The sequence below is a fragment of the Pseudomonas canadensis genome (assembly GCF_030980095.1).
Lineage (GTDB): Bacteria > Pseudomonadota > Gammaproteobacteria > Pseudomonadales > Pseudomonadaceae > Aquipseudomonas > Aquipseudomonas canadensis.
Map to the genome: position 1 here is coordinate 120,001 of NZ_CP133298.1, position 57,671 is coordinate 177,671.

Annotated in this window: 35 protein-coding genes, 2 tRNA genes and 4 rRNA genes (2 of these 41 only partly in view); 34 read left to right on the forward strand and 7 right to left on the reverse strand. The window is 59.7% G+C overall.

All coding sequences use genetic code 11. The features are described from left to right. The 7 genes from RB216_RS00580 to RB216_RS00610 all read left to right on the forward strand — a co-directional run. Positions 1 to 8, forward strand: a 16S ribosomal RNA gene (locus RB216_RS00580); it begins 1,529 nt to the left of the window's first position. 82 nt (positions 9 to 90) lie between these two features. After that, positions 91 to 167: transfer RNA gene (locus RB216_RS00585), tRNA-Ile, on the forward strand. Between the two features lie 30 nt (positions 168 to 197). After that, positions 198 to 273: transfer RNA gene (locus tag RB216_RS00590), tRNA-Ala, on the forward strand. Positions 274 to 520: 247 nt separating this feature from the next. Continuing rightward, a 23S ribosomal RNA gene (locus tag RB216_RS00595) occupies positions 521 to 3,412 on the forward strand. 156 nt (positions 3,413 to 3,568) lie between these two features. Next, a 5S ribosomal RNA gene (gene rrf / locus RB216_RS00600) occupies positions 3,569 to 3,684 on the forward strand. 109 nt (positions 3,685 to 3,793) lie between these two features. Next, a 5S ribosomal RNA gene (gene rrf / locus RB216_RS00605) occupies positions 3,794 to 3,909 on the forward strand. The 16S, 23S and 5S rRNA genes sit together here with 2 tRNA genes alongside, the layout of an rRNA operon. Positions 3,910 to 4,193: 284 nt before the next feature. Next, positions 4,194 to 6,074, forward strand: a complete 1,881-nt coding sequence (locus tag RB216_RS00610) for a methyl-accepting chemotaxis protein (RefSeq protein WP_028615204.1) — start codon at positions 4,194 to 4,196, stop codon at positions 6,072 to 6,074. Positions 6,075 to 6,112: 38 nt separating this feature from the next. On the opposite strand, the gene RB216_RS00615 is transcribed toward RB216_RS00610, so the two are convergent. The 5 genes from RB216_RS00615 to RB216_RS00635 all read right to left on the reverse strand — a co-directional run bounded on the left by RB216_RS00615 (position 6,113) and on the right by RB216_RS00635 (position 12,732). Further along, the gene (locus RB216_RS00615) at positions 6,113 to 6,571 is read right to left on the reverse strand and encodes an SRPBCC family protein (RefSeq protein WP_305383340.1); all 459 of its coding nucleotides are present in this window, start codon (positions 6,569 to 6,571) and stop codon (positions 6,113 to 6,115) included. Positions 6,572 to 6,590: 19 nt separating this feature from the next. Then, positions 6,591 to 9,959 carry an amino acid adenylation domain-containing protein gene (locus tag RB216_RS00620; RefSeq protein WP_308908186.1) on the reverse strand — a complete coding sequence of 1,123 codons (3,369 nt, stop codon included), beginning with the start codon at positions 9,957 to 9,959 and terminating at the stop codon, positions 6,591 to 6,593. Next, positions 9,956 to 10,903 (reverse strand): diiron oxygenase, encoded by a 948-nt coding sequence (locus RB216_RS00625; RefSeq protein ID WP_068937685.1) that lies wholly within the window; start codon positions 10,901 to 10,903, stop codon positions 9,956 to 9,958. Before RB216_RS00625 ends, RB216_RS00620 begins: the two co-directional genes overlap by 4 nt. Further along, the gene (locus RB216_RS00630) at positions 10,900 to 11,658 is read right to left on the reverse strand and encodes a DUF3050 domain-containing protein (protein ID WP_122554699.1); all 759 of its coding nucleotides are present in this window, start codon (positions 11,656 to 11,658) and stop codon (positions 10,900 to 10,902) included. The genes RB216_RS00625 and RB216_RS00630 overlap by 4 nt, the downstream gene beginning before the upstream one ends. A gap of 375 nt (positions 11,659 to 12,033) precedes the next feature. Beyond that, positions 12,034 to 12,732, reverse strand: coding sequence for a GntR family transcriptional regulator (locus RB216_RS00635; RefSeq protein WP_028615209.1), 699 nt, complete (start codon positions 12,730 to 12,732; stop codon positions 12,034 to 12,036). A 322-nt stretch (positions 12,733 to 13,054) separates the two neighbouring features. Between RB216_RS00635 and RB216_RS00640 the strand changes: the two genes are divergently transcribed. The 11 genes from RB216_RS00640 (at position 13,055) to RB216_RS00690 (ending at position 25,680) form a co-directional block, all read left to right on the forward strand. Continuing rightward, positions 13,055 to 13,948, forward strand: coding sequence for a TauD/TfdA dioxygenase family protein (locus RB216_RS00640; protein ID WP_308908187.1), 894 nt, complete (start codon positions 13,055 to 13,057; stop codon positions 13,946 to 13,948). A 40-nt stretch (positions 13,949 to 13,988) separates the two neighbouring features. Further along, positions 13,989 to 14,840, forward strand: coding sequence for an ABC transporter ATP-binding protein (locus RB216_RS00645; RefSeq protein WP_308908188.1), 852 nt, complete (start codon positions 13,989 to 13,991; stop codon positions 14,838 to 14,840). A gap of 11 nt (positions 14,841 to 14,851) precedes the next feature. Beyond that, positions 14,852 to 15,700 carry an ABC transporter permease gene (locus RB216_RS00650; protein WP_068937689.1) on the forward strand — a complete coding sequence of 283 codons (849 nt, stop codon included), beginning with the start codon at positions 14,852 to 14,854 and terminating at the stop codon, positions 15,698 to 15,700. 99 nt (positions 15,701 to 15,799) lie between these two features. Next, a complete protein-coding gene (locus tag RB216_RS00655) occupies positions 15,800 to 16,426 on the forward strand; it encodes a TonB family protein (protein ID WP_305383345.1) in 627 nt (208 codons plus the stop codon). 52 nt (positions 16,427 to 16,478) lie between these two features. After that, on the forward strand, positions 16,479 to 17,399 hold the full coding sequence (locus RB216_RS00660) for a LysR family transcriptional regulator (protein ID WP_028615213.1): 921 nt from the start codon (positions 16,479 to 16,481) through the stop codon (positions 17,397 to 17,399). Positions 17,400 to 17,551: 152 nt separating this feature from the next. After that, positions 17,552 to 19,087, forward strand: coding sequence for an MFS transporter (locus tag RB216_RS00665; protein WP_068937690.1), 1,536 nt, complete (start codon positions 17,552 to 17,554; stop codon positions 19,085 to 19,087). A 15-nt stretch (positions 19,088 to 19,102) separates the two neighbouring features. Next, entirely contained in the window at positions 19,103 to 20,161 is a 1,059-nt protein-coding gene (locus tag RB216_RS00670; protein ID WP_028615215.1) for an HlyD family secretion protein, read from the forward strand. After that, on the forward strand, positions 20,158 to 21,603 hold the full coding sequence (locus RB216_RS00675) for an efflux transporter outer membrane subunit (protein ID WP_122730192.1): 1,446 nt from the start codon (positions 20,158 to 20,160) through the stop codon (positions 21,601 to 21,603). The genes RB216_RS00670 and RB216_RS00675 overlap by 4 nt, the downstream gene beginning before the upstream one ends. A gap of 74 nt (positions 21,604 to 21,677) precedes the next feature. Further along, positions 21,678 to 22,187, forward strand: coding sequence for a sigma-70 family RNA polymerase sigma factor (locus RB216_RS00680; protein WP_068937692.1), 510 nt, complete (start codon positions 21,678 to 21,680; stop codon positions 22,185 to 22,187). After that, on the forward strand, positions 22,184 to 23,134 hold the full coding sequence (locus tag RB216_RS00685; protein ID WP_308908189.1) for a FecR domain-containing protein: 951 nt from the start codon (positions 22,184 to 22,186) through the stop codon (positions 23,132 to 23,134). The genes RB216_RS00680 and RB216_RS00685 overlap by 4 nt, the downstream gene beginning before the upstream one ends. 92 nt (positions 23,135 to 23,226) lie before the next feature. Beyond that, positions 23,227 to 25,680, forward strand: a complete 2,454-nt coding sequence (locus RB216_RS00690) for a TonB-dependent siderophore receptor (protein ID WP_305383349.1) — start codon at positions 23,227 to 23,229, stop codon at positions 25,678 to 25,680. A gap of 129 nt (positions 25,681 to 25,809) precedes the next feature. Here RB216_RS00690 and RB216_RS00695 read toward each other — a convergent pair whose 3' ends face one another. Continuing rightward, positions 25,810 to 26,514 carry a DUF3142 domain-containing protein gene (locus tag RB216_RS00695; RefSeq protein ID WP_028615220.1) on the reverse strand — a complete coding sequence of 235 codons (705 nt, stop codon included), beginning with the start codon at positions 26,512 to 26,514 and terminating at the stop codon, positions 25,810 to 25,812. Then, positions 26,511 to 28,679, reverse strand: a complete 2,169-nt coding sequence (locus RB216_RS00700; protein ID WP_236317881.1) for a PA5441 family protein — start codon at positions 28,677 to 28,679, stop codon at positions 26,511 to 26,513. Before RB216_RS00700 ends, RB216_RS00695 begins: the two co-directional genes overlap by 4 nt. 168 nt (positions 28,680 to 28,847) lie before the next feature. Here RB216_RS00700 and RB216_RS00705 point away from each other — a divergent pair, with 168 nt between their 5' ends. From RB216_RS00705 to RB216_RS00780, 16 genes are all read left to right on the forward strand, one after another. Then, positions 28,848 to 30,452, forward strand: a complete 1,605-nt coding sequence (locus RB216_RS00705; protein WP_308908190.1) for a glycosyltransferase family 39 protein — start codon at positions 28,848 to 28,850, stop codon at positions 30,450 to 30,452. Between the two features lie 35 nt (positions 30,453 to 30,487). Beyond that, positions 30,488 to 30,733: a DUF2789 domain-containing protein gene (locus tag RB216_RS00710; RefSeq protein ID WP_122685618.1), complete on the forward strand. Its 246-nt coding sequence runs from the start codon at positions 30,488 to 30,490 to the stop codon at positions 30,731 to 30,733. A gap of 347 nt (positions 30,734 to 31,080) precedes the next feature. Next, the gene (locus RB216_RS00715) at positions 31,081 to 31,491 is read left to right on the forward strand and encodes a MarR family winged helix-turn-helix transcriptional regulator (RefSeq protein WP_028615224.1); all 411 of its coding nucleotides are present in this window, start codon (positions 31,081 to 31,083) and stop codon (positions 31,489 to 31,491) included. Next, complete coding sequence (locus RB216_RS00720; protein ID WP_028615225.1) at positions 31,488 to 33,566, forward strand: FUSC family protein; 2,079 nt, start codon at positions 31,488 to 31,490, stop codon at positions 33,564 to 33,566. Before RB216_RS00715 ends, RB216_RS00720 begins: the two co-directional genes overlap by 4 nt. Further along, on the forward strand, positions 33,563 to 33,772 hold the full coding sequence (locus RB216_RS00725) for a DUF1656 domain-containing protein (RefSeq protein WP_012721577.1): 210 nt from the start codon (positions 33,563 to 33,565) through the stop codon (positions 33,770 to 33,772). The genes RB216_RS00720 and RB216_RS00725 overlap by 4 nt, the downstream gene beginning before the upstream one ends. Beyond that, positions 33,769 to 34,659, forward strand: a complete 891-nt coding sequence (locus RB216_RS00730) for an efflux RND transporter periplasmic adaptor subunit (RefSeq protein ID WP_038842430.1) — start codon at positions 33,769 to 33,771, stop codon at positions 34,657 to 34,659. Before RB216_RS00725 ends, RB216_RS00730 begins: the two co-directional genes overlap by 4 nt. Continuing rightward, entirely contained in the window at positions 34,656 to 36,098 is a 1,443-nt protein-coding gene (locus tag RB216_RS00735) for an efflux transporter outer membrane subunit (RefSeq protein WP_236317877.1), read from the forward strand. Before RB216_RS00730 ends, RB216_RS00735 begins: the two co-directional genes overlap by 4 nt. Before the next feature lie 81 nt (positions 36,099 to 36,179). Next, entirely contained in the window at positions 36,180 to 36,812 is a 633-nt protein-coding gene (locus RB216_RS00740) for a hypothetical protein (protein WP_028615228.1), read from the forward strand. A 146-nt stretch (positions 36,813 to 36,958) separates the two neighbouring features. Beyond that, positions 36,959 to 38,455, forward strand: coding sequence for a YdgA family protein (locus RB216_RS00745; protein WP_308908191.1), 1,497 nt, complete (start codon positions 36,959 to 36,961; stop codon positions 38,453 to 38,455). A 300-nt stretch (positions 38,456 to 38,755) separates the two neighbouring features. Beyond that, entirely contained in the window at positions 38,756 to 41,236 is a 2,481-nt protein-coding gene (gene pgaA / locus RB216_RS00750) for a poly-beta-1,6 N-acetyl-D-glucosamine export porin PgaA (protein WP_068937699.1), read from the forward strand. 12 nt (positions 41,237 to 41,248) lie between these two features. Beyond that, positions 41,249 to 43,246: a poly-beta-1,6-N-acetyl-D-glucosamine N-deacetylase PgaB gene (gene pgaB, locus RB216_RS00755; RefSeq protein ID WP_028615231.1), complete on the forward strand. Its 1,998-nt coding sequence runs from the start codon at positions 41,249 to 41,251 to the stop codon at positions 43,244 to 43,246. Between the two features lie 2 nt (positions 43,247 to 43,248). Beyond that, positions 43,249 to 44,589 carry a poly-beta-1,6-N-acetyl-D-glucosamine synthase gene (pgaC, locus tag RB216_RS00760; protein ID WP_308908192.1) on the forward strand — a complete coding sequence of 447 codons (1,341 nt, stop codon included), beginning with the start codon at positions 43,249 to 43,251 and terminating at the stop codon, positions 44,587 to 44,589. A 2-nt stretch (positions 44,590 to 44,591) separates the two neighbouring features. Next, positions 44,592 to 45,074, forward strand: coding sequence for a poly-beta-1,6-N-acetyl-D-glucosamine biosynthesis protein PgaD (gene pgaD / locus RB216_RS00765; protein ID WP_068937701.1), 483 nt, complete (start codon positions 44,592 to 44,594; stop codon positions 45,072 to 45,074). Between the two features lie 366 nt (positions 45,075 to 45,440). Continuing rightward, complete coding sequence (locus tag RB216_RS00770) at positions 45,441 to 47,162, forward strand: ShlB/FhaC/HecB family hemolysin secretion/activation protein (protein ID WP_305383355.1); 1,722 nt, start codon at positions 45,441 to 45,443, stop codon at positions 47,160 to 47,162. A gap of 31 nt (positions 47,163 to 47,193) precedes the next feature. Beyond that, on the forward strand, positions 47,194 to 54,462 hold the full coding sequence (locus tag RB216_RS00775; RefSeq protein WP_308908193.1) for a two-partner secretion domain-containing protein: 7,269 nt from the start codon (positions 47,194 to 47,196) through the stop codon (positions 54,460 to 54,462). A 1,286-nt stretch (positions 54,463 to 55,748) separates the two neighbouring features. Beyond that, positions 55,749 to 57,671, forward strand: the 5' portion of a protein-coding gene (locus RB216_RS00780; RefSeq protein ID WP_308908194.1) for an autotransporter family protein. It continues 666 nt past the right edge of the window; the window shows 1,923 of its 2,589 coding nt (coding positions 1-1,923); its start codon is at positions 55,749 to 55,751; its stop codon lies off the right edge, out of view.

Consider the following 57,671-nt stretch of genomic DNA (forward strand, 5'->3'; position numbering starts at 1 on the left):
CCTCCTTAATCGACGACATCAGCTGCTCCATAAGTTCCCACACGAATTGCTTGATTCATTGAAGAAGACGATAAGAAGCAGCCCGAAATTGGGTCTGTAGCTCAGTTGGTTAGAGCGCACCCCTGATAAGGGTGAGGTCGGCAGTTCGAATCTGCCCAGACCCACCAATTTTGTGTGGGAAACGCCTGTAGAAATATGGGGCCATAGCTCAGCTGGGAGAGCGCCTGCCTTGCACGCAGGAGGTCAACGGTTCGATCCCGTTTGGCTCCACCACTACTGCTTCTGCGTTATGAAAGCTTAGAAATGAGCATTCCACCAAGACGGTGATGAATGTTGATTTCTAGTCTTTGATTAGATCGTTCTTTAAAAATTTGGGTATGTGATAGAAAGATAGACTGAACGTTACTTTCACTGGTAACGGATCAGGCTAAGGTAAAATTTGTGAGTTCTCTTAATTGAGAAATTCGAATTTTCGGCGAATGTCGTCTTCACAGTATAACCAGATTGCTTGGGGTTATATGGTCAAGTGAAGAAGCGCATACGGTGGATGCCTTGGCAGTCAGAGGCGATGAAAGACGTGGTAGCCTGCGAAAAGCTTCGGGGAGTCGGCAAACAGACTTTGATCCGGAGATGTCTGAATGGGGGAACCCAGCCATCATAAGATGGTTATCTTGTACTGAATACATAGGTGCAAGAGGCGAACCAGGGGAACTGAAACATCTAAGTACCCTGAGGAAAAGAAATCAACCGAGATTCCCTTAGTAGTGGCGAGCGAACGGGGACTAGCCCTTAAGTGGCTTTGAGATTAGCGGAACGCTCTGGAAAGTGCGGCCATAGTGGGTGATAGCCCTGTACGCGAAAATCTCTTAATCATGAAATCGAGTAGGACGGAGCACGAGAAACTTTGTCTGAATATGGGGGGACCATCCTCCAAGGCTAAATACTACTGACTGACCGATAGTGAACTAGTACCGTGAGGGAAAGGCGAAAAGAACCCCGGAGAGGGGAGTGAAATAGATCCTGAAACCGTATGCGTACAAGCAGTGGGAGCCCACTTTGTTGGGTGACTGCGTACCTTTTGTATAATGGGTCAGCGACTTATTTTCAGTGGCGAGCTTAACCGAATAGGGGAGGCGTAGCGAAAGCGAGTCTTAATAGGGCGTCTAGTCGCTGGGAATAGACCCGAAACCGGGCGATCTATCCATGGGCAGGTTGAAGGTTGGGTAACACTAACTGGAGGACCGAACCGACTACCGTTGAAAAGTTAGCGGATGACCTGTGGATCGGAGTGAAAGGCTAATCAAGCTCGGAGATAGCTGGTTCTCCTCGAAAGCTATTTAGGTAGCGCCTCATGTATCACTGTAGGGGGTAGAGCACTGTTTCGGCTAGGGGGTCATCCCGACTTACCAAACCGATGCAAACTCCGAATACCTACAAGTGCCGAGCATGGGAGACACACGGCGGGTGCTAACGTCCGTCGTGAAAAGGGAAACAACCCAGACCGTCAGCTAAGGTCCCAAAGTTATGGTTAAGTGGGAAACGATGTGGGAAGGCTTAGACAGCTAGGAGGTTGGCTTAGAAGCAGCCACCCTTTAAAGAAAGCGTAATAGCTCACTAGTCGAGTCGGCCTGCGCGGAAGATGTAACGGGGCTCAAACCATACACCGAAGCTACGGGTATCACGTAAGTGATGCGGTAGAGGAGCGTTCTGTAAGCCTGTGAAGGTGAGTTGAGAAGCTTGCTGGAGGTATCAGAAGTGCGAATGCTGACATGAGTAACGACAATGGGTGTGAAAAACACCCACGCCGAAAGACCAAGGTTTCCTGCGCAACGTTAATCGACGCAGGGTTAGTCGGTCCCTAAGGCGAGGCTGAAAAGCGTAGTCGATGGAAAACAGGTTAATATTCCTGTACTTCTGGTTATTGCGATGGAGGGACGGAGAAGGCTAGGCCAGCTTGGCGTTGGTTGTCCAAGTTTAAGGTGGTAGGCTGAGATCTTAGGTAAATCCGGGATCTTAAGGCCGAGAGCTGATGACGAGTTAACTTTTAGTTAACGAAGTGGTTGATGCCATGCTTCCAAGAAAAGCTTCTAAGCTTCAGGTAACCAGGAACCGTACCCCAAACCGACACAGGTGGTTGGGTAGAGAATACCAAGGCGCTTGAGAGAACTCGGGTGAAGGAACTAGGCAAAATGGCACCGTAACTTCGGGAGAAGGTGCGCCGGTGAGGGTGAAGGACTTGCTCCGTAAGCTCATGCCGGTCGAAGATACCAGGCCGCTGCGACTGTTTATTAAAAACACAGCACTCTGCAAACACGAAAGTGGACGTATAGGGTGTGACGCCTGCCCGGTGCCGGAAGGTTAATTGATGGGGTTAGCTAACGCGAAGCTCTTGATCGAAGCCCCGTAAACGGCGGCCGTAACTATAACGGTCCTAAGGTAGCGAAATTCCTTGTCGGGTAAGTTCCGACCTGCACGAATGGCGTAACGATGGCGGCGCTGTCTCCACCCGAGACTCAGTGAAATTGAAATCGCTGTGAAGATGCAGTGTATCCGCGGCTAGACGGAAAGACCCCGTGAACCTTTACTATAGCTTTGCACTGGACTTTGAATTTGCTTGTGTAGGATAGGTGGGAGGCTTTGAAGCGTGGACGCCAGTCTGCGTGGAGCCAACCTTGAAATACCACCCTGGCAACTTTGAGGTTCTAACTCAGGTCCGTTATCCGGATCGAGGACAGTGTATGGTGGGTAGTTTGACTGGGGCGGTCTCCTCCTAAAGAGTAACGGAGGAGTACGAAGGTGCGCTCAGACCGGTCGGAAATCGGTCGTAGAGTATAAAGGCAAAAGCGCGCTTGACTGCGAGACAGACACGTCGAGCAGGTACGAAAGTAGGTCTTAGTGATCCGGTGGTTCTGTATGGAAGGGCCATCGCTCAACGGATAAAAGGTACTCCGGGGATAACAGGCTGATACCGCCCAAGAGTTCATATCGACGGCGGTGTTTGGCACCTCGATGTCGGCTCATCACATCCTGGGGCTGAAGCCGGTCCCAAGGGTATGGCTGTTCGCCATTTAAAGTGGTACGCGAGCTGGGGTTTAGAACGTCGTGAGACAGTTCGGTCCCTATCTGCCGTGGACGTTTGAGATTTGAGAGGGGCTGCTCCTAGTACGAGAGGACCGGAGTGGACGAACCTCTGGTGTTCCGGTTGTCACGCCAGTGGCATTGCCGGGTAGCTATGTTCGGAATAGATAACCGCTGAAAGCATCTAAGCGGGAAACTAGCCTCAAGATGAGATCTCACTGGAACCTTGAGTTCCCTGAAGGGCCGTCGAAGACTACGACGTTGATAGGTTGGGTGTGTAAGCGCTGTGAGGCGTTGAGCTAACCAATACTAATTGCCCGTGAGGCTTGACCATATAACACCCAAGCAATTTGACTACTCTAACGAGCATCAGATTGCGGTGTGTGAAGACGAAAATGAACCGAAAGTTCGACGCTCACAAAACACCGAAAGCTGTCACATACCCAATTTGCTGAAGCGAGGCATAAGCCACGATTCAGTACCCGAATTTCTTGACGACCATAGAGCATTGGAACCACCTGATCCCATCCCGAACTCAGTAGTGAAACGATGCATCGCCGATGGTAGTGTGGGGTTTCCCCATGTGAGAGTAGGTCATCGTCAAGATTAAATTCCAAAACCCCTGTTTGCTAACGCAAACAGGGGTTTTGTTTATGTAGAAGTCCATGAATTTCATCGGCACGTCGCTAGCGCAACGGTCCGATACACAGAATTTCTTGACGACCATAGAGCATTGGAACCACCTGATCCCATCCCGAACTCAGCAGTGAAACGATGCATCGCCGATGGTAGTGTGGGGTTTCCCCATGTGAGAGTAGGTCATCGTCAAGATTGAATTCCGAAACCCCTGTTTGCTAACGCAGACAGGGGTTTTGTCGTTTAGGACTATTAAGTCACTGCGCTTCGTAATCTCCTCGCAAATGCCTACCGCTGGTCGGTTTCCTACATAAAAAAAGGAAACACCTCATAAATTCCTAAGATTTGCCAAGCCTTGGCCGAAAGCCTGACGAGCCATGCGTGCACCGAAATAGAGCGGCCCGAGAGTCCGCCTATACCGCTACATGGAATGTTCCACTCGGCACGCTCACCCCCCTTTGGCAAAAGAAGTCGATGAAATGAATCTCAAGTTCAGTCATAAAATTCTGTTGGCCGCGTCAGGCGTCGTGGTTCTGGCCTTCGCGTTATTCACCCTCTACAACGACTACCTGCAACGCAGCACCATCAAGCAGAACCTGGAGTCGTCCATTCAGCAATCCGGTGAGCTCACTGCTAGCAGCGTGCAAAACTGGCTTAGTGGGCGAATACTGGTACTCGAAAGTCTGGCGCAAAACGTAGCCCATCAGGGCAATGGCGCAGACCTTCCGGGATTGGTCGATCAACCCGCCTTCACTGCCAACTTCCAGTTCACCTATGTCGGTCAAACCAACGGCGTATTCACGCAGCGCCCCGACGCGAAGATGCCCGATGGCTACGACCCACGCCAGCGCCCCTGGTACAAACAAGCTGTGGCTGCTGACAAAACTATGCTGACTCCGCCTTACATGGCGGCGGTAGGCGGGCAGATCGTGACTATCGCTTTGCCGGTGAAAAAGAATGGTGAGCTACTGGGTGTCGTTGGTGGTGACCTGAGCCTGCAAACCCTGGTGAAGATCATCAACTCGGTGGACTTCGGTGGTATCGGTCATGCGTTCCTGGTCAGCGGCGATGGTCAGGTCATCGTCAGTCCCGACCAAGATCAGGTGATGAAGAACCTCAAGGACATCTACCCTGGCACTCAGGTGCGTATCGAGAAGGTCAGTCAGGAAGTGATCCTTAATGGCCAGGAACGTATCTTGTCGTTCACGCCTGTGAGCGGCCTGCCAGGTGCGGATTGGTATATCGGTCTTTCGATCGATAAAGGCAAGGCCTACGCACCGTTGGGTAAATTTCGTACCTCAGCGCTGATAGCCATGTTGATTGCCGTGGTGGCGATTGCAGTACTCTTGAGCCTGCTGATCCAAGTTTTGCTGCGTCCTCTGACCACCATGGGCGTTGCCATGCAGGATATTGCCCAGGGCGAAGGCGACCTGACCCGTCGTTTGGATGTCACCAGTAAAGACGAGTTTGGTGAGGTAGGGAGCGCGTTCAACCAGTTCGTAGAGCGTATCCACGCCTCCATCTCCGAGGTGTCTTCTGCAACACGCCAAGTGCATGATTTGTCCCAGCGTGTCATGGCATCTTCCAACGCCTCGATCATCGGCTCCGACGAACAGAGCGCGCGCACCAACAGTGTGGCTGCCGCGATCAACGAATTGGGTGCCGCTACTCAGGAAATCGCACGTAACGCTGCCGACGCTTCGCAGCATGCCAGCGGTGCCAGCGAACAGGCTGATGATGGACGCAAAGTGGTAGAGCAAACCATCCTGGCAATGTCGGAACTGTCGCAAAAGATCAGCCTGTCTTGCACCCAGATCGAGACCCTGAACGCTAGCACCGACAACATTGGTCATATCCTTGATGTGATCAAAGGCATCTCCCAGCAGACCAACCTGCTCGCGCTCAACGCTGCGATCGAGGCTGCCCGTGCCGGAGAAGCGGGTCGTGGGTTTGCCGTGGTCGCTGATGAAGTGCGCAACCTGGCACACCGTACGCAGGAGTCCGCCGAGGAGATCCACAAGATGATCACCTCACTGCAGGTGGGGTCGCGTGAAGCGGTGACCACCATGAACGCCAGCCAGGCCTCCAGCGAAGAAAGTGTCGAGGTGGCCAACCAGGCCGGTGAGCGGCTTATCAGCGTGACGCAGCGGATCGTTGAAATCGATGGCATGAACCAATCCGTCGCTGCCGCCACCGAGGAGCAGACGGCTGTGGTGGAAACACTCAATGTCGACATCAACCAGATCAACCTGCTGAACCAGCAAGGCGTGACCAATCTCAACGAAACGTTGAAGGATTGTGACGCGTTGTCTCAACAGGCCAGCCGTTTGAAACAACTGGTCGACAGCTTCAAAATCTGAGTCTGAATGAACAGGAGCGAATGTCTCGCTCCTGTTCTTCAACCAAGCATCTGGCGCACATTCCCCAGTGCGCTTTCGGCGAACTCTCGCACAAACTGCTCAAACCCCGCCTGCGCCATTTCTATCGGCTCGCCGATCAGTGTCCATGTTGCCCTGGAGCGGCTTGAGCCAAGTGCTTCAACGTGCATCGCTGCCCACAAACGCGCCAGGCCCAACGTGTTGTAAATCGTGGTCCAGGTCATACACATGGCCTGTTCGTCCCGACTGTTGAGTTGTTCCACGACACAATGACCATTGTGGAAGAATTTGGTGCGTAAAGCGCCCACGCCCTCACCTGTCATTTCGATGTGGGATAGGGCGGGAATGAAGGCATCAAAGCCTGCAAAGTGACCCACCACGCCCCACAGTCGGGTGGCCTCGCAGTCGACCACGACAGAGGTCACCACAGGCGTTCCACGTGGGTTGTGAATCAATGTATCGGGTTGCAGCGGTTTCATGGGGATGTCCTGAAGCGGTTCAAAGAAAGCCTAGGGTTTTGAGGTGGTCGCAGCCCTTGCGTAGCAGCGACGGGGTCTTTTCGGGGTAGTGGGCACCCATTTCTTCCACGACCTTACGCGCGTTGGCGCAATGGATCATTGAAGTGTCGCCAATGTCTTCACCTAGCTCATCCAGATAAAAGCCCAATACACCAAACAGTGCGTTTTCGCGGCTGACGGTGCGTAAGGCCTGCTGCCAGTGCGCGACACTGACCCGGTCGAATACGTAGCCCGCCTGGTTGAACGCATCAAGATACTGAGCCCAGCTCAAAGGCTGCGGGTTATGCAGGTTGAATACGTATCGCGCAGCTTCAAAACGGCCGCAGTGGAACGCAACGAAGCCAGCAAAAAAATCCACAGGCATCAGGTCGAAATTCACCTCGAAACAAGGCACCACACCCAATTGCAGCGAGCCCTTGAGCATCAGCATCAGACGATTTTGCTGTGGCTGGCAAACACCGCTTCGGGTGTTGAAGCTGATGTTTCCCGGGCGGTGAATGTTCACCCAGGAACCTTGTGTTACCGCGTGCCCCAGCCAGCGCTCGGCGACCCATTTGGACAAGTTGTAGCCATTTTTGATGTAAATGGGAGGGGTCGACGCGGCAGGCGTTTCGAGGACGTGGCCATCCGCGTCGATGTTGCTGCATGCCGACAAGGTCGACACGTAATTGAGCACTTTTTTGCAGTGGGTCTCACACAGGCGCAGACACTCCAGCACGGGGTCTACGTTGTCTTTTACCAACGAGGCATAATCCATCACGTGATTGACCTGCGCTGCGTTGTGCACAACCACACCGTAGTTGCGTGCAAGGTGTTCATACGTATCGTCAGCCAAACCCAGGCGTGGCTGGCTGATATCCGCGGCATAGACCTGCACCCGGCTCAAGTCCAAGTGTTCAAGACGGTGCTCGCGCAATGCCTCGGTGAATCGCGCAGCTGCCGGTTGGTCTGGATGCTCTCGCACCAGACATGCAACGTGCTTGGCACCCTTTGCCAGCAGCGCTTCGACAATATGCACACCAATAAAGCTGTTGGCGCCTGTCACGATGACTCTGCCGCGATCACCGGCGCTTTGCTCAGGCAATACCTGAATAACGTTTTCACGCTGTGCATCCCGTACCGCAAGACCGGAAGACGTGTCGGGCAGCGCACCATTCTCAATCAACAGCGCGAGGGTACGGATCGTCGGTGTTTCAAAAAATCGGTTCAAAGGCAGGCTGCGGCCAAATTGCTTTCGAATGCGCAGCAACAGCGTCGACAGCAATATGGAGTGGCCGCCAAGATTGAAGAAGCTGTCATCAATCGACAGCGCTTCCATGGGCAACCGCAGCAACTCACGCCATAACGCCACCAGTTGCATTTGAAGGGGCGTTTGCGCAGTCTGCCCAGCGCCCGTCAACGTCGGTTGGGCCGGTAATGCGAGTAAGGCCGCGCGATCGATTTTGCCGTTACTTGAGCAAGGCAGGCTGGGTAGTTCGGTCCACACGCCAGGCTGCAAATAGTCTGGCAGCCACTGTTGTGCATGCTGCTTCAGGTCGCTCAGAGTGGCACCAGGTTCTGGTTGGGCGACGACACTGCAAATCCTGTATTTATCATCAATCACCACCGCCAGTTGGCGATACAGTCGACTGGCGCGCAGACACTGTTCGATTTCCTGAGGCTCGACCCGAATTCCGCGAATTTTCACCTGCGAGTCCCGCCGTCCGCCCAACTCGATACCTTCGGCAGTCCATTTCGCGAGGTCGCCACTACGATAGGCGCGCACGGTCTGGCCACCCGGCAGGGCCAGCTTTATGAAGAGGGAGACGGGCAACTGCACGTCATTCAAATACCCCAGGCTTACTCCCGGGCCGACGATGTAGAGTTCGCCTATTACCTGTTCATCCACGGGTTGCAGCTCATCGTCGAGGATCAACACCTGGCTGTTGGCGATGGGGCGGCCCACGTTGCGATTGCTGTCCCCGACCTGCAGCGTTCGATGGGTGACCAGTACCGTCGCCTCGGTGGGGCCGTAGAGATTGTGAAGGTGGCATTGACCCGCCAAACGCTCGATCACGTAGGGCTCGCAGGCGTCGCCACCGGTGAACAGATGCATCAAACCCAGGGGTTGATCCAGCGGCAGGATGCTGAGCAGCGCCGGAGGTAGGAACGCGTGGCTGATGTGTTGTTGGCGGATCAACTCGACCAATTGCAGCGGATCGCGCCGTTGCGTTTCGCTGGGGACGATCAATTGTGCGCCGGCGATCAGGGTGGGAAAAATATCCATCAGTGATGCATCGAAATTCACTGAGGCAAACTGCAACACGCGACTCTGTTCGCTCAGCGCCATTTGGCTACCAAACCAGGCGGTGAAGTGGGCGAGGTTGGCCTGGCTGAGCAGCACACCCTTGGGCCGTCCCGTGGAGCCCGAAGTGAAGAGCGCCATGCACGGTGATTCAAGCTCCGTGGCATGCTGCGAGGGGCTTGCTGTGTGTGGTATGCCAAAAGTGCTCACATCCAGTGAAACGAAATGCTCACGCAACGGGTGGGCGCCGCCATCCAGCAAAACGCGGGCCCCTGCGCTGTCCAGCATGGCCTGCTGGCGCTGTGGCGGGTCACTCGGTGCCAATGGCAGGTACACTGCGCCGCAGCCGAGCACTGCGAGAATGCTGGCGTACAATTCGACGGACTTCTCCAGGCAAACACCGACCACGGCTGGGCGCTCAATGCCCTCCAGTAACGGTTCCAGCTGTTGCTGGATGGCCAGGGTCTGAGCCTGCAGTTGCCGGTAAGTTGTCACGTTGCCCGCAATGTACAGTGCGGGTCGCTCGGCGAAGGCAAGAAGGCTGGCCTGCAATCGTTCGATCATGGGTACTTGAGCCGCCTGCAACAGCGCTGGGTCTGCCGTACGATTGAACCGATGCTCAAACGCCAGCACGTCCAGCCGCAGGAGGTCTTGCTCAGGCCAGGCATTGGCATGTGCCTCTGGCGGCAAATACTCAGGGTCACGTGCGAAGCTGCTGACCTGCAACGCTACCCATTCCGCCAGCACCTGCGTTGCTTGCAAACGCAATCGCTGGCCATTTCCGCTGGGCTCTGCTGCCAGCTCCAGTACAGCTAGCAGGTGTCGGTTGCGGTCATACCCGCGCAATTGCAGTGCAGGCAGCCCGTGTTCGGTCAGAGGGCCGATGCCCAGGCGCAGGCTGATATGGGCGACGTCTGCCAAGTGCTTTGGCAATGGCTGGCTCCCGTCTTCGACCACCAAGTCGACGGCTTCTTCACCGGACCTATGGCCGTATTGCTCCAGGGCTTGCTTTACGCGGTCTAGGGCTTGGCTGACACCGACCCATCCAATGGTCAGGCATCTCATGCTGCTCTCCCGGCCAGTGGTAAATAGTCGCTCAGGGCGTGTGCCACGCTTGGCGTCTGCAACAAACCGCTATGGTGCAGAAAACTCGTGATGTTGCCGATCATCGGGTGTTGTCGGGTGATGGGGAAATCCAGTGCGTCTATTTCTTCCCTTAGTGCCTGGCGGAGGCTGGCGCTGACGTTCAGGTGTTCGATCAGTTGCAGGTCAAAGGATTTCTGCAGGTCGTTGGTCAGGTAGTGGGCCAGAAATGTTGGCAGGACGTGGGCGATGATGTCGCGATCTTCCGGGCTCGCCGCCTCCCAGTACAGGCGAACCAGGCGTGTCCAGAATTGGGCATGACGTCCTTCGTCAAAGAGATGATCGGCCATCATGCCGCGGATCGACGACTTGACGCTGTCGTCCTTGGCGAAAGCTGCCACGTCATGAGTCACGGTGTTCTCGGCGATGGCCACACCAATCAACCCGACGGCATCACGCAGGTGCGAAGGCGCCAGCGCCTGGGCTGCGGGCAGGGCACGGCTGAGTTCGATTTGCGCGGGCAGGTCGAGTGGTTGTATGCCGGTCATTGCCACGGCCTGTTGCAGAAAGTCCAGCGCGACCAGAGCGTGATAATCCTCGTCCACCACGATGGTCATTGCATCGTAGCGACAGGCGAGGGGGAAGGGCACGGCGAAGCGGTTCTTGGCGATGCGGCGGGCGACGTCATCGACGATTTCGGTTTCGAAAATCACCACGTCATTGATGAATTTGTAGAAGCTTTGTACCAGTACAAAATCGCGCCATTGCGAACAGTGATCGAGAAACGTCGCGCCCAATACCAGGGGTTGACGGCTCAGTGGATAGATCAGGTTTTCGTCGTTCTCCAATACGCGCCGAGGCCGTGTACGAATGGTTGCACGGCGCTCCCAGTCGTCTGCGATGGAGCGGTAGCCAGCGCTATTCATGAGTGCACCAGCTGCAACGAGGCCCGTACGGTGTCCCAGAACGCTATGCGGTTTTCCACGGCATCGAGAGCCGCTTCAATGGCTTGTTCCTTGTGGTTCACGTCGTTGCCGATCAGGTGTTGGAGCAACTGTTGCGCCCCGGGCTCATGGCCCTGGGTGTCCAGTTCGATGTGACGGTTCATATAATGGACCAGGACGGGAGCCTGTCGATTGATGACTTCGCTACCCTGCAACAAGCGTTCAAACATTGCTGGGATGACGCTTTCACGGCCATGTAGGAACGCCGCTGCTACAGAATGGGTAGGGGCGTTCAAGGCGATGAGCAGGGTGCTTTCGACAAAGCGGGACACGCCCGGTGGCACATCGATCTGCTGCAACGCTGCCCGAGCCTCGAGGCCTCGACGTTGTAGCGTGATAAAGGTATCGATGGCGGCGGTGCTGGCGCCCACTTCGATCATCGCCTCCCGGTACAGCTCGAAATGGCTGCAATAACCTCCCTCGGGACGCTCATCCGACTCTTCGCCCAGCACGATCTCGTTGATAAGGCGTGTGGCATGTGGGTCAGTCGGTGGAAGCCAGGGTAGTCGCGTGCAAGTCAGATCTTGTTGCAGGCGTTTGGTAAGGGTCATGAAGTCCCATACTGCAAATACGTGGCTTTCCATAAAAAGTTGTAACTTGCTAAGTGAAGTTATTTCTTCAAATAACAGGTGGTTGCATAATTGTTGTTTCTTTTTTTGAAGCAAAGTTGGGTGCATGGTTGATGCCTATAAGTTGTTGCAACTGCTCGTGGAGCAGTGATGGCTCTTGCAGCCGGAAGAAGACAGCTAACGTTTAACCAGGCCCAAGACAGGGTGCGCCATACACTTGAGCTGGCAAGGTCAATTTAAGTATTTGACTATCAGTGAGCGATAATAAGCTGATTAAGTGATGGGGGGAGGTTATAAGTGTATGAGATGTTTTTTCGAAAAGTTACATGTGGTGGGCGAATTGTTTTATAACGGTGGGAAGTTTCCGGAGTGGAAGTAGACTTAATCTAATAAGGCTTATAAGTTGGAAGTGTCAGCGCGGAGCTCACCCCGGATGGGAGAAACCCCGCAATGTCTGTGGGTCAAAGCGAAGTGCTGGGAAAACTATCTGTCGGGCGCGCCGAGGCCATTGAGATAAGTGGCGATGACCTCCATGCCACGCGTCAGGTGATTGCGCAGTGTCAGGATGCTTTCTTCGATCTTTTTCTGCGCCACCAGGTTCAGCAATTCGCGGTGATCTTCCTGGGAGGTCTCGCCCAGTCCCATTGCCTCAAGGTTGAAGCGTAAAAAACGTTCCTCTTCATTCAATCCGTGCTCGACCAGCTTGAGCAATCGCTGATTGGGTGCCTTGCCATACAGGACCATGTGAAACAGGCGGTTCAGGCGGCCAATCTCGGTATAGTCCTTTTCCTGTTCCAGGGCAGTTATATAGGCCTCTGCCTCGGCAATATCGGCGGCGGTTAGCAATGGGGTCGACAAGCGCAGCGCTTCGGACTCCAGCAGCATGCGCAGGGCGTAGGTCTCAGCCGAATTGTCTTCGATCAATGGCGCAACCACTGCACCCTTGTGCGTCACCACATGCAGCAATGACTGTGCTTCAAGCTGTCGCAAGGCCTCGCGCACCGGCATGCGGCTGACCCCAAACAGGCTGGCCAACTCTTGCTGGCGCATGGCAGTCCCACACGGCAATCGACCATCGAGAATGGCGTTACGCAAGGTTTCTTCAATCACGGAACGAGCAAGATGGGCGGGAATAGGACCGCTGATCTTGATGCTGTTCAAAGGGTTCGGCTTCTGCGTCACGGCTACGCTATCCTACTACTTGAATGGGCATGGCTAATTGGATCCAATGAACACTAGAGACTGCCTACCAGCTTGTCAAACGGGCAAGGTTTTCGGCTTGTAAGCGGCTAAACATGGGGCTCTTGGTGCTCACACAGTATTTTTGCAACGTCTTACAGTCATGCTCTGAACTGAACGCTTCGCGTCGCAGATTTATTTCAGAGTGAGTGCCGGCAATGGGCATTCACCGGCACATTCCAGTCTATAGATATTCACTAACGGTATTTAAAGTGCTGGTCTTATATCTATAAAGTCACGCTCCTGTCTGACCGGGAGTGAATTCATGTCCGCCGCCTCTACTGTTCCAACAGCGACCCTTACCGCCCAAGCCTTCGAGATTCGCCCGCTTCCCGGCAGCGTGGGGGCCGAGATCATAGGCCTGGATCTGACCCGCCCGATCGATGACCATGACTTTGCGCGGATTCATCGCGCGCACCTCGATCATCATGTCGTGGTCTTTCGTGACCAACGTATCACTCCCGAGCAACAAATTGCCTTTAGCCGTCGCTTCGGCGTGCTGCAGATCCATGTACTCAAACAATTCCTGTTGGCTAACCATCCGGAAATCCTGATCGTCTCCAATATCATCGAAAACGGCCAATCCATCGGCCTGGGGGATGCGGGAAAATTCTGGCATTCGGACCTGTCCTATAAAGAACTACCAAGCCTGGGTTCAATGCTGCATGCCCAGGAGCTGCCCTCTGAGGGCGGCGACACCTTATTCGCCGACATGCATAAAGCCTGGGATCAGTTGCCGGAACATCTGCGCAACGCTGTTGAAGGCCGCAGGGCGGCGCACTCCTACACCGCGCGCTACAGCGAAACCAAATTCGAAGGCAACTGGCGCCCCACGTTGACCCCTGAGCAGCTCGCCCAGGTTGCGGAAGTCGTACATCCGGTCGTGCGCACCCACCCGGAAAACGGCCGCAAAGCGCTGTTCGTCAGTGAGGGTTTCACCACGCGTATCCTCGGTCTGCCGGAAGACGAAAGCCGTGATCTGCTGGCCCAGCTTTACGCACACAGCGTATTGCCGCAAAACATCTACCGTCACCAATGGCAGCCCCACGACCTGGTGTTCTGGGATAACCGCTCGCTGATTCACCTGGCCGCCGGCTGCCCCAGCCATCTGCGCCGCAAGCTGTACCGCACCACCATCCAGGGCGACGCGCCTTTTTGAAAGGGCTTGCACTCCTTCCCCCAATCGCACGAGAGTTGAAATGAACGCGCGCTTGCCAGGCCACGCGGCCAGCAACTTGAACGCTGTCGAACCGCTGCTGGCGGTAGACCATGTAAGCCTTGAATACCGCACCCCCGAACGCGTGGTGCGGGCCACTCACCAAGTGAGTTTCGAGATCGACCCTGCCGACCGCTTCGTGTTGCTCGGCCCCTCGGGCTGCGGCAAATCCACCTTGCTCAAGTCCATCGCCGGGTTTATCAAGCCCTGCGAAGGCGAGATCCGCCTGTTGGGGCAAAAGGTCGAACAACCGGGCCCGGACCGCATCGTGGTGTTTCAGGAATTCGACCAGTTGCCACCGTGGAAAACCGTCAAACAGAACGTGATGTTCCCATTGCTGGCTTCGAAAACCTTGAAACGCGCCGAGGCCGAAGCGCGCGCGCTGCACTACCTCGACAAAGTCGGCCTCACGACGTTTGCCGATGCCTATCCCCACACGCTTTCCGGCGGGATGAAGGCCCGTGTCGCCATCGCCCGCGCGTTGGCCATGCAGCCGAAAATCCTGTTGATGGACGAACCCTTCGCTGCCCTCGATGCCCTGACCCGGCGCAAAATGCAGGAAGAACTGTTGCTGCTTTGGGAGGAGGTGCGCTTCACCCTGTTGTTCGTCACCCACTCCATCGAAGAAGCGCTGGTGGTGGGCAATCGCATCCTGTTGCTCTCGCCTCATCCAGGGCGCGTGCGTGCCGAAATCCACAGCCATCAATACGACCTGCACAGCCTCGGGGGTGTGGAATTCCAGGCGTCGGCGCGGCGGATTCATCGCTTGCTGTTCGATGAAGCGCCCGAGGCCGAACGTGAGTTGGGTTTCGCTGATATCCGCATCGCGTATTAAGGGGAACATCCATGCGCCAGGAATATGAAATTACCCTAGAACCGCTGCTCAGCGTCCCTGTCGAGCGCGAACTGCCCCTGCGCCAACGCCTGTGGCAGCAAGGCTGGCTGCGCAAAGGCCTGATCCTGATCGTGCTCGCGATCCTCTGGGAAGCCGTCGCGCGCTACCAGAACAACGACCTGTTGTTGCCGAGCTTCCTGCAAACCTTTCACGCGCTGTACGACGGCCTGCTCAGCGGCGAATTGCTGAGCAAGGTGAGCATTTCACTGGTGGTGCTGATCAAGGGTTACCTGATCGGCATCGTGCTGGCGTTTGCCCTGACCACCTTGGCGGTGTCGACCCAATTGGGCCGCGATCTGCTGAGCACCTTGACCTCGATGTTCAACCCGCTGCCGGCCATCGCGTTGTTGCCGCTGGCGCTGCTGTGGTTTGGCCTGGGGCAGAACAGCCTGATCTTTGTACTGGTGCATTCGGTGTTGTGGGCGCTGGCGCTCAACACGTATTCCGGGTTCCTCGGCGTGTCCGAAACCCTGCGCATGGCCGGGCGTAATTATGGCCTCAAGGGCATGCGTTTTGTGCTGTTCATCTTGATCCCGGCGGCACTGCCGTCGATCCTCGCAGGCCTCAAGATCGGGTGGGCATTTGCCTGGCGCACGCTGATTGCCGCCGAGTTGGTGTTCGGTGCCACCAGTGGCAAGGGCGGCCTGGGTTGGTACATCTTCCAGAACCGTAACGAGTTGTACACAGACAAGGTGTTTGCCGGACTGGCAGTGGTGATCCTGATCGGACTGCTCGTGGAAAACCTGATATTTGACACCTTTGAGCGCCTGACCGTGAAGCGTTGGGGTATGCAGCGCTAAACAGGAATGATTGCTCTTTGTCCGCCGTGAACCCGATAATGCTGACGGAATCTGACGCCCCCTTGGCGTCAGGCGTACCCGGTAAAAGGATTTACGACGATGCGGTTTTTTGTTTTGGCAGCGGCCTTGTTACTGTCGACCTCGGTCTTCGCGGAGTTTGTGCCCGAGGTGGTCAGCATGCCCAAGCCGCTTTATCCCAGTCACCTGACCTTCACCCAAGGGCATGCGCGCATCAGCTTGAATATTCACAACGACGGTACGGTCAGTGATGTCAAAGCGCTCAGCGCCACCAAGCCGGCGTTTGGTGAGGCTGCCGTGGCTGCGGCTACACTCTGGCGCTTCAAGCCGTGGACGGTCAGTGCCGATCGGCCGGCGGTGCTCGACGCGCAGAACGATATGATTTTCACGCCCGAACCGCCTAAGAAGGAAGCGACTCAGCTTACCTTCACCCAAACCACTTACCAATCCTGCAGTGCACTGACGGAAGAAGTCAGCCAGTTCCGTCGTGAGCATCCCACCCGGCCGTTGATTGCGATGAAGAGTTTTGCCATTACCCGGGTGGCGGTGATGTTCCCGGCGTTGAGCGGCAAAAGCGATTACAACGAAGGCCTGACGCGCGCCGACGAACTGGAAAACTCCCTGCCGGACATCGTGCGCAAATGCCAGGCTCATCCCAAGGCCACCTACGCGGATTACCTGCCGCGCAATTTGAAGCGTTACCTGTAAAGCCTGCTACGATTGCGCCCAGTTCACTCTCGATGGGTCACGAGTGCTTGGCATGCAACTACCGGATATGAACCTGCTGGTCGCCCTCGACGCCTTGCTCGACGAGGGGAGTGTAGTGGGCGCCGCACGCCGCATGAACCTCAGCCCGGCGGCCATGAGTCGCACCCTCACGCGTATTCGCGAAGCTGTCGGCGACCCGATCCTGGTGCGCGCCGGTCGCGGCCTGGTGCCAACGCCTAAAGCCCTGCAGTTGCAAGGCCAGGTGCGCAACGTGGTGGAGCAGGCGGCGCTGCTGTTCCGTTCGGCGGACCAAGTGGATTTGAGTACATTGCGTCGTCGCTTCAGCGTGCGCGCCAATGACTTTTTCATCGGCGTGTATGGCGGTCGCCTGTTCGACACCATGGAGCGCATGGCACCGCTGTGCGAGTTGTGCTTCGTGCCCGAAGGTGACACCGATGACGAAGCCCTGCGTGAAGGCCGGTTGGATTTACGCGTGAGCAACACCCTGCCGGTCACCCCCGAAGTGAAGGTGCAGAACCTGTTCTCCACCACTTTTGTCGGCTTGGCGCGGGAAGATCATCCGTTGTTCGACGAAGAAATCACCGCTGCACGTTTTGCCAGCTATTCCCACATCAGCATCTCGCGGCGCGGCATTGCCCGTGGGCCGATCGACACCGCGTTGAACGCCCAGGGCCTGGAGCGCCGTGTCGCGATGATCGCCCCCGGTTTTCACGGCGCGATGTTCATGCTGCCCGATTCCGACCTGCTGCTGCCGGTGCCCAAGGAAGCGCTGTTGAGCGCCAATCGCCTGAAGCTGCCCCTGCGGTCGTTCGCCCTGCCAATCTCGTTGCCAACACTGGTTCTCGCCCAATCCTGGCACCCGCGCTTCGATAAAGACCCCGCTCACAAATGGCTGCGCGAAACCATGCGCGAGAGTTGCCACGCCACCTGGCTCGAAGCGCAGCCCACCTGACACCCCAAGACCTCTGTAGGAGCCGGCAAGCCGGCTCCTACACGCGTTAAGGATTGCGTCTGGCGCAGTTATATCCTGCCAATAAGTAACTTTTTGTCATGTGTGTGCCTGATTAAACTGCTCGGGTATTTAACATTCCGAGTTACCTGTTCATGACCTCCCTCGCTGCCCCCACCCTTGCGGCCGCAGCCAAACCTACTGCCATGACCCCACCCGTATTCGGCCCGCGCATCATCATCGGGCTGGTCGGCGTGTTGCTGGCGGTGCTGGTCTCCGGCCTCAACGAGATGGTCACCAAAGTGGCCCTCGCGGATATCCGTGGTGCGCTGTACATCGGTTTTGACGAAGGCACCTGGCTGGTCGCGGCTTACACCGCGACTTCCGTGGCGGCCATGGCGTTTGCGCCCTGGTGTTCGGTGACCTTTTCGCTACGTCGCTTCACGCTGTGCGCCATCGGCCTGTTCACTGTGCTGGGCATCTTGTGCCCGTTTGCGCCGAACTACGAAAGCCTGCTGGTACTGCGCACCGTACAAGGCCTGGCCGGCGGCGCGCTGCCGCCGATGCTGATGACCGTGGCCCTGCGTTTCCTGCCGGCCAACGTCAAGCTGTACGGCTTGGCCGGCTATGCGCTCACGGCCACCTTCGGCCCGAGCCTCGGCACGCCGCTGGCGGCGCTGTGGACCGAGTATGTCGGCTGGCAGTGGGCATTCTGGCAGATCGTCGCGCCGTGCCTGCTGGCCATGGTCGCCGTGGCCTACGGGCTGCCACAGGATCCATTACGCCTGGAGCGCTTCAAGCAGTTCAACTGGCGCGGCCTGCTGCTGGGCTTCCCGGCGATCTGCATGCTGGTTATCGGCATTCTGCAAGGCAACCGGCTGGACTGGTTCGAGTCGGGCCTGATCACCTTCCTGCTGTGTGGCGGCAGCCTATTGCTGGTGCTGTTCATGGTGAATGAATGGTCGCAGCCGATACCGTTCTTTAAATTGCAGATGCTTGGCCTGCGCAACCTGTCGTTCGCGTTGATTGTGCTGGCGGGCGTGCTGATGGTGCTGACCTCGGTGATCATCATCCCCTCAAGTTTCCTCGCCCAGGTCCAGGGTTACCGCCCGCTGCAAACCGCGCCGGTGATGCTGCTGATGGCGATCCCTCAGTTGATCGCGCTGCCGCTGGTGGCAGCGCTGTGCAACCTGCGCTGGGTCGATTGCCGCTGGGTGCTGGGGATCGGCCTGGGCATGCTGGTGCTGTGTTGCGTGGGCAGTGCGCACCTGACATCGGAGTGGATCCGCGACGATTTCTACGGCCTGTACCTGCTGCAGATCTTCGGGCAACCGATGGCCGTGTTGCCGCTGCTGATGCTTTCCACCGGCAGCATCCAGCCCATGGACGGGCCGTTCGCGTCCGCCTGGTTCAACACCATCAAAGGCCTGGCCGCCGTGATAGCTACCGGCGTAATCGACACCTTGACCACCCAACGCCTGCACTTTCACTCGACCATGTTGGTCGACCGCCTGGGCAATTCGCCCCTGGCCGACGGTGACGCGCCGGGCCTGGCGCACCGCCTGCACGAGCAGGCCGTGGTGCTGACTTCTTCGGATCTGTACTACGTCATGGCTGCGGTCGCGGTGGCGTTGATCTTGCTGATTTTCTGGATGCCCACGCGGATCTTTCCGCCTCGCGCACCGACTTGATAGAAAGGACTGTTCATGAAACGCAAAGACAAAATCGCCGTCTCCATCATCGCCGTATTTGCCGTCGGCGTGTTGGTGTACCTGGTCGCGCCGGGCGTGCTGGGCAACAAGCACCAGACCACCAACGACGCCTTCGTCGCTGCTGACTTCACCCTGGTGGCGCCGCGCGTGGCCGGCTTTATCAAAGAGGTGCTGGTGGAGGACAACCAGCGCGTCAAGGCCGGGCAACTGCTGGCACTGATCGACGACCGCGACTTCCGCGCCGCCGCGCAGGCGGCCGACGCCGATACCTTGGTGGCCCAGGCCCAACTGAAAAACGCCACGGCGACCCTGGAGCGGCAGAGTTCGGTCATCGCCCAGGCCCAGGCCACCGTCGCGGCAGATCGCGCCGAAATGGCCTTCGCCGAGCACGAGTTGAACCGCTACAACCACCTCGCCGGAGTCGGCGCCGGCACCGTGCAGAACGCTCAGCAAGCCAAGACCCGCATCGACCAGGCCACCGCGCGCCTGGCGAATGCCACAGCCGTGCTGGCGGCGGAACGCAAGCAAGTGGAAATCCTCACCGCCCAGCGCGATGCCGCCGAGGGTGGGCTCAAACGCGCCCAAGCCGCGTTGGAACTGGCCAGTTTTCAACTGTCGTACACGCGCATCGTCGCGCCGGTGGATGGCATGGTCGGTGAGCGTGCAGTGCGGGTGGGCGCCTATGTGACGCCGGGCAGCAAGATCCTCGCGGTCGTGCCGTTGGAGGAGGCCTACGTGGTGGCCAACTTCCAGGAAACCCAGCTCTCCCATATGCACGCCGGCCAAGCCGTGCAGGTGCGCGTCGACAGCCTCGACGGTGAGTTGCTCAACGGTCATCTGGAGAGCCTCGCGCCCGCGACGGGCGTGACATTTGCCTCGGTCAAACCCGACAACGCCACTGGCAACTTCACCAAGGTGGTGCAGCGCATTCCGGTGAAAATCGTCCTCGAACCCAACCAGGCGCACACCGAGCGCCTGCGGGTCGGCATGTCTGTGGAAGCCAGCGTCGACACCTCGCCGGCCGCGCAGCAGCGTGAGGTGGCCCAGCAATGAAGCGAGTTGCCTGGCTCACCTTGAGTCTCATCAGCCTGAGCGCCTGCACGGTCGGCCCGGACTTCCACACGCCCCAGAGCCCACAAGTGACCCAATGGAGCGAACCCCAGGGCCGCCTGGCCGCCAGCCGTGCGGTCAGCGACCCATTGCAGGAACGCTGGTGGGATGTGTTCCACGATGAACAACTCTCGGCGCTTACACGCCGCGCGCTCACCGATAACCTCGACCTGAAACTCGCCAGCAGCCGCCTGCAACAAAGCCGCGCCGTGCGCCAGGTGACCACCGCCGAGCGCTATCCGAACGTCAATGCCAACGGTGATTACCTGCGCCAACGCAACAGCGGCAAAGGCTTGAGCGACCCGTCCGGCAACAATGGCCGTTCGGCGTTCAACCAGTGGGACATGGGCTTCTCGGCCTCCTGGGAGCTGGACTTCTGGGGCCGCGTCAAACGCGAAACCGAAGCCGCCGACGCCACCCTGCAAGTCGCTGAAAACGACCGCCGTGCCGTGCTGTTATCGGTACTCGCCGAGACCGCCCAGGACTATATCCAACTGCGCGGCGTACAGAACACCCGCGCCGTCACCGAGCAGAACCTCGACGTCGCCCGCCACAGCCTCAAGCTGTCACAGTTGCGCCTGGCTGACGGTGTGGCCACGGACCTGGACGTAGCGGAAGCCGCCGCTCAAGTCGCTGCCATCGAGGCACGGTTGCCAGATTTGCAACAGCGCCAAGACCAACTCATCAACGCCCTCAGCCTGTTGATGGGCGAGCCGCCGCAAGCCTTGCACGCGCAGTTGTCCAAAGACGCCGCCGTGCCGCAAACCCAACGCCAAGTTGCGATTGGCCTGCCTTCGGAGCTGGCTGAGCGCCGTCCGGATATCCGCCAGGCCGAGGCGCGCTTGCACGCCGCTACCGCGAGCATCGGTGTCGCCAAGGGCGACTTCTACCCGCGCATTACCTTGTCCGGCAGCCTCGGCTCCCAGGCCATGCAGCTCTCGGATTTCGGTTCCTGGGGATCCCGCGCCTTTGCTTTCGGCCCGCAATTCAGCTTGCCGCTGTTCAACGGCGGACGGTTGCAAGGCATGTTGAATCTGCGTGAAGCCCAGCAACAGGAAGCAGCGCTGGCGTACCAGCAAACCGTGCTGCGTGCCTGGCATGAGATCGATGACCAACTGACCCGCTATAACGCCAGCCAACTGCGCCGCGACAGCCTTGCCGAAGCCGTGCGCCAGAACCAGATTGCCCTGCGCACCGCGCAACAGCAGTATGTTGAAGGCGTGGTGGATTTCGTCAACGTGCTCACCGTGCAAAGCGCGCTACTGGCCACGCAGGAGCAGTGGGTGGAAAGCTCGACGGGCGTGTCGCTGGCGATGGTTGGGTTGTACAAGGCGTTGGGCGGAGGCTGGGAATCGGTGTACCCGCTGCAAACCGCCGGGCGCTAAGTACAAAGAGTTTTTGTCAGTCGCTAAATAAACTGTAATGATAATTGCTCTCAATAGTGTATCTGAGCTTTTTCATGGACAGCGCGACTGACGGCCAGCAACAGCTTCACCTCCTGTACCGCGACCATCACGGCTGGCTGCAAGGCTGGCTGCGCAAACGCCTGGGCGATCGCGAGCACGCGGCTGACGTGGCGCAGGACACCTTCCTGCGTCTGCTGGTGTCCGGGCGCTTCCCCGGCGACAAGGAAAGCCGCAGCTACCTGGCGCAGATTGCCCGCAACCTGGTGATCGACCAGTGGCGGCGCCTGCGCATCGAGCGCGCCTACCTGGAAAGCATCGCGCACCTGCCCGAGCCGGAGTCGCCGTCCCTGGAAACCCGCGCGCTGATCCTCGAAACCCTGATGCAGATCGACGCCATGCTCGATCGCATGCCCGATAACGTGCGCCAGGCGTTTTTGCTGTCGCAGTTCGAAGGCCTGAGTTATGTACAGGTCGCGGAGCGCTTGGGCGTTTCCGTCAGCTCGGTGCAGAAGTACATGACCCGCGCCATCGTCGCCTGCTACCAAGTGGCCTACGCCGAATGAGACAGGACGCACCCATCGCCCCGGCGATTGTCGAGCAGGCCAGCGAATGGCTGATGCTGCAATGGGGCGGCGACCTGCAAGGCGAACAACGCCAGGCCTTTGCCCGCTGGCAGGCCGCCGACCCGGAGCATCGCCGTGCCTGGCAGCGTTTGCAGCAGCTGCAGCAAACCCTCGGCAGCGTGCCCGCCGACAGCGCCCGCGCGGTGTTGCGTGACACACCGGACACGCAGCGCCGCGCTGCGCTCAAGCTGCTCGGCGTGCTGTTGGTGGCCGGTGGCAGCGGCTACTTGGTGCAACGCAGCGAACCTTGGCACGCCGCCTTCGCCGAATACCGCACCCGCACCGGCGAGATTCGCCACCTCACCCTCAGCGATGGCACGCGCCTGGACCTCAACAGCGACAGCGCGGTCGACCTGCGTTTCAGCGCCAGCGAGCGACGTATCCGCCTTATCCGAGGCGAAATCCTATTGACCAGCGGCCACGATCCCGTCCGCCCATTGATCGTTGAAACCCCAGCTGGCGACGTGCAGGCGCTGGGCACCCGTTTTGCGGTGCGCGAACTGCCCGATGGCAGCCGTGTCGACCTGTACGAAGGCCGCGTTCGCGTGACGCCGTTACAGGGCGCAGCCGTGCAGATGAACGCCGGTGACAGCCTGTGGTTCAACCAACGCCAAAGCTCGGCGTTGGCAGCGGTGAGCGCCAATGCCAGCAGTTGGACCGAGCACCGTCTGATCGCCGAGCGCCAGCCGTTGGGCGAGTTCGTGGCGCAACTGAGTCGTTACCGTCCGGGGCTGCTGCGGTGTGATCAAGCGGTGGCGGGGCTGCTGTTGACGGGCGTGTTTCCGCTCAACGATACCGACGCCATCCTCGCCGCGCTGGAGCGCTCGTTGCCGGTACAGGTGCAAGCGGTCACGCGCTACTGGGTGACGATCAAGGCACGGGCCTGAAAATTTTTTCACCTGCGCTTGTCGGTTTTTGCGTCCCGTTCGGGATACCTCTTGAAAGCCAATCAAGAAGCGATCTCACGGGGAGTCCTGCAATGCCGCACCACCCAATCCAACCCTTGGCCCGCGCCCTGCGCCGTGGCTTGTTTGTCAGCCTGTTGGCGACGGTGCCGATGGTGCCGACGCTGGTCCATGCCGAAGAAAGTACCGAGGCGCTGCGCAGCTACAACATCCCGGCCGGTAGCCTCGACCAGGCACTGAACCGCTTTGCCAGCGCGTCGGGCATTTTGCTGTCAGTTGACGCGACGCTGACCGAAGGCAAGCGCAGTGCGGGCCTGCAAGGGCGCTATGGGGTCGGATCGGGTCTGGAGCGGCTGCTGGCGGGCAGCGGCCTGATGGCGATGCAATCCCAGGGCGGTTGGTCGTTGCAGGCGGTTTCCAATGGCGGGCCTTTGCAACTGGGCGCCACCCAGATCAGCGGCCAGCAAACCCAGGAAAATGCCTGGGGTCCGGTGGACGGTATTGTCGCCACGCGCAGTGCATCGGGCAGCAAGACCGATTCGGCACTGGTGGAAATTCCCCAGACCATCAACGTGATCACCGCCGCCGAGATCAAGGCGCGCGGCGCGCAAAGCGTCACCCAGGCGTTGCTCTACACCCCGGGCATGAGCGCGGGTGGTTTCGCCGATCGGGTGAAGCTGTTCGATGAGCCGACCTCTCGCGGTTTCTCGCCTACGCCCCTGTACCTCGACGGTCTGCACTTGCCTTATGGCGGCGGCAGTACCGGTGGCGCGTTGCAGATCGAGCCGTATTCCCTGGAACGCATCGAAGTGCTCAAGGGCCCGGCCTCCGTGCTGTACGGGCAGAACCAGCCCGGCGGCATCGTCAACATGGTCAGCAAGCGCCCCAGCGAAACGCCGATCCACCAAGTGGTACTGGAAGCGGGCACCTACGAGCACAAAAGCGCGGCCATCGACCTGAGCGGTCCACTGGATGAGCAAGGGCAATTTCTGTATCGCCTGACCGGCCTGGCCAATGACGGCCAGGACGAAATCAACTACGTCGAAAACAAACGCCAGTTCATCGCGCCGAGCCTCACCTGGCGGCCGAACGATGACACCAGCGTGACGGTGTTCGCGCAGTACCAGAAAGACAAAGGCGTGCCCGAAGCCCAGGGTTTACCGGCGTCCGGCACGCTGTGGGCCAACCCCAATGGCAAGATCAAGCGCGACCTGTTCATCGGCGAGCCTGGCGTCAACCAGTACAACCGCGAGCAATACGCGCTGGGTTACGAGATTTCCCATCGCCTGAATGACACGTGGACCCTCAAGCAAAACGCACGTTATGCCGAGGTCGACGACCGCTACACCGCGCCGTTGCACGGCTACCGTTTCGTCGCCAACCCGGCCACTGGCGTACAGGATCAACGCTACCTGCAACGCTTCGGTGTGGACTGGGCGCAGAACAACAAAGTGTTTGGCGTGGACAGCATTGCCCAGGCGGAATTTGATACCGGTGCCTTCTCTCATACGATGATCTTCGGCCTGGACTACTACCATTCCAACTCGCTGTTCCACGGCTTGTACGACCGCAACCCGCCGATCATCGACCTGTTCAAGCCGGTCTACGGCCAGCGCCTGAATTTCGGCCAACCGTACCGCTGGGACCGCACCATCACCCAGACCGGCCTGTACGTGCAGGACCAGATCAAGTGGGACAAATGGGCATTGGTACTGGGCGGGCGCTACGACTGGGCCAACGTCGTCAACAAAGAGCCCCTGACCGACACCCGCTTCGCTAGCAAAGACCAGGCCTTCACGGGGCGTGCGGGCCTGGTGTACCTGTTCGATAACGGCCTGGCGCCGTTTGTCAGCTACACGGAATCCTTCCTGCCACTGGCCGGCACGGACGCCAACCAGAAGCCATTCGAGCCGTCTACCGGCAACCAATACGAGGTCGGTGTGAAGTACCAACCGCCTGGGCAGAAGAGTTTCGTGCAGGTCTCGGTCTACCAACTGGACCAGGAAAATGTGCTCACCACCAACCCGGTCGACACCACCTTCAGCACCCAAAGCGGTGCCATGCGTTCACGCGGCGTGGAAGTGGAAGCCAAGGCCGTCCTCAGCGATGCCTGGGATATCGTCGCGTCGGCTTCGCGCAACGACATCAAATACACCAAGGACAACGATGGCCGCGAGGGTCGCCACCCGGCCGGCATCTCGCCGCTCACCGCGTCGATGTGGGTCAACTACAGCGTGCTCGGCGACACACCGCTGGCCGGTCTCGGCGCAGGCTTGGGCGTGCGTTACGCTCGCCAGAGCCTGGGTGACTACTACGAAGGCGCCTTTTCCGTGCCTTCCTACAGCGTCTACGACGCCAGCGTGAGCTATGACCTGAGTCGATCGCCGTTGAAACTCAAGGGCGTGAAACTGGCGATGAACGTGCAGAACCTCACCAACAAGACCTACGTGTCGCAGTGCACCAGTAACCTGGATTGCTATTACGGCGAAGGGCGCACGGTGGTGTCGAGCCTGACCTACGACTGGTAATTCCCCACCTACTGTAGGAGCGAGCTTGCTCGCGAAAAACGCATGGACGACGCGCGGCTACCTGATAGCGCTGCGTTATCGTTGACGTCTTTCGCGAGCAAGCTCGCTCCTACAGGCCATGGTGAACCCTCATGGGTTTTGCAAGAACACCACGTACCCCCGAAACCACTCGTTCCCCTGCAAATACCCTGGTGCCTCCCACGTTCCACCCTGAATCAAGCCAATCTTGAACGGCAACCCCAACCGATTCATCCGCGGCAAATACGCCGCGTAATCCGGGATGCTGTGCCGCCCCTGATACGTTTGTACCACCACTTCATCCACCACCCCTTTGAGTTGAGCGATGGCCGCCGGATCAGCGTTGCTGCTCCAGTCCATCAAGCCGGTGATGCTCAGGCGCAGGTCGGCGGGCAGGCGTTGGCGCAGGTCGCGCAGGAAGTCGGCGTATTCATGCAGGTACTGAGTGCGGGCATCGAAGTCGATCTGGATGCCCACCACCGGATTGCCTGCGTCGCGCCAGCGTTGCACCTGGCCGAACAGTTGGCGGTAGACCTGCTCGGGCCAGTGCAGGGTGTGGGCGCGGTAGACGATCCAGATGTCGCCTTCGGTAAGGCGCGGCACGCTGATGCCTTGGGCAATCATCTGCACGCCGCGCTGGGGCGCGCGGCGCGTGGAGTTGATCTGGCCCTGGAGGATGTACAGGGTTTTTGCCTGCTTGAGCACCGGCTGTGGTGTAACCCCGCTCCACAGCCAGAAGGCGTCATAGTCACGGGCGTCGACGGCGCCGAAGGCCGGAATTGCCAGCAACAGCAAGCCGAGCCACAGGTGTTTCACCAGTAGTACTGCAGCGATTTGCCCCACTGGGTGTCGGCGTAGCTGGTTTTCAGCTGGCGGAACCAGGCCTTGCGCACGGCCGGTTCCACGTCGACGCCGCCGCAACTGTTGTAGCCCGACGGCCCGTAGCAGTTGATGGCGCGGAACAGGGCGTAGGCCTTGTCATTCTTGGGTGCCTTGGCGTTGCCGATCACCTGTTTGTAGCCATCCAGGCGCGAGAAGGTTTCACCCTTGAAGTCCGATGCACTGCTGCCCAGGCTGCCGGCGGCGCGCGCCTGTTCCAGTGGCATGCCGTCCAGGCCGTTACGCAGGATGAACTCACCCAGGCAGTTCAGGCCCTGTGGATGTTTGGCATCGCTCTGCAAGGTCGCGGCGATTTGCGTGATGCTCGGACAGGCGTAGCCGGACTCGGCTTTGTCGCCGTTCCACTGGAACAGCTTCAAGGTCTGGCTGGCGCTGTAGACGTAGCCCAGGCTGGTGCCCAGTTTGTCTTCCGGGGCGGAGGCTGGCAGTTGCTTGAGGTCGTCGGCGAAGGTGGCGTACTGACCGCGCAGCAGGTCTTTGTAGAGCAGCACGAATTGCGCAGTCTGGCGTTCCAGCGGATCGCTGGCCTGGGCGATCTGCTGGCGCAGCAACTCGGGACCGGCGACGTTGCGCAGCAGGATGTAACGCACCTGCTTGGCGCTGATCGGCGAGTCGGCGGCAAACACCTTGGCCAACTGGCCGCTGCGTTCGTAGTTCATGGCCAACGCCAGCTCAAGCTGATCGCGTTGCAACGGCAACTTCGCCAGCGGCAGCAGTTGCAGCCAGAGCGCTTCGGCGCCTTTCCAATCTTGCTTGGCTTCCAGGGCCAGGGCACGCAGGGTTTGTTGGCTGAAGGCGAAGTAATTCAGGCTCGACGGCACGCTCTGGGGCAACTGTTTCAGCGCAGCGTCCGGCTGATGCTCGGTATACAGCGCAGACACTGCGAGCAAGTAGTCATACAGCTCCGGCGCGCTGGAAAACGCAGCTTTCTGCTTTTCCAGGTCGGTGCGGGAGAGGGCAGGCTGGTTGCCACCGCGCATCACCATCAGGTCGCTGACAAACTGGATCATCGGCGTGCTGACGGTTTCGCTATTGACCATCAACAGCTTGAGGTCGGCTTCCTCCACCAGATCATCTACCGACACATTGCGCTGCGCGTCCGTTGCCTCGGTCATCGACCAGGCGTAGGCCTCGGCGAGTTTGGTGTTATCACCGGCCAACCAATAAACACGGCGCAGCAGGCCACGGGCGGAGGCCAGGTAGTCGCCCTGTGGGTAAGTTTTCAGGTAACCGAGAAAGCCTTCCTCGGCATGGCTCAGGGCGGACTTATCCACATGCTCGAGTTGCGGCATGCCGTACTCGTCAAAGGCTTCAGCCTGGGCCTGGTTCAAAGACGTGCGCGCAGTCATATACAGCGCGGTTTCCTTCAGCCAAGGCACGTGGCTGGCGCTGGCGGCGGCAAAACCGCGCTCAGCGTCACCGAAGCGACCGCTGTAGAAGTCGGCGGCGGCTTGCAGGTAGGTACGGAACAGTTGGCCGTCGTTCGACTGGATCTGCTGGGCGTCCACCACCTGGCCTTCCCACGAACAGGCTGTGAGCAGTTGCAGGCGCGCTTTTATCAGCAGCTCACGCTCAGCAGCCGGCATGTCGGCCTTGATCACCTGGCTGATGAACGCCGTGGCGCTGTCATCATCGTTGCTGCGGCAACGGCTGCCCTCGCCAGTCAGGAACGCTTCGCCTGCGGTCTTGTACTCGTCGCGCTGGATGCCCAGGGGCTTGAGCAGGGTGTCGAGTTCGGCGGTGCGTGAATTGTCCGGCTTGTTGTCGGGCTCATCGTTTGTCGCGGGGATAGGCGCCAGGCGATAGACCGGGAACGGCACCGGGCCGAAGCCCTGAGACAGATCATCTTCGCTCAGCGCATTGGGCGTGAGCGGTTCGGCCTTTTTGTCCGCCAGCAGCAGGCGCAGGTTGACGCGACTGTCGTTGCCGGGGCTGAGGAAGGGCAGGTTACTGCAGGAATCGAGGCTATCACGCGAGACGCGCCAGTCGGGGTAGCACGAGTCGTCAGAGCTGGCCTGGGCCTGCTGGGTGATGCCGGCAAGCAGTGCCAGTGCCAGGGGTGACAGAAAACCGATGCGCATGACGTGTCCTTGATCCTGAGTCCTTGGAGGGAGGCAATAATAGCGTGTTCCTACGGTTGCTTCGGAGAAGCCCTGCACAAATTACTGATTTGTCCGATTCCAGCAGCCAGCCTGGATCTTTTGTCCTAGAGTGGCGGTGTTTGCGCTTGGGCAATCGGGGGAATCGAGGTGCGTCGGTCTGTGGTAGAGCAAAACGAAAAGGTCGGGACGTTACCCGCACTCAACCGCCTCAGTTGGGAAGGCGCCGGCTGGATCAGCCGCCTCTGGTGGGTGCCGATCCTGACGCTGGCCATGGCCCTGCGTTTTTACAACCTGACGTCGGCGGCGATTTGGGGCGACGAGGGCTCTAGCCTGCTGCTCAGCGAATACGCCCTGGGCGACCTGTGGTTCCACGCGGCACACGATGTGCACCCGCCACTGTATTTCTTCCTGCTGCGCGGTTGGATCGAACTGTTCGGCGACAGCATCTGGTCGATTCGCGGCATGAGTGCCATTCCCGGCGTGGTCGTCGTGGGCTTGGGCATCTGGCTGACGCGGCAACTGTCCACCCGCCGTGCGGCGGTGCTGGCGGGGATACTGCTGGCGCTGTTGCCGACGGCGGTGCGCTACAGCCAGGAAGTGCGCATGTATTCGCTGCTGGGTGTATGGCTGCTGGGCGCCACGCTGGCGCTGGTTTACTGGGCACGCCAGCCTGAGCGCACGCGGTATCTGGCGGTGTATGTCGTATTGATGACGGCCGGTTTCTACACCCATTACTTCACTGCGCTATGCGTGTTGGTGCATTGGGCTTACCTGGGCATGCTGAGTGTCACGATGCCGCGCGACCAACGCCTGATCACGCGCCCGGCGTGGTGGTTGGCCAACGCCACGATTGTGCTGTTTTATCTGCCTTGGCTGCCGAATCTGCTGGACTTGGTGCAGCATGTCGAACAGCTCAAGGTGGGCGGTGATATTGGCTGGGAAGAGCCGGTAAGCCTGTTCTCCCTGCCGTCGATGGTCTGGCAATTCGTACTGCAGGATGAAGGTGTCGGTTTCTGGTCGCCACTGTTCTGGCTGTTCCCGTTGCTGCTGGTGGCTGTCGTCGTCGCCACCGCTTGGCGCGACCGCGACCGCTATCGGCCGGCCGGCCTGTTGGCGCTGTTTTTCCTGTTGCCACTGCTGTTGGTCTACGGGGTGTCGTTTATTTCCCCAGTGTTTATCGAGCGTTACCTGACGGTGTACGCCCTGGGCTTGCCGATCCTGCTGGCGATGGCCATCGATCGCCTGCCATCACGGTTTTCATTGCTGGGGGCAGCACTGTTCGTGCTGTTTGTCGGCGTGGAACTGGTGGGCTTGAAGAACAACTTCACCGTGGACGAACACGACCAATTCAACGTGCCGGTGGAGTTCGTCAACCGCAACTATCAGGAAGACGACCGCATCGTCCTCAGCGACATGATGTGGTACCTCAGCTACGTGTATTACGACCAGACCGACGCCCAGTTGCAGCTCTACACCCCGCCCAAACCCGACGGCACGCCCACCCGGCCGAATGCCTATGGCTTCGGCACCCTGGTGGACCAGGACGGCGGACGCATCTACCTCGACCACCTGTCGGCACTGCCCGCCGAAACCCGTCGCGTGTGGCTGATCAGCAGCAACGAAGCGCCGGACGATTTCGCCCCGCTGCCTGAGGGCTGGCGCGAACTCAGTCGCCAGGATGGCGGCGGCGCCAGGGCGCGCTTGTTCGTGTTGTGTAATGTCCCGTCGGCGCAACCCGAGGGCTGCCGCTAGACTGGGTGAATGCTTTTTTCTATCAGGAGCCCATCATGGAATCGCCCGTGCATAGCTTGCCGTCACTGTTCAAACAGCTGGGTCTGCCGGATGACCCGGTGAGTATCGACAAATTTGTGGCGGTGCATTCGCCGCTCAAGCCGGAGCTGAAACTGGCGGATGCGTTTTTCTGGACGGATAGCCAGAGGGCGTTTTTGCGCGAGGAGATTCTGGAGGATGCGGATTGGGCGGAAGTGGTGGATGAGTTGAATCTCATGTTGCGGGGTGGGCGAGGGGGGTAAAAAAACCTAGGGTTTTACCGCGTTAGTGAGCTTTTTCTGACGCACGCGCCTGTCTCCCCACGCTAAGACCCGGACGGGCCAAGCCCCGATCTAAATGTGGGAGTTGGCTTGCCTGCGATAGCGGAGTGTCAGTCGACATATACCTCGAGTGGCCCACCGCAATCGCAGGCAAGCCAGCTCCCACAGAGTTTTGCGGTGTTAGTAAATTCTGTACCGACGCACCGACCACCACCCATCCGCTAAATTGTTTCAAAACTTGACGCATCTGGATCCATCCACCATATTGATAGTTAGCAAACTAACTGTATGCGAACTATCCAGTGCCTCAATCCCTCGAACAACTCCAGATGAACCTCAGCAGCAGCATGGTGGTGGGCGCCCGTAACTGGCGCAAAATCTGCCAGACCACGCTGGTGAGCTACGGCATCTCCGAAGCCTGCGCCGTGCCGTTGTTGATGATCGGCCGCTTGGGCGACGGCGTGCACCAGGTCAAAGTGGCCCAGGCATCGGGGATGGAAAGCCCGTCGCTGGTGCGCTTGCTCGACCGGCTCTGTACCGACGGTTATGTGTGCCGCACCGAAGACGTTCACGACCGCCGCGCCAAGGCCCTGAGCCTAACCGAGCGTGGCCGCGAGCTGGTGCAAGCGGTGGAGGTGCAATTGGTGCGCCTGCGCAAGGAAGTGCTGGCAGACATGACCCCAGGTGATATGGAAGCCGCGCTGCGTGTACTGCGCGCCTTCGAGGCGGCGTCGCTTTGAACGGATTTTTTACCGGTTTCCCGCCTGCCCGTGATTGGTTCTACGGGGTACGCACCTTCGCGGCGTCGATGATCGCGTTGTACATCGCCATGCTCATGCAAATGCCGCGTCCGTATTGGGCGATGGCGACGGTGTATATCGTCTCCAGCCCGTTTGTCGGCCCTACCAGTTCCAAAGCGCTGTACCGCGCCATCGGCACCTTCATGGGGGCGGCGGCGGCCGTTCTTTTTGTGCCGATGTTCGTGCAGTCGCCCTACATGCTGGTGGTGGTGATTGCCTTGTGGACGGGCACCCTGCTGTTCCTCTCCATGCACCTGCGCACGGCCAACAACTACGCCCTGATGCTCGCCGGCTACACTTTGCCGTTGATCGCCCTGCCGGTGGTGGATAACCCCCTGGCGGTGTGGGATGTGGCAGAGGCGCGTACCGAAGAAATCTTCCTCGGTATCGCAGTGGCAGCAGTGGTGGGCGCAATGTTCTGGCCGCGCCGGCTGATGCCGGTGTTTGATGGTTCGGTGGCCAAGTGGTTTGCCGACGCTCAGGTCTACAGCCAGCGGTTCCTCACACGCAATGTAGAGCCCGACGAAATCAGCACGCTGCGCGGCGGTATGGTCGCCACCTTCAACACCCTCGAATTAATGATCGGCCAGTTGCCCCACGAAGGCGCGCGGCCGCAGACGGTGCGCAACACCAAGGAATTGCGCGGGCGCATGATCCACCTGCTGCCGGTGATCGATGCCCTGGATGATGCGGTGTACGCGATTGAACACCGCGCCCCGGAATTCGCAGATCAGCTCACACCGTTGCTGGAGGCCGCCAACGCCTGGCTGGAAAGCACCACCGAAACAGCCCCGCTTGAACGCTGGCGCGTGCTGCGCGACCAGGTCGACGCCGCTCAACCCCAGGGCGAAGCGCTGGATGACCGGCACACGCTGCTGTTCTCCAATGCGCTCTATCGTCTCGCAGAGTGGATCGACCTGTGGCAAGACTGCCGCAGCCTGCAAGCTGCCATCCAGTGCGAGAGCCAGGACACCTGGCGCGCCGTGTACCGTCACTGGCGCCTGGGCCGGCTCACGCCGTTCCTCGACCGTGGGTTGATGTTCTACTCGGCGTTCTCCACCGTCACCGCGATCATCGTCGCCTCGGTGCTGTGGATCCTGCTCGGCTGGACCGACGGCGGCAGCGCGGTGATCCTGGCCGCTGTCGCCTGCAGCTTTTTCGCCTCGATGGATGACCCGGCGCCACAGATCTATCGGTTCTTTTTCTGGACCGCCATGTCAGTGCTGTTTGCCAGCCTCTATCTGTTCCTGGTGCTGCCTAACCTGCACGACTTCCCGATGCTAGTGCTGGCGTTTGCCGTGCCGTTTATCTGCATCGGTACCCTCACGGTACAGCCGCGTTTTTACCTTGGCATGCTGCTGACGTTGGTGAACACCTCGTCGTTCATCAGCATCCAGGGCGCCTATGACGCCGACTTCCTCAACTTCGCCAACGTCAACCTGGCGGGGCCGGTGGGCTTGCTGTTTGCCTTTGTGTGGACGCTGATCGCGCGGCCCTTCGGCGCTGAATTGGCGGCCAAGCGCCTGACCCGTTTCAGCTGGCGCGACATCGTCAGCCTCACCGAGCCCGCGACCCTGGCCGAACACCGGCACATGGCCGCGCAAATGCTCGACCGCCTGATGCAGCACCTGCCACGCCTGGCCCTGATCAATCAGGACACCGGCACCGCCCTGCGCGATTTGCGCGTGGCGCTGAACCTGCTCGACCTGCTGGCCTACTCGCCGCGCATCCTCGGGGTGCCACGGGTGTTGCTCAACCAGGTGGTGGAAGGCGTGGGCGGCTATTTCAAGGCGTGCCTCAAGGCCGGTGAACGCTTGCCCGCGCCCAGCGGTCTGCTGATGACCCTGGACCGCACGCGCCGCGCCCTCAACGGCCAAGGCCTGCAAGACGAAGACGACACCCGCCTGCATCTTTTGCATGCGCTGGCGGGCTTGCGCCTGTCACTGCTGCCGGGCGTGGAATTTATTGGCGGCACCGAGATGGAAGCGCCGCTGCCTGATGGAGCGCCTTTATGATCGGTGATCTGGATATCAGCGGGGTGTTCCTGCCCACGCTGCTGGTGCTGATGGGCATTACGTATGTGTTGTTCCTGGTGGTGCACGGGTTGTTGACCCGCGTCCACTTCTATCGCCTGGTCTGGCACCGGGCATTGTTCAATGTGGGGCTCTACGCGCTGTTGCTGGGCGCGGTGGACTCACTCAGTCGATACCTGATGACATGAAAAAACCTTTTTTGACCATCGGCCGTGTAGTCCTCACGCTGTTGATCGTGACGTTTGCGGTCGTCGTGGTGTGGCGCATGGTCATGTACTACATGTTTGCCCCCTGGACCCGTGACGGCCACATCCGTGCCGACATCGTGCAGATCGCGCCGGACGTGTCCGGGCTGATCCAGCGCGTGGACGTGCGCGACAACCAACTGGTGACCAAGGGCCAAGTGCTCTTCGCCGTCGACCAGGACCGCTTCAAGCTGGCCCTGCGCCAAGCCCAGGCCGCCGTGGCCGACCGCCAGGAAACCCTGGCGCAGGCCCAGCGCGAGTACAAGCGTAACCGTGGCCTCGGCAACCTGGTGCCCAGCGAGCAGCTGGAAGAAAGCCAGTCCCGCGTCGCCCGTGCCCAGTCGGCCCTGGCCGAAGCCCAGGTGACGGTGGATTCCGCCCAGCTCAACCTCGACCGCTCGGTGATCCGCAGCCCCGTGGACGGTTACGTCAACGACCGCGCGCCGCGCACCCAGGAATTCGTCACCGCCGGGCGTCCGGTGTTGTCGGTGGTCGACAGCAATTCTTTCCATATCGATGGTTATTTCGAAGAGACCAAGCTCGACGGCATCCACGTCGGCATGGCGGTGGACATCCGTGTGATCGGTGACAACGCCCGCCTGCGCGGCCATGTGCAAAGCATCGTTGCCGGTATCGAAGACCGCGACCGCAGCAGTGGCTCCAACCTGCTGCCCAACGTCAACCCGGCGTTCAGCTGGGTGCGCCTGGCCCAGCGGATTCCGGTGCGCATCGCCTTTGATGATGTGCCGGCGGACTTCCGCATGATCGCCGGGCGTACGGCCACCGTCTCGATCATCGGCGATAAGGTTAAAGACGGAGACCAGCCATGAAGCAGCTGTTGGCCACCGCCGCGCTGGGTGTGTTGCTGTCGGCCTGCCAGGCGGTGGGCCCAGATTACTCGCTGCCGGATAAAGCCGCGGTCAATCGTGGCGACCTGCAAGGGCAAATCGCCGGTGAGGGCAACAACGTGGTGTCGACGCCGGTACCGGCCGACTGGTGGAAGTTGTACAAAGACCCCCGCCTGGATGAGCTGGTGCGCCAGGCCATGGCGTCGAACACTGACTTGCGCGTGGCGGCTGCGAACTTGCAGCGTGCGCGCTATCAGACCCAACAAGCTGAATCCGCAGGCGGCTGGAGCCTCGGCGCCAAGGCGGAGGCCCAGCGCCTGCAAGAGTCCGGCGAAGCGTTTTTGCTGGCCGACAAAGTCCCGGTGGGTAACATCGGCAGCGTGGGGATTACCACCTCGTATCAGTTCGATCTGTTCGGCACCTTGCAACGTGGCATCGAAAGCGCCCAGGCCACTGCCGACGCAGCCCAGGCCGCTGCCGATATCGCGCGCATCACCCTGGTGGCCGATGTCGTGCGCTCCTACACCCAAGTGTGTGCAGCGAACGAAGAATTGGCGATTGCCAACGAGTCCCTAGACCTGCAAGCCCAAAGCACCCAGTTGACCCAGCGCTTGCGCGACGCCGGGCGCGGTGATGAAACCCAGGTGACGCGCTCGCAAACCCAATACAAATCCTTGCGTGCCGATATGCCGCGCTACGAAGCGGCGCGCCAGGCCGGTTTGTTCCGCCTGTCGATGTTGCTGGCCAAGCCGGTGGACCAACTGCCCGGGGGCACTAGCACCTGCGCCGAATTGCCCCATATCGCCCAGCTGTTGCCGGTAGGCGACGGCGCCACGCTGCTCAAGCGCCGTCCCGATGTGCGCCAGGCCGAACGTCAACTGGCCGCTGCTACCGCGCGTATCGGCGTGGCCACTGGCGCGCTTTACCCGGATATCAGCATCGGCGCTACGGTGGGCACTGTTGGCCTGCTCGAAAACCTTGGTCAGCCTGCGACCAACCGTTGGGGCTTTGGCCCGATGATCAGTTGGACTGTCCCGACCAACGGCGCCCGCGCGCGCGTCCACGAGGCCGAGGCCGCCACCCAGGGCGCCCTGGCGCATTTTGACGGGGTGGTGCTCAACGCCATCCGTGAAACCCAGACCGGCCTTGCGCAGTACACCGCGCAACTGCAACGCCGCGACGCGTTGGCCGAAGCCGGCGAGTCGGCCAAGGAAGCGGCAGGGCAGACCCATCGCTTCTTCCAGGCCGGCCGCGCATCGTTCCTTGCCGACCTGCAAGCCACCCGCACCTATACCGATGTGCGAGCGCAACTGGCAGCGGCCAACACCCAAGTTGCCATGAGCCAGATCGATCTGTTCCTGGCCTTGGGCGGCGGCTGGGAAAGCGGACGAACGCAACCCGCGCCGGCCAGCAAACCCTGAGCAAATAGCTATGCTTTGACTGGCGGGCTCCCGTGATGGCCCGCCGGTCAACGTTCGCGTTTGCTCATGGGGATTCCAATAATGAAAAACCCTTATGCTCCCGCTTTCTGGTGCGTGTGTTTTGCACTGGTGTTGTTGTCGGCTACCTATTTCTACGGCGTCATGCTGGCTCACCAACTCGACAAGGCGATGGTGTTTCTCGACAGCGCCTGCCTGGTGATCGGCACCCTGTCCATCGGCGTCGTGGCGTGGGCCTCCTACCAGAATCAACGGGTGAAGAAAAAACTCCTCGAACAAGGCAAGACCCGCGTGGCGATCTGGGACACCAAGGTCGCGTTGCGCCGGGTCGAGACCGTGTTCGACCGCTACTTCTGGGGCAGCTACTGGCAACCGGGGCGCACCTTCCAGGAAGTCATGGGCGACCTGACCGGCACGCCCCTGGAAAAAAGCCTCGAAGTCCTGAAGAAACAGTGCGTGGCCCTCGATCAACAGGTCGCGGACGGTAGGCACTGGCTGAATAACGCGCGGGAATTGTCCGACGTGGCCACGCAAATGGCGCGCGAGCGCTACCAACTGGACTTCTGCGACCCCAAGGCCGACACCCCTGGCAATGCCGTGATACACCGCGAGTTTGAGGTGCTGGTGTACACCTGGACGGCGCGCCTGAAGAGTTTCGACCACCAGTTGGATGAAATTGAACTGGAGTATTCGTGAACTAGTACCGAACTGATCCCTCTGAAAAGCTGGGCCGTTCGCGGCCGCCAGTGCTAATCTTCCCCCGTTTTCGGCGGGCTTGAGCCAATCCCCTCGGGGTTCAAGGAAGACAGCCCACTTCTCACAGGATTTGATCAGGTCACTTCATGAATAAGCCAGCCGTTGTTCTTTTGGGTTTCGTTGTCGCCGTCGGCGTCGTCAGTGCAGGCGGTGCCTGGTACACCGGTAAGCAACTGGAGCCCGTGCTGCAAACGGCGGTGCAGGACGCCAACAAGGAGCTGCAACGTTCCATGGCCGGTGTCGACGGTACCGTTAACCTGGAGCTGGTGTCCCTGGACCGTGGCCTGTTCAGCAGCACCGCGCACTACCGCCTCAAGGGGCAAGGCTCGTTCTTCGGCGAGCAGAACCCGAACCCCGAGCTGCTGTTTGTCGATCATATCGAACACGGTCCGCTGCCCTTCTCGCGTCTGGTGTCGCTGAAGTGGCTCCCGGTCATGGCCACCAGTCATTTCGAACTGGAGAAGAACGCCACCACCGAAAAATGGTTCGCCGCTGCCAAAGACGTGTCGCCGCTCAAAGGCGTGGCCAATATCGGCTACAGCCGTTCGGTCACCGGCAACCTCGAATTGCTGCCGTTGGCGTTCAAGGACGAGACCTCCTCGGTGAACTTCTCGGGTCTGAACCTGGACTTTGACAGCACCGCCGAGGGCAAGAAGGTCAAGGTGGATGGCTACATGAACAGCCTCAAGCTGGACGTAGTCGATGCCAATGGCGCGCCGTTCAACGCCGAGTTCGCTGGCCTGACCGTGGCCAGCAACCTGGAAAAATCCACCTTCGGCTTCTACACCGGGCAGAACACCGTTGAGCTGACCGATACCAAGCTCACGTTCGGCCCGCAGAAAGCGGTGATGACCCTCAAGGGCTTTGAGCAGAAAGACACCAGCGAAGTCAAAGACAACAACATGTCCGGCCGCGTCGACTACAAGATCGACGAGATCGGCTATCAGGGCAAACCGGTCGGCTCTGCCGCCATGGCCGTGAGCTTGAAAAACATCGACGTGCCGTCGGGCCTGGTGCTGACCAAGCTGTATCAGGACAAGATGCAGCCGGTGCAAGCCGCTGCCGCCGCCGGTCAACCGGTGCCTGAGCTGCAACTGACCGAAGCCGAGCAAGCCCTGGCCGAAGCCAATGTCAACCAGTTGCTCGCCGCCAAGCCGCACTTGGCATTGGAAAACCTGTCCCTGAAAACCACCCACGGTGAAAGCAAGTTCAACCTGGTGGTAGACCTGGCCAAGCCTACGTCCATGGAACTGCCGCCGGTTGAACTGGGCAAGCAGATGGTTGCGCTGCTGGACGCCAACCTGACCCTGTCCAAGCCGATGATTGCCGACGTTGCCGCTCTGCAAGCGCAGGTCGGTGGCGTGACCGACCCTAAAGCCATCGAGCAGCAATCCCAGATGGCCAGCGAAATGATCAGCAGTATGGCGGTAGGCACACAGCTGGCAACCCTGGTCGGCAGCGACGTGGTGTCCAAGCTGCATTACGCCAACAATGAAGTGACCTTCAACGGCCAGAAAATGACCGTCGAGCAATTCATCGGTTTCGTGATGTCCAAAGCCGGTGCGGTTGGCGGCGCGCAGTAAAGATTTCGCCATCGCCCAGAAATAATTAATGGGGGAGCGGGGTTGTCCGCGATAAGGGTCAAAAGGTCGGCGCTCATGTCGATTAGCCACCCTTCATTGCAGGCAATCCCGCTCCCCCATTGGCTTTTCAGATTCGTAGGGCAATTCTGAACAATTGTTATGAATTGTCCTTTTTCATACAGGTGTCGGGGATAGTTCATACAGGAAAGCTAGGTCGGGTCACGAGACGCCGACACCCTGATGCAAACCGCTCAGGACCACCTATCGTTACAGCTTTCCGTGTGTAAGGAAGCTCACGATATGCTGCGAACACTCCCACTCAGTGCCTCAGGCCGGTTACGGCTGCTCATCGGGGTAACCTTGTGCAGCCAGTTGCTGATGCCCACCTTCGCCATGGCCGACCCGGCCTATGACGCCCTGATCATCCAGGCGCGCAATGGCAACTTCACACCCGCCCTGACTCAGTTGCGTCAATTGCCTGCCGAGCGCCAGACGCCAGGCCAGATCAGCGATCACCTGGTGATCGCCGGTTGGGCCGGCCAGGATGCCGAAGTGCTCAAGGTATACGAGGCACAGGGGCAGAATCGCAACTTGACCGCCCAGGCGCTGGCTACGGTCGCGCGGACTTATCGCAATCAGAAGCAGTGGGCGCAGGCCGAGGCGGTTTACCGCAAGGCACTGCTGCGTGAGCCGAACAATGTCGACCTGCAACTGGGCCTGGCCCTTACCCAGGCTGACGGCGGCAAAGCCAGCGAAGCGGTGCAACGCGCTCGCGCGCTGGTGGCCGCCAAGCCGGATGATCCGAATCGTCGTATGGCACTGGGTTATGCGCTGACCCGCGCGGGCTTGCAGTACGACGCGCTGTTTGAATTCGACCAGGCGTTTACCCGCGCCGGTGACAAGCCGGAAGTGGCTCGCGAATACGTTGTCGCCTTGCAAAAAGCACGTCTGCCCGAGCCTGCGTTGCGCCTGTCGGCTCAGCGCCCTGGTCTTGTCGATCCGGTGACCCAGCGTCGCCTCGAAGGTGACCTGGCCGCTGAGCGCGTGCGCATGGCCGAGTTCGCCACGCGTACCGAGAAAGAGCGTTATGTGATTGCTGATCGCGCCTTGCAGGGGTACGACCAGCTCCTTGCCCGTTGGACCCCGGACCCTACGGCCAAAGACGATGTGGTGCGTTGGCGCATCGACCGCCTGGGTGCGCTCAAGGCGCGGGCGCGCACTGCCGAGGTGATCCGCGAGTACCAAACCCTCCAGGCCGAGGGTGTGCAGTTGCCCACCTATGCGGTGCGTTGGGTAGCCGCGTCCTACCTCGACCAGCGCCTGCCGGAAAAGGCTGCGCCGTTGTATCGCCAAGCGCTGAGCGCTCCCGATGCGGACGTGGGCGACCGCGTTGAAGACAGCACCGCCTTGTTCTACGCCTTGCTCGAAAACGACCAAGTGGATGAAGCGCGGGCGGTCGCCAAGAACTTGGCCGACAGCCAGAAACCCCGGGTTGAACTCAAGGGATTGCCCATCGGCAACCCCAACGACGAGTGGATGGACGCCCAGCAATTGGCCGCTCAGGCCGGCACCTATGGTTCCGACCTGCCGTCCAGCGAAAAAGCCCTGGAAGAACTGGTCGGCAAGGCGCCTGGCAGCATCGGCCTGCGCCTGGCGCAAGCCGAGATGTACCGCGCCCGCGACTGGCCACGGCGCGCCGAGCAATCGCTCAAGGAAACCGAAGCGCAAAGCCCGCGTGACATCGGCCTGGAGATGTCCCAAGGCTTCACGGCCCTGGACCTGCAGGAGTGGCGTCAACTCGACATCCTCACCGACGACGTGGTCGCCCGTAACCCCGACAACCGGCAGGTGCAGCGCCTCAAACGCCTGCGCGATGTACATGATATGGCCGAGCTGCGCGTCGAGGCCTACACCGGCAAAAGCTTCGGCGGCGGCAACAACGGCGACGCCGGTGCCGTCTCGGGTAGCCGTGACTGGGGCATTGAAAGCCGTATCTACACGCCGCCTATCGACGAAGACTGGCGCCTGTTCGCCGGTGCCGGTTATGCCACCGCCGACTTTGAGGAAGGCACCGGCCATCACCGCTGGCAAGTGGTCGGCGTAGAGCGTCGGACCCGCGACATGACGATTGAAGCCGAGGTTTCCAACCACTCCTACGGCGATGGCTCCAAACAAGGCGCTGCTGTGTCGATTGCCCGCGACATCAACGACAACTGGCAATACGGCGGTAGCCTCGGCTACCTCCTGTCCACCACGCCATTGCGGGCATTGAATGACGGAATTACGGCCAACGGTGGCAGCGGTTTCATCCGCTGGCGCGCCAATGAAAGCCGCGAGTGGAAGCTGACCCTCAGCCCCTCCCATTTCAGTGACGGCAACGATCGTTTCGAGGCCTTGCTCAGCGGCCGAGAAGGCCTTTACAGCTCGCCGAAAGTGCAAGTGGACCTGGGCCTGGAAGTCGGCGCCAGCCGCAACAGCAAGGAAGACACGGTCTACTTCAACCCGAAGTCAGACTTCACCGTGTTGCCTGTCCTCAACATCAACCATGTGCTCTATCACCGCTACGAGACTCAGTGGAGTCAGCAGTTCCAGGTCGGTGCGGGTACGTATAGCCAGCAGGATTATTCCACGGGTGGCATCGGTCTGGTGGGCTACGGCCAACGCTATCGCTGGAACGATGTCCTGGAAGCCGGCGCCAACCTGAGCCTGATCAGCCGACCTTACGACGGCGATCGCGAACGCGATCTGCGTCTGCTCGTCGACCTCACTTACCGTTTCTAGAAGAGCCTGACCATGACCGTCCTCAGCCGTTGCTTGTTGATTCTGGGCGTAATGCTGGCCAGTGCCTGTGCCCAGCAACCCGCGCCTTTCACTCCACCCGCCGAGCGGCCGACACCGGCCAACGAAGCGCCGTGGCCGAAAAACCATTTCCTGGGCATTGCCTACCACGACGTCGAGGATCGCGACCCCGATCAGGCGGTGGTGGCGGTGCGCACCGAGCGTTTGATCGAACAGTTGGCCTGGCTGCGCGAGAACGGCTACAAGGCGGTCAGCGTCGATCAGATCCTGGCGGCTCGCAACGGTGGGCCTGAGTTACCGCCTAAAGCGATCATGCTCAGTTTCGACGATGGCTATTCCAGCTTCTATACCCGCGTAATGCCGATCCTGCGCGCCTACCGTTGGCCAGCGTTGCTGGCGCCGGTAGGCTATTGGATCGACACGCCGATGAACCAGCCAGTGGACTTCGCAGGCCAGCCACGGCCGCGTGGCGAGTTCCTCACCTGGCAGCAGATCCGCGAAGTGTCTCAATCGGGCCTGGTGGAAATCGCTGCGCACACCGACAACAACCACAAAGGCATCCTGGCCAACCCTCAGGGCAACCTGGAGCCGGCGGCGACCTCGCTGCGTTTTGATCCGGCCACTGGGCGTTATGAAAGCCAGGCGCAGTTCGATGCGCGGATGCGTGCTGACGTTGCCGCGATCTCCAACAAGATCCAAAAGGTCACCGGCAAGAAACCGCGGGTGTGGGTATGGCCTTACGGTGCCGCCAAAGGCACCTCGCTGGCGATCATTGGCGAGCAGGGCTACCAGATGGCCCTGACCCTGGAAGATGGCCTCGACAGCTCCAGTGACCTGATGAACAGCCCACGCTTCCTGGTGGCCTCCGACCCGGACGGCGAGCATTTCGCCAACAGCATGGTCGCGGTACAAACCAAGGCGCCGATGCGCGTGTTGCATGTGGACCTGGATAACGTCTACGACCCGGACCCGGCTCAACAGGCACGCAACCTCGACCAGTTGGTACAGCGCGTGGTGGACATGGGCGCCGGCACCGTGTTCCTGCAAGCCTTCGCCGATCCCAAGGGTGATGGCCTGGTGCATTCGGTGTACTTCCCCAACCGCCACTTGCCGGTACGCGCCGACCTGTTTAACCGCGTCTCCTGGCAGTTGCACACCCGTGCCCATGCTGCGGTGTACGCCTGGATGCCGGTACTCAGTTTTGCCCTCGACCCCAAGCTGCCACGCGTAACGCGCTGGGACCCTGAAACTGGCAAGGTCGGCCTCGATCCAGACCAGTACAAACGCCTGTCGCCGTTTGACCCGCAGGTGCGCAAGATCATCGGTGAGATCTACGAGGACCTGGCGCGCAACAACGCGATCGACGGTGTGCTGTACCACGATGATGCGGTGTTCAACGATTTCGAAGATGCCAGCCCCGCCGCGCTCAAGGCCTATGCCGCTGCTGGCCTGCCGAACACCGTTGAGGCGCTGCGTGCCGATCCGGCCGTGATGCAACGCTGGACCCGTTTCAAGAGCCGCTACCTGATCGACTTCACCAAGGAGCTGACCGCCAAGGTCCGCGCCATCGGTGGGCCGCAGATACAGACCGCGCGCAATATCTTCGCCGAGCCCATGCTCAATCCCGGCAGCGAAGCCTGGTTTGCGCAGAACCTGGATGATTTCCTGCAGACCTACGACTGGACCGCGCCCATGGCCATGCCGCTGATGGAAGGCCAGGAGTACAGCAACTCCAACGCCTGGCTGGAGAAGCTGGTCGCCACGGTCAAGGCGCGCCCCGGCGCCATGGAACGCACGGTGTTCGAACTGCAAGCCAAAGACTGGCGCACCAAGGCCGCCCCGGACATCGACGCCAAACAGATGGCTGAATGGATGGGTGTACTCAAGCGCCAGGGTGTCACGAGTTTTGGCTACTACCCGGACAACTTCCTGGAAAACTCCCCGGACCTGAAGACGGTGCGTCCGGCCATTTCCAACCAATGGAACCCTTGACCATGTTCGACAGACTCTTGGCTTTATTCGTGCTGGCATTGGTATTGGGTGTGCCCCTGGGCCTGATCTTCCTGGTCACCGGGCAGTTCCTGATGGACTTCGTGTTTTTCTACCCGCTGTTCATGTCGGCGTTGTGGATCGCAGGCGGCCTGTATTTCTGGCTGCACTGGGAGCGCCATTGGCCGTGGGAAGAGGACACACCGGCACCTACCTTGGCCGGTAACCCGCTGATCTCGATCATCATCCCTTGCTACAACGAAGGGGATAACGCCGCCGATACCATCCGTGCGGCACTGGGTCAGTTGTACCCGAACATCGAAGTGATCGCGGTGAATGACGGCTCCAAGGACAACACCGCCGCGGTACTCGACGCCCTGGCGCTGGAGAACCCGCGCCTGCGTGTGTTGCACTTGGCGCAGAACCAGGGCAAGGCAGTGGCCTTGCGCATGGGCGCCGTGGCGGCGCGTAGCGAGTACCTGGTGTGCATCGACGGCGACGCGTTGCTGGATAAAAACGCGGCAGCCTATATGGTGGCGCCGATGCTGGATAACCCGCGCCTTGGCGCAGTGACCGGCAACCCGCGCATCCGTACGCGCTCGACCTTGATCGGCCGCGTGCAAGTCGGCGAATTCTCTTCGATCATCGGTTTGATCAAGCGCACGCAACGGGTGTTCGGGCGGATCTTCACGGTATCGGGTGTGGTGGTCGCGTTCCGTAAAAAGGCGCTGGACCGCATCGACTACTGGAGCACCGACATGATCACCGAGGACATCGATGTCAGTTGGAAGCTGCAGCTTGATCACTGGAGCATCTTCTACGAACCCCGCGCTTTGTGCTGGATTCTGATGCCCGAAACCGTCGGCGGCCTGTGGAAACAACGCCTGCGCTGGGCCCAGGGTGGCGCTGAGGTGCTGTTCAAGAATATCCGTGGCATCTGGCAATGGCGTCATCGCTACCTGTGGCCGCTGTTGTTCGAATACTGCCTGTCCACCGGTTGGGCGTTCACCTTCCTGTTGTCGGTGATCTTCTGGGGCGTGGGTAAATTCATCCCGATGCCTCAAGCGATTGCGGTCGACTCCCTGATGCCACCGGCGTTTACCGGGCTGGTTTTGGCGATGGTGTGCCTGCTGCAGTTCGCCGTCAGCATCATCATCGACCGCCGCTACGAGAAGGACCTGTGGAAAACCCTGTTCTGGACCGTGTGGTACCCGATGGTGTTCTGGCTGGTCAGTTTGTTCACCACCCTGGTCAGTTTTCCCAAGGTGCTGTTCAACCAGCATCAGAAGCGTGCGCGCTGGGTCAGTCCCGATCGCGGCATCAAACCTACTGAAGAGGAGGCGTGATCATGAAATTGGTCAGAACTCGCCAACGTACGGTGATGTGGATCATCGATGTGTTGTTGACCTTGATGGCCTGGGCAGGCCTGATTTGGTTGCTGGCACGTGGGATCAGCTCGATGCTGGAGACCCATGATGGCCCGCGTATCGATGCGCCGATTTTTGCCGCGCTCAACACCCTGCAGATTTACCTGTGGATTGCGCTGTTCAACGCTGTGATCCTGATCAGCTGGGCGCGCTACCAGCAGCGCCGGGGCCGCAAGTTCGCCCAGCGTCGCGCCGAGGCCAAGGCGCTGACCGACCAGAACCTGAGCGAGAGTTTCAGCCTGGCTGAAGGGGATCTGGAGCAGTTGCGTAAGCCTGGGGTGCTGGTGATCCATAACGACGAGGAGGGCGGTGTGGCGGAAGTGAAGTCCCATGTCTCCCGCGATGTCGAGAAGCCGGGGCTGACCCTGGTGCCTGCCAAGGATCAGAGCAAAGACGCCAGTTAAGGCGAACGCTGGAGGATCGTTCCCATGCAAGGTGGGAACGATTCGGTTTAATCCCGACAAATGGGATCCAATTCACAAAAATGCCGCGAACTTTTCTGCTTTTTCCGATACTAACCTAACTCGGCAAGAAGTTGATGGCCAATTAATGGCAATTTATAAGTTCTCCGATGAATCGCTATCAAGAGTGCTGCCGCCTGTCGGAATAAAAATTCCATGGCCCGTCAGCTTTTCTCTTTGATAATTTTTAGTTGTTATAAATCAATATGTTGCATGACTAATTAGTACTAATGTCCAACTAGCTCGGCTTTTTGAGTTGTCGGAAGTTAGGTGTTAGTTTGCCGCCCCTTGATTTTCGATGGATCGAATATGTCTTCGTTATTGCCACGGACTCGGTTACTGCTATGCACTTTCATGCTCGCTTATTTGGGCCTGAACAGTGCCATGGCCGCCCCCACGCCCGGGGATCAGGACCTGATCCGCGATCGGCAAAACCGCCTGCTTGAAGAGCAGCGCCGGCGTCTCGAAGAACTCAAGGACCTGCCCGGTAAAGAAGCCAGGCCCCAGGCCCCGGCGACGCCTGCCGACACACGTTGCTTCCCGATCAAAGACATCGAACTCAAGGGCGCTGACAGCCTGTCTGCCGACGACCGCGCACGCCTGCTCAAACCCTACACGGGCCAATGCCTGGGCGTGTCGCAGCTCAACGAACTGCTCAGGGTCATTACCGACTACTACATCGAAAAAGGCCGCGTTACCAGCCGTGCCTATCTGCCGCAGCAAGACCTTTCCAGCGGTCACCTGCAAGTGTTGGTGGTGGAAGGCAAGCTCGAAGGCTTGAAAGGCGCACAAGGCAGTACCGTTACCGACCGTGAGCTGGCGATGGCCTTTCCCGGCAAGGTTGGCGAGGCGCTCAACTTGCGTGAAGTCGAGCAACTGGTGGACCAGCTCAACCGGTTGCCCTCCAAGCAGGCTCAGATGGAGCTGACCCCCGGTACGCAGATCGGCGGCAGTGAAGTGGTGGTCAAGAACACCCCGCAAAAACCCTGGCGCGCCAGCCTGTCACGCAATAACGATGGGCAGAAAAGTACCGGCGAGCAGCAGTGGGGAGCCGGCCTGGAGTGGGACAGCCCGCTGGGCCTGGCCGATCAATTGGTACTGCGTGGCGGCCACGACGCCGTGAGCGACCACCAGAAAACCTCAAAAAACAGCATGCTCTACTACAACGTGCCGTGGGGCTGGTGGAACTTCAGCTACACCTACAGCGAGAGCGACTACCGCACCTATGGCAGGGTCGACGACTTCAAATTCAAACAGAACGGCGACAACCAGAACCACCAATTGCGCGCTGAGCGGGTGATCCACCGTGACGACGTGAGCAAGACATCGGTGAACGTGGGCCTTGCACACCTGCGCACCAACAACTACATCCTCGACACCCGTACAAAGCCAAGCAGCAACCGCCTCAGCGAATTGCAACTGGGCATCAACCACGGGCGGCGTATCGGCAACGCGTTCGTCAACGTCGACCTGGGCATGCAGAACGGCATCGGCTTGTTCGACGCGCAATCTCAAGATGAGCGCGACCCGTTCGGTAATCGTCAACCCAATGCGCGCTACCGCAAATACACCGCCACCGTCAGCTACCTGCAACCGTTCGCCTTGTGGGGCGAGTCGTTCAGTTTTTCCAGCCTGGCCACCGGCCAACGCAGTGAAGACATTCTGTTCAGCCCGCAGCGCATGAGCCTGGGTGGTTCGGCCTCGGTGCGTGGTTTCAAGGATCAGCAGTTGATTGGCGATAGCGGCGGCTACTGGCGCAACGAAGTGCGCTGGGCCCGTGCGGTGACCGTCGACTGGTTGCGCCCGGCTTTTGCTGAATACGGCGCCAGCGTCGGCTACGACCAAGGGGTGATCAGCAATGATCGCTATAACGGCGGTGTACATGGCCGGGTGTCGAGTAACTCCCTGGAGCTGTTCGCCCGCGGCAAGAACCTGAGCACCAGCGTGACCTTTGCGCATTCTTTGGAACGCCCGGCAGTGATGAGCGAGCGCGAAGCGCCGATCTACTTCCGTATGGATTTCTTCCTGTAATTAAACGCCCCGCAGCAACGAGAATCTGAAAATGGATGTTCGCCAACTTGCCTTCCTGGCCCGCCAACCTTCCGCTGCATTGATCCCGCGCAACTCGTTCTTCGGCCTGCCCAAGCGCGGGCTGGTGCTGGTCCTGGCCAACGCGCTGTTCTGGCAGCCGCTGCTGGCCCAGGCTGAGGGGATCGTAGTCAGTGCGCCGGGGACCACCGTTGGCGCGGCGGGCAATGGCGTGCCGGTGGTGAACATCGCAACGCCTAACGGCAGTGGGCTGTCCCACAACCAGTTCAAGGACTACAACGTCGGCCCCAACGGGGTGATTCTCAACAATGCCACGGGTGCCGTGACCAATACCCAGTTGGGCGGCTATATCGTCGGCAACCCCAACCTCAAGGGCGGTGCAGCCAGCGTCATCCTTAACGAAGTCAACGGCGGCAACCCCAGCCAGTTGCGCGGCTTTACCGAAGTGGCGGGGCAATCGGCCAAGGTCATCGTGGCCAACCCCCACGGCATCACCTGCAGCGGTTGTGGTTTCATCAACACGCCAAATGTCACCCTGACCACCGGTAAGCCGGTGCTTGACGCGAACGGCCAGTTGCAGCGCTACCAGGTGGATGGCGGCGCCGTGACCATCGATGGGCAGGGCTTGAACGCGAGCAACGTCGATCGCTTCGAAATCATCACCCGCTCGGCCAAGATCAATGCGCAGATCAACGCACGCGAACTGACCGTGATCGCCGGTCGCAATGACGTGGACGCACGAACACTGAACGCGACTCCGCGCGCCGATGACGGCAGCACCAAGCCAGAGCTGGCGATTGATTCCTCGGCCTTGGGCGGCATGTATGCCGGTGCGATCAAGCTGGTGGGCACCGAAGCCGGTGTGGGGGTGAAGCTTGACGGCACGCTCGCGGCCAGCGGCGGCGATATCCAGATCGATGCCAATGGGCGCCTGAGCATGGCGCAAACGCAGGCCACCGGTAACGTCAAGGTCGCCGCGAAGAACGTCGACCTCACCGACAAGGTGTACGCCACCGGCACTGTGCAGGTGACCAGCGCCCAAGCCCTGGTCAACCAGAAGAGTGTGGCTGCCGGCCAACGTATCGAGATCAACGCGGCCACGGTCACCAACCCAGGCATCATCGAAGCGGGTGTCGCGCCTGACAACAGTCGAAACACCACCGGCGACCTGGTGATCAATGCGCAAACCGTCAACACCACTGGCAACTTGCTGGCCAGTCGCGCCCTGGCGATCACCGCCGCGCAAGCGCTGACCAACCAGGGTGCAATCATCCAAGCCAAGAGCGTCAGCGTCAGCAGCGCCAAACTGACCAACCAGGGTGCCAACGCGCGCCTGTTCGGCGAACAAAACCTGGCGATCAACTCCCCGGCCATCGTCAACCTCGGCGGCCTGATCCGCTTCGGTGATGGCCAGGCAGCCACGCTCGACAGCGCGTCCCTGGACAACCGCCAGGGCCGTATCGAAATGGCCGGTGGCAGCTTGGTACTGAGCAGTGCGGACCTGAACAACAGCGGCGGCCAAGTCATCGCCAACGAGCTGACGGTCAACGCCGGCAAGCTGAACAACCAGAATGGCGTGCTGGTGGCCAAGACCGCCACAGTCAATGCCATCGATCTCGACAACAGCCTTAAGGGCCTGATCCAGGCCGACGGTGGCGCGCTCAACCTCACCGCCTCCAACAGCTTCAATAACAACCAGGGTTTTGCCCAGGCCAACACCGACCTCACCGTCAAGACCGGCAACCTCAGCAGCAACGCAGGCGGCGTACTGAGCGCCAACACTGGCAAGTTGACGCTGACCGCTGCGCAACAGCTCAACAACGCCCAGGGCCGCTTGCAAGCCGGGCAGGGCGATGTCGAGTTGCACGCCGCGAACCTGGACAACCAGAGCGGCGTGATCGTCGGTAAGCAACTGCTGCTTGACGTCAAGGCAGGGGACATCGACAACCGCGCCGGCCGCGTACTGGGCGACAAGCTGGACGTGCGCGCCTCCGGCCTGGATAACCGCAACGCCGGCCTGCTGGCCGGTGGCACCGAAGGCGTGAGCGTGCTGCTCAAAGGCCCGGGCCAGTTGCTCAACGCCCAAGGTCGCATTCAAAGCGAAGGCCTCTTGCACCTGCAAGGCGAGCGCCTCGACAACAGCGCCGGCACCCTGCTCGGTAAAACGGTCGAGGTGACCGCGCAAAGCCTTAACAACAGCAGTAAAGGCGCGTTGGTCAGCGATGGCGGTGACATCACCTTCAATGTCAGCGACCTGCTGACCAACGTCGACGGCGTGATCGACGCCGGCGAGCGCAGTATTCTGGTCAAGGCCCTCACCACGCTCAACAACGACAGCGGCACCCTGCGCGGCAAGCGCCTGGACATCGCAGCCCAGCATTTGAACAACGACAACGGCCAACTGCTGGCCGGCAACCTGGGCCTGGGCTACAGCGGCCAAAGTGTGACCAACCGTAAAGGCCTGATCCTCAGCGGCGGGGCGCACACCGAACTGAACACCGCAAGCCTGGATAACCAGGGCGGCACCGTGCAAGGCGATACCTTGACTGTCACCGCCAGCAAGGCCGACAACGGCAGCGGTGGCCTGATGGCGAGCTTGCTGGGCGACCTGCAACTGACAGTCGAAGCCCTGACCAACCGTGGCGGCAAATTGTTCGGCAAAGAACAAGTCACCGTCAGTGGTGCGACCCTCGACAACAGCGCCAGCGGTCAGATCAGCGGCAACCTGCTCAACCTGACCTCACGCGACACCCTCACCAACCAGGGGGGGCTGATCGAAGCCAACCAAGGCCTGACCCTCGTCGGTGGTAACCTCGACAACAGCGCCGGCGGCCAGGTGCGCGCATTGGGTGGTACCAACAGCAGCCTCGACTTCAGCGGCCAGGTTAACAACCAGAACGGTACGTTGGAGTTCGCCAGCCAGGCTTTCAGCCTCGACGCCGCGAACCTCAATAACCAGGGCGGCATGTTGCAGCACGCCGGCAGTGGCCTGTTCCATATCAACACGGCCGGACTCACTGGCAGCCAAGGCAACATCCAGGGCATGGGCACCGCTGACTGGGCATTCGGTAAAGTCGAAAGCCTCGGTCGGGTACAACTCAACGAAGTCCTTACCTACAAAAGCGCCCAGGGCCTGACTCTCAAGGCTGGCGACCGCATGGCCAGCGGCAAGGGTTTGATCCTCGACGTCGCCAGCCTCGACAACGGCGGCGAACTGCTCAGCGATGGTGATTTGAGCATCACCACTGCCGGCGACATCACCAACAGTGGTCGTGTGTCGGCGTTGAAAAATCTCAGCGTGACGGCGAATAACCTCAGCCAGAACGGCGGGCGCCTGGCGGGCAGCCATACTCAACTGAACCTGGGCGGTACGCTGGATAACCTTGGCTTCCTGACCGCACGTCAGCAACTGGATATTGCGGCGGCGCAGATCAATAACCGCGGAACCCTGGGCGCTCAGGGTACGGTGAACCTGCTGGCGTCGAATGGGATCACCAATGCTGCCGATTCACTGTTGTTCAGTGGCGGCGAAATGATCTTGCGTGGCAACAGCTTCGGCAATACCTACGGTGACGTTTATAGCCAGGGCAACCTCAGCTTTGCCGCCATTAATGGCGGACCTGCTGCCGGCTTCAGCAACCTGTCCGGCACCGTAGAAAGTGCCGGCAATATCAGCATCAATGCGGCGTTTGTGGAAAACGCCAAGGCCGAATTCGAACTTGGGCAAACCCTGCAGGGTGGGCGTGTGGAGTGGCTATGTGGCCAGCATTGCGACGGGCATGATTCGTTCAAGCGCGGCCAAATCAACATCTACCAGACCTACCTCGAATCAGCGATCAAGGATTCGGCACCCGCTCGTCTTGTGGCGGGCAAGGATCTGCTGATCCAGGCAGACATGGTGCAAAACCGCTACAGCCTGCTGGCCGCTAATGGCAACCTGGGCATCGTCGCCAATGACCTGCTCAACCAGGGCGCGGGTACGCGCACGGGTCAAAACACCATCGTCATCGGTACGCCGCGCAGGATCGACCTTGGCTATTGGGACCAGACGGAGTACGTCGAAATTCCGGCGTTCAACGCCGCTGTCGCTGCGGGCAACTTTGACCTGGCGCGTTTCGAAGCACTCAAGGCGCGGTCTTCGGATGCGCGTTTCGCTGAGGTGAGCAACGTCACCACCTGGACCGACAATGCCGGCCCGGGCTATGGCGCCACCCTGCAAGCCGGCGGCACCGTCAACCTCAACGTCGCCCGTACCCTGCAAAATGGCACACTGCACGAAAACACCCTGGCGCAACTCACCGGCACCCTGGGCGATGACCAGACTGGCATCCCTGTCGGTGGCATCAACATCAACCTGAGCAAGCACGCCAACGACGCCAGCGCCCAGGCGCCCGGCAGCGTGCTGCCAGTGGCCGGTGTCGCGCCCGGCGGTGGATTCGTACCCGTGGACTACACGGGCACACCGTTCGCACCGGTCGACCCCACCACTGCGCCCAACTTCCAGCTGCCCAAGGGCGAATACGGTTTGTTCGTTAAAAACGCCGACCCCACCAGCCATTACTTGATCGAAACCAACCCCGAGTTCACCTCGTTAACGGGCTTCTTCAGCTCCGACTACATGCTCGGCAAGCTTGGCTTCAGCGCCGACAACGCCTGGCGTCGCCTCGGTGACGGCCAATACGAAACCCGCCTGATCCGCGACGCGGTGCTCGCCCAGACCGGCCAGCGCTTCCTCGCTGGCGGGCTGTACAGCGACGCCGACCAATTCCGCTACTTGATGGACAACGCCCTCGCGAGCAAAGACGCCCTGCGTCTGAGCCTCGGTGTGACGCTTACCAGCCAGCAGGTCGGCGCCCTGACCCACGACATTGTGTGGATGGAAAACCGCGTGGTCGACGGCCAGACAGTCCTCGTCCCAGTGCTGTACCTGGCCCAGGCCGAATCGCGCAATGTACGCGGCAACAGCCTGATCCAGGGGCGCGACCTCAACCTCGTCACCGGTGGCGACCTGGTCAACGTCGGCACCCTGCGCGCCAGCAACAACCTCTCTGCAGCCAGCACTGGCGGCAGCATCTACACCGGCGGCCTGGTCGAAGCCGGCAACAACCTGAGCCTGCTGGCCGACGACAGTATCCGCAACGCCATGGCCGGCGAAATTCGCGGCAAGCAAGTCAGCCTCGCCACGCTCAAAGGCGACATCACCAACGACACCACCGCCATCCAGGTGCGTGACGGCGCCGGCATGCGCACCCTCACGGACACCAGCGCCGGCACCATCGTCGCCCGCGAAAACCTGGCCATGGACGCCCACCGCGATCTCACCAACCGCGGCGCCCTGGTCGCCGGCAACGACGCCAACCTCGTCGCCGGCCGCGACCTCAGCCTCATTGCCGCCAGCGATACCAGCGTGAAACACGAGTTCAGCGACGGCGGCCACAAATCCACCATCATCACCGACGTCAAAAACCTTGCCGCCACCGTCACGGCGGGGGGCAACCTGAACATGAAGGCCGGGCAGGACGTCAATATCGTCGGCAGCACCGCCACCGCTGGCAATGATTTGAACGTGCAGGCTGTTCGCGATTTCAACGTTGTCTCCGTCGGTGAGACGCACAACGTCGAGGGCAGGGAAAAGGACGGCAAGAAACGCATCAAGACTTCGGACGAGCAAACCACGCAAGTCGCGAGTGTGTTGACGGCGGGCAGAGATTTTACCAGCCAGGCCGGGCGTGACACGACGCTGGTTGCCAGCAAGATCAGCGCCGGCAATGAGGCGTACCTGTACAGCGATCGGCGCTTGGGCCTGCTGGCAGGGCAAAATAGCGCCTACACCCTTTATGACATGAAGAAAAACAGCGGCTGGGGGAGTAAACAAACCCGCCGCGATGAAGTGACCCACGTGACGCACGTTGGCAGTGAAATCAATGCCGGTGGCGATATCGGCTTGATCAGTGGCAGTGACCAGCTCTACCAGGGCGCCAAATTGACCGGCGGTAAGGACGTCAACATCCTCAGCGGTGGGTCGGTGACGTTCGAGGCGGTAAAAGACCTGCATCAGGAAAGCCACACCAAGAGCAAAAGTGATTTGGCCTGGACGAGTTCAGCAGGGCGCGGCAACACCGATGAAACCCTTCGCCAGACTCAAGTCGTTGCACAGGGCAAGTTCGCGATCCAAGCCGTCGATGGCTTGAAGATTGATATCAACCATCTCGACCAGAAAACGGTTGCCCAGACCATTGATGTGATGGTCAAGGCGGACCCGCAGTTGGCGTGGTTGAAGGAGGCCGAGAAACGCGGCGATGTCGACTGGCGCCAGGTTCAAGAGGTGCATGACTCCTTCAAGTACAGCCATTCGAGTCTGGGCCAGGGCGCGATGCTGGCCATCATTATTGTCGTGACTGCGCTGACAGCGGGCGCTGCAAGCGGCCCACTGGGTGCTGCGGCCGGGGCCAGTGCCGGGTCGGGTACGGCAATGGCGGCGGCGGGCAGTTCTGCGATGGTGACAGCGGGTACCGCGACCGGTGTGGCGGCGGCAGGCTGGGGGAACGTGATGATCACAACGGCACTTTCTTCAATGGCAGGCACGGCGGCTGCAAGCACGATCAATAACAAGGGCAATCTTGGAAAGGTGTTTGACGATGTGACCAGCTCAGATGCCCTGAAAGGCTACGCGACGGGCGCGGCGATTGCCGGCTTTGGTGCGGCCTTCACCAACAGTTGGGGGCGTGAATTAACATCGGACGGTAACTACAAGACGGTGAGTTATGCCGAGCGGGTCAAGGCTTATACCGCGAACACCGCACTGAAAGGCGTGTTGAGTGGCAAAGATAAAAAGTCCTGGCTGACCATCGCGGGCACGGGGGCGCTGACCGAAGTGTATGAATACTCTGCTGGCCGTGGGCCGGATGTAAGACCAGGAGTGGACAGAGAAGGAGGGGCAAAATATGAACCGCTTGACGGCGGCTATGTTCCACAAGTTGATGAGGGAGGCGTGATAAGGGAAGGGAAAAATATTGGTCTTAACCGTACAACAGACTGTGATAGCTTTTATTCTGTTTGTCACGGTACTCCAATCAGTAATATGTTAAATCAAGTTCCAGGGTTTAATGGGTTTGCTACATTGCACGATGGCTGGATGATTAATTTAGAAGCCTACAAAAAAGCTGATATGTCGCTTTTTGAAAATTTGGGCAGCATGCCGCCTGCTCTGATTGTGAATTATGGAGCCCTGTACGATAAGTACCGCCCAGCAATTGAATCGGAGAAAAAGCGTGAAAATTAATAAATGGCTTTTAATAGTATTATTGTCGGCCTTGGGGGGGTGCGCACCTTCCCATTCCAATTGGGAAAATGGAATGAATCTGTGGGTAGGTACTCATTTTGATTCCCATCTTTACAAGGACTGCACGCGAGGCTGTGGCGACTCATATTGGTCGCCTGTAAATAAGAACAAGACGTTTGATAAGGTTGTTGATGAAAGCGGAGGCAAACGGTATTACATAACTTGGATCAGAGATTGTCGATATTCGGTTTTTGTCGCTGCGGATCGGCTAATAAAGTCATGGAGATACGAAACGTCTAACGTAAAAGGATGTTATGTCTTTTAACTGCTGTCTTCAGCGCAGAGAAAGAATACAGATGTATTTAGTAATTACTTGCCGATCAGCGCCAAGCCTAAATAAATCCGTCCCCATTTTCGCTATATAGGTGGCTCGTCAGAAGTTCTTGGAAGCAGTCTGGGTGCCTACGGTTCTGAAGTTATTAACGGCGTTATAATCACTGCTGGAGAGAAGAAGTGATCAAGCCGAGATCAAGGGTGCAGGCATTTATATTGTTATTGATTTATGTGTTTTTGTTATTTCTGTTGATGGGGGGTGATTGCAAAATTTTTGGGGGCGCTGATTAATTATTCAAAGAGTGATGTATGGCGGTTTGGTTGGGCTGATATTGTTGATCTCTTTCCGGGTGTTTTCGCTTACGCACTTCCTGTTGGCGCAGGCATTTTGGTGCAGTCATGGTTGAAAGATCGTAAGAGAAGTAAGTCTGACAGTGGGGAGGGGTAAACGACTGAATGGGGTAATCGTTGTTCTGGTGTTCCTGGCCGGCTGTGCGCTGGGTCTCCAGCGACGATGGAACGACCGTTGAGTCGCCTGTTTACAGTCTTTGCTCGCGCGTGCCCCGTACCTCCAGTTGCTACCTGTTTTAGAAAAAAGTCGGACCACGGGTGTGATGTGATGGCGACGCGGGTAGATCTTGATTTCTGTGCTCAACTACGCATCTTGCCGATACAACCCCGAACCTTTTCGTAGATCCCAATGTCTTTACCCCGCCCAACCACATCTGGTTGGGCTGCATGGACTGCAACGTTTTCAACAGCATTAAGGATTAATGTGAGCCTTTTCCCCCTATTCCCTGCCTCGTCACTGCCTTTCGCGGTGCGAAGGGTTGCACCTGCGCATCCGGCACACGCGACAAGGGTATGTACTCGGATCCTTTGATCCTTCGCTTAGTACCTCTACGGCCGCCGGGCCTATTGGCGGCTTTGATCTGTAGTTCATGGAGTTAGAAATGAAGCGCAAGCAGTTCCAGAAAAGCCTGTTGGCAGTCATGGTCGGCGCAATCAGCACCCAGGTGCTGGCGGTGGATGTCGACCTTGGAGCGGGCAAAACGATGTTCATCAGCGAAACCTACAACGAGTCGTTGGTGCTCACCGGGCAGACCACCCAGGTGGTCGATCAGAACAGCACGGCCGCTGCAGGGCTGGGGGTCGCCAATACCCACATCCAGGGCTCGTTGATCAACCGCGCGGACATTACGCTGAATGCCGATGGCCGTACCATCCGTGGCATTGCGCTGGACCCGATGTACTGGACCGGTCCTCAGAACCTGAGCCCTGGTTCTATCACGGGTAACGTAGAGCAGGCCGGTATCATTTCGATGAACAATGGCGGCGACGAAGGCATGGAGATCGGCAAGACGGTCATTGGCGGCAGTGTGATCAACTCCGGCACCATCCGTTCGACGCCGCCTTCGACACCGGCACCGTTTCCCTCCTTCATCGGTGGGGGCGAGGGTATTTACCTGCATGGCACCACCATCGCCGGGGATGTTTCCAACACTGGCCTGATCGACATGGCGGGTGAAGGCGCGATCGGCATCATACTGGACCGTGACAACAACACCCCGACCACCATCGGCGGCAAGATCCTCAACTCCGGCACCATCAAGGCGACAGGCGAAGGCGCCTGGGGCATCGAAGTTGAAACCGATACCAGCCCGCTGCGAATCGAAAACAGTGGCTTGATCTCGGCCAATGGTTTGGGGGCGCGTGGCATGTTGGTGTACCAGGGCACCTTCGATTACATCCTCAATACCGGCACCATCGAAGGCCTGGGCACCGATGCTGGGGCTTTCGAATTCTCCGGGGCCGACTTCGCGCAAAACAGCGCGGCGGGCTCACGCGGTATCGTCAACCGCGGGATCATCCGTGCGGATGGCACCGCCATCAGCGTCAACCCGGCCGATCAGGTTTCGACCTTTGAAATCAACCAGCAGGCCGGTGAAATCCGCAGTAATTCCGGCACCGCGATTGATGCAGCCAACCTTGCGACGCTGAATTGGACGGGTGGCAACATCATCGGTGACGTGCTGAACCTGAACGCGGTGAACATCGACGGCCAGGCGGGTTTCACAGGCAGCCGCATCATCGCGCCGGTGTCGATCAACTCAGGTTCCCTGAACCTCTCGGCGCCAGGCACTGCCATTACCGGCAACCTCAACGTAGCCAGCGGCGCCGGCATTGATATGCACCTTTCCGACAGCGTAGTGCCGACCACGCCGTACTTGACCGTCAACGGCGCAGCCAACTTTGCCCAAGCCTCGAAGCTGACGGTAAGCGCCAACCCAGGTGATTTCGCCAGCACCAACAGCGGCACCCAATACACCCTGCTGCAAGCCACCAGCGTGCAAGATGGCGGGCTGTCCGTGGCCAGTTCTTCGTCGCTGCTGGACGTGCTCAGCTATTCGGCCGACGCACAAACGGTCAAGGCTGTGGTGGCGGTCAAAGACAACCAGCAAGTGCAGCAGGAACTGGCTGGCGTAGGCGCGAGCGCGGCTTCGGCCACGGCGGTCAACACCTTCAAGAACGACGTATTGAGCCGACTCGGCCAAAACGATCAGGTGTTCCAGGCCCTGGCCAACGCCGGTACGGCGCAGCAACTGGCGCAGATCGGTGACCAGCTCAAGCCTGACGTCAACCGTGGCGCCCTGGATGTGGCGTTGTCCGGGCAAACCGTCATCAACGGCGCGATCTTCAATCGCCTCACTGACCAACGCGAAAGCCGCCAGGCCGGTGGCGTGTGGGTGCAGGGCCTGAGCAGCAACATGGACCAGGACGGCCGTGGTGGTGACAACGGCTACTCGGCCAACAGCAGCGGCATGGCAGTGGGTGTGGACAGTCGTGTGAACGACACCACCACGTTGGGTGTGGCG

Bases quoted from the DNA above. Each gene is read 5' to 3' on its own strand.
- RB216_RS00775 (WP_308908193.1), top strand. From the start codon at position 47,194: ATGGATGTTCGCCAACTTGCCTTCCTGGCCCGCCAACCTTCCGCTGCA.
- RB216_RS00615 (WP_305383340.1), bottom strand. From the start codon at position 6,571: ATGAAACCGCTGCAACCCGATACATTGATTCACAACCCACGTGGAACG.
- RB216_RS00700 (WP_236317881.1), bottom strand. From the start codon at position 28,679: ATGCGCATCGGTTTTCTGTCACCCCTGGCACTGGCACTGCTTGCCGGC.
- RB216_RS00710 (WP_122685618.1), top strand. From the start codon at position 30,488: ATGGAATCGCCCGTGCATAGCTTGCCGTCACTGTTCAAACAGCTGGGT.
- RB216_RS00690 (WP_305383349.1), top strand. From the start codon at position 23,227: ATGCCGCACCACCCAATCCAACCCTTGGCCCGCGCCCTGCGCCGTGGC.
- pgaB (WP_028615231.1), top strand. From the start codon at position 41,249: ATGACCGTCCTCAGCCGTTGCTTGTTGATTCTGGGCGTAATGCTGGCC.
- RB216_RS00650 (WP_068937689.1), top strand. From the start codon at position 14,852: ATGCGCCAGGAATATGAAATTACCCTAGAACCGCTGCTCAGCGTCCCT.
- RB216_RS00740 (WP_028615228.1), top strand. From the start codon at position 36,180: ATGAAAAACCCTTATGCTCCCGCTTTCTGGTGCGTGTGTTTTGCACTG.
- pgaD (WP_068937701.1), top strand. From the start codon at position 44,592: ATGAAATTGGTCAGAACTCGCCAACGTACGGTGATGTGGATCATCGAT.
- RB216_RS00735 (WP_236317877.1), top strand. From the start codon at position 34,656: ATGAAGCAGCTGTTGGCCACCGCCGCGCTGGGTGTGTTGCTGTCGGCC.
- RB216_RS00645 (WP_308908188.1), top strand. From the start codon at position 13,989: ATGAACGCGCGCTTGCCAGGCCACGCGGCCAGCAACTTGAACGCTGTC.
- RB216_RS00675 (WP_122730192.1), top strand. From the start codon at position 20,158: ATGAAGCGAGTTGCCTGGCTCACCTTGAGTCTCATCAGCCTGAGCGCC.
- RB216_RS00640 (WP_308908187.1), top strand. From the start codon at position 13,055: ATGTCCGCCGCCTCTACTGTTCCAACAGCGACCCTTACCGCCCAAGCC.
- RB216_RS00630 (WP_122554699.1), bottom strand. From the start codon at position 11,658: ATGCACCCAACTTTGCTTCAAAAAAAGAAACAACAATTATGCAACCAC.
- RB216_RS00660 (WP_028615213.1), top strand. From the start codon at position 16,479: ATGCAACTACCGGATATGAACCTGCTGGTCGCCCTCGACGCCTTGCTC.
- RB216_RS00745 (WP_308908191.1), top strand. From the start codon at position 36,959: ATGAATAAGCCAGCCGTTGTTCTTTTGGGTTTCGTTGTCGCCGTCGGC.
- RB216_RS00670 (WP_028615215.1), top strand. From the start codon at position 19,103: ATGAAACGCAAAGACAAAATCGCCGTCTCCATCATCGCCGTATTTGCC.
- RB216_RS00730 (WP_038842430.1), top strand. From the start codon at position 33,769: ATGAAAAAACCTTTTTTGACCATCGGCCGTGTAGTCCTCACGCTGTTG.
- RB216_RS00610 (WP_028615204.1), top strand. From the start codon at position 4,194: ATGAATCTCAAGTTCAGTCATAAAATTCTGTTGGCCGCGTCAGGCGTC.
- pgaA (WP_068937699.1), top strand. From the start codon at position 38,756: ATGCTGCGAACACTCCCACTCAGTGCCTCAGGCCGGTTACGGCTGCTC.
- RB216_RS00685 (WP_308908189.1), top strand. From the start codon at position 22,184: ATGAGACAGGACGCACCCATCGCCCCGGCGATTGTCGAGCAGGCCAGC.
- RB216_RS00770 (WP_305383355.1), top strand. From the start codon at position 45,441: ATGTCTTCGTTATTGCCACGGACTCGGTTACTGCTATGCACTTTCATG.
- RB216_RS00725 (WP_012721577.1), top strand. From the start codon at position 33,563: ATGATCGGTGATCTGGATATCAGCGGGGTGTTCCTGCCCACGCTGCTG.
- RB216_RS00680 (WP_068937692.1), top strand. From the start codon at position 21,678: ATGGACAGCGCGACTGACGGCCAGCAACAGCTTCACCTCCTGTACCGC.
- RB216_RS00625 (WP_068937685.1), bottom strand. From the start codon at position 10,903: ATGAATAGCGCTGGCTACCGCTCCATCGCAGACGACTGGGAGCGCCGT.
- RB216_RS00655 (WP_305383345.1), top strand. From the start codon at position 15,800: ATGCGGTTTTTTGTTTTGGCAGCGGCCTTGTTACTGTCGACCTCGGTC.
- RB216_RS00665 (WP_068937690.1), top strand. From the start codon at position 17,552: ATGACCTCCCTCGCTGCCCCCACCCTTGCGGCCGCAGCCAAACCTACT.
- RB216_RS00620 (WP_308908186.1), bottom strand. From the start codon at position 9,959: ATGAGATGCCTGACCATTGGATGGGTCGGTGTCAGCCAAGCCCTAGAC.
- RB216_RS00715 (WP_028615224.1), top strand. From the start codon at position 31,081: ATGAACCTCAGCAGCAGCATGGTGGTGGGCGCCCGTAACTGGCGCAAA.
- pgaC (WP_308908192.1), top strand. From the start codon at position 43,249: ATGTTCGACAGACTCTTGGCTTTATTCGTGCTGGCATTGGTATTGGGT.